Annotated in this window: 41 protein-coding genes and 1 tRNA gene (2 of these 42 cut by a window edge); 18 read left to right on the top strand and 24 right to left on the bottom strand. The window is 35.1% G+C overall.

The window, feature by feature from the left end:
* Both K8B81_RS15475 and K8B81_RS15470 read left to right on the top strand, forming a co-directional pair.
* A protein-coding gene (locus K8B81_RS15475) for a TonB-dependent receptor (RefSeq protein ID WP_223682465.1) crosses the window boundary here: on the top strand, positions 1-726 show its 3' end. 1893 nt of this gene lie to the left of the window's left edge; 726 of the gene's 2619 nt are visible here — the last part of the coding sequence; its start codon lies beyond the left edge, outside the window; the stop codon is at positions 724-726.
* 5 nt (positions 727-731) lie between these two features.
* Positions 732-1574: a DUF4249 domain-containing protein gene (locus tag K8B81_RS15470; RefSeq protein ID WP_223682464.1), complete on the top strand. Its 843-nt coding sequence runs from the start codon at positions 732-734 to the stop codon at positions 1572-1574.
* Between the two features lie 82 nt (positions 1575-1656).
* On the opposite strand, the gene K8B81_RS15465 is transcribed toward K8B81_RS15470, so the two are convergent.
* The 21 genes from K8B81_RS15465 to K8B81_RS15365 form a co-directional block, all read right to left on the bottom strand.
* Complete coding sequence (locus K8B81_RS15465) at positions 1657-2961, bottom strand: ATP-binding protein (RefSeq protein ID WP_223682463.1); 1305 nt, start codon at positions 2959-2961, stop codon at positions 1657-1659.
* Between the two features lie 206 nt (positions 2962-3167).
* The gene (locus K8B81_RS15460; RefSeq protein WP_223682462.1) at positions 3168-3773 is read right to left on the bottom strand and encodes a hypothetical protein; all 606 of its coding nucleotides are present in this window, start codon (positions 3771-3773) and stop codon (positions 3168-3170) included.
* A gap of 5 nt (positions 3774-3778) precedes the next feature.
* A complete protein-coding gene (locus K8B81_RS15455; protein WP_223682461.1) occupies positions 3779-8083 on the bottom strand; it encodes an eCIS core domain-containing protein in 4305 nt (1434 codons plus the stop codon).
* A 248-nt stretch (positions 8084-8331) separates the two neighbouring features.
* Positions 8332-9540, bottom strand: a complete 1209-nt coding sequence (locus K8B81_RS15450; protein WP_223682460.1) for an eCIS core domain-containing protein — start codon at positions 9538-9540, stop codon at positions 8332-8334.
* Between the two features lie 35 nt (positions 9541-9575).
* Complete coding sequence (locus K8B81_RS15445; RefSeq protein ID WP_223682459.1) at positions 9576-10439, bottom strand: DUF6734 family protein; 864 nt, start codon at positions 10437-10439, stop codon at positions 9576-9578.
* A 17-nt stretch (positions 10440-10456) separates the two neighbouring features.
* Entirely contained in the window at positions 10457-11284 is an 828-nt protein-coding gene (locus tag K8B81_RS15440; protein WP_223682458.1) for a DUF6734 family protein, read from the bottom strand.
* Positions 11281-11859: a hypothetical protein gene (locus K8B81_RS15435; RefSeq protein WP_223682457.1), complete on the bottom strand. Its 579-nt coding sequence runs from the start codon at positions 11857-11859 to the stop codon at positions 11281-11283. Before K8B81_RS15435 ends, K8B81_RS15440 begins: the two co-directional genes overlap by 4 nt.
* An 11-nt stretch (positions 11860-11870) precedes the next feature.
* Complete coding sequence (locus K8B81_RS15430; RefSeq protein ID WP_223682456.1) at positions 11871-13607, bottom strand: contractile injection system tape measure protein; 1737 nt, start codon at positions 13605-13607, stop codon at positions 11871-11873.
* The gene (locus tag K8B81_RS15425) at positions 13594-17016 is read right to left on the bottom strand and encodes a hypothetical protein (RefSeq protein WP_223682455.1); all 3423 of its coding nucleotides are present in this window, start codon (positions 17014-17016) and stop codon (positions 13594-13596) included. Before K8B81_RS15425 ends, K8B81_RS15430 begins: the two co-directional genes overlap by 14 nt.
* An 11-nt stretch (positions 17017-17027) precedes the next feature.
* The gene (locus K8B81_RS15420; RefSeq protein ID WP_223682454.1) at positions 17028-19730 is read right to left on the bottom strand and encodes a hypothetical protein; all 2703 of its coding nucleotides are present in this window, start codon (positions 19728-19730) and stop codon (positions 17028-17030) included.
* Positions 19718-23095 carry a baseplate J/gp47 family protein gene (locus K8B81_RS15415; protein WP_223682453.1) on the bottom strand — a complete coding sequence of 1126 codons (3378 nt, stop codon included), beginning with the start codon at positions 23093-23095 and terminating at the stop codon, positions 19718-19720. Before K8B81_RS15415 ends, K8B81_RS15420 begins: the two co-directional genes overlap by 13 nt.
* Before the next feature lie 12 nt (positions 23096-23107).
* Complete coding sequence (locus K8B81_RS15410) at positions 23108-23518, bottom strand: GPW/gp25 family protein (protein ID WP_223682452.1); 411 nt, start codon at positions 23516-23518, stop codon at positions 23108-23110.
* Between the two features lie 2 nt (positions 23519-23520).
* Positions 23521-23811, bottom strand: a complete 291-nt coding sequence (locus K8B81_RS15405) for a PAAR domain-containing protein (protein ID WP_223682451.1) — start codon at positions 23809-23811, stop codon at positions 23521-23523.
* Between the two features lie 93 nt (positions 23812-23904).
* Positions 23905-25650 carry a type VI secretion system tip protein VgrG gene (gene vgrG / locus K8B81_RS15400; protein ID WP_223682450.1) on the bottom strand — a complete coding sequence of 582 codons (1746 nt, stop codon included), beginning with the start codon at positions 25648-25650 and terminating at the stop codon, positions 23905-23907.
* A complete protein-coding gene (locus K8B81_RS15395; protein WP_223682449.1) occupies positions 25651-26346 on the bottom strand; it encodes a CIS tube protein in 696 nt (231 codons plus the stop codon).
* A gap of 1 nt (position 26347) precedes the next feature.
* Entirely contained in the window at positions 26348-26509 is a 162-nt protein-coding gene (locus tag K8B81_RS15390) for a DUF5908 family protein (RefSeq protein WP_223682448.1), read from the bottom strand.
* 7 nt (positions 26510-26516) lie between these two features.
* Complete coding sequence (locus K8B81_RS15385) at positions 26517-26963, bottom strand: phage tail protein (protein WP_223682447.1); 447 nt, start codon at positions 26961-26963, stop codon at positions 26517-26519.
* A gap of 2 nt (positions 26964-26965) precedes the next feature.
* A complete protein-coding gene (locus tag K8B81_RS15380; protein WP_163397770.1) occupies positions 26966-27394 on the bottom strand; it encodes a phage tail protein in 429 nt (142 codons plus the stop codon).
* Between the two features lie 29 nt (positions 27395-27423).
* Positions 27424-29541 (bottom strand): phage tail sheath C-terminal domain-containing protein, encoded by a 2118-nt coding sequence (locus K8B81_RS15375; protein WP_223682446.1) that lies wholly within the window; start codon positions 29539-29541, stop codon positions 27424-27426.
* A gap of 18 nt (positions 29542-29559) precedes the next feature.
* On the bottom strand, positions 29560-30399 hold the full coding sequence (locus K8B81_RS15370; protein WP_223682445.1) for a hypothetical protein: 840 nt from the start codon (positions 30397-30399) through the stop codon (positions 29560-29562).
* A 2-nt stretch (positions 30400-30401) separates the two neighbouring features.
* Positions 30402-30998, bottom strand: coding sequence for a DUF4255 domain-containing protein (locus K8B81_RS15365; protein ID WP_223682444.1), 597 nt, complete (start codon positions 30996-30998; stop codon positions 30402-30404).
* A gap of 463 nt (positions 30999-31461) precedes the next feature.
* Between K8B81_RS15365 and K8B81_RS15360 the strand changes: the two genes are divergently transcribed.
* The 7 genes from K8B81_RS15360 (at position 31462) to K8B81_RS15330 (ending at position 36067) form a co-directional block, all read left to right on the top strand.
* Positions 31462-32034, top strand: coding sequence for a Crp/Fnr family transcriptional regulator (locus K8B81_RS15360; protein WP_223682443.1), 573 nt, complete (start codon positions 31462-31464; stop codon positions 32032-32034).
* 201 nt (positions 32035-32235) lie between these two features.
* Complete coding sequence (locus tag K8B81_RS15355; protein ID WP_223682442.1) at positions 32236-32787, top strand: YceI family protein; 552 nt, start codon at positions 32236-32238, stop codon at positions 32785-32787.
* 4 nt (positions 32788-32791) lie between these two features.
* On the top strand, positions 32792-33010 hold the full coding sequence (locus K8B81_RS15350) for a tautomerase family protein (RefSeq protein WP_223682441.1): 219 nt from the start codon (positions 32792-32794) through the stop codon (positions 33008-33010).
* A 5-nt stretch (positions 33011-33015) separates the two neighbouring features.
* Positions 33016-33750 carry an SDR family NAD(P)-dependent oxidoreductase gene (locus K8B81_RS15345; RefSeq protein ID WP_223682440.1) on the top strand — a complete coding sequence of 245 codons (735 nt, stop codon included), beginning with the start codon at positions 33016-33018 and terminating at the stop codon, positions 33748-33750.
* Between the two features lies 1 nt (position 33751).
* Complete coding sequence (locus tag K8B81_RS15340; protein WP_223682439.1) at positions 33752-34204, top strand: nuclear transport factor 2 family protein; 453 nt, start codon at positions 33752-33754, stop codon at positions 34202-34204.
* Between the two features lie 17 nt (positions 34205-34221).
* Positions 34222-35310: an NAD(P)H-dependent flavin oxidoreductase gene (locus tag K8B81_RS15335; protein WP_223682438.1), complete on the top strand. Its 1089-nt coding sequence runs from the start codon at positions 34222-34224 to the stop codon at positions 35308-35310.
* A gap of 328 nt (positions 35311-35638) precedes the next feature.
* On the top strand, positions 35639-36067 hold the full coding sequence (locus tag K8B81_RS15330) for a hypothetical protein (RefSeq protein WP_223682437.1): 429 nt from the start codon (positions 35639-35641) through the stop codon (positions 36065-36067).
* A gap of 160 nt (positions 36068-36227) precedes the next feature.
* Here K8B81_RS15330 and K8B81_RS15325 read toward each other — a convergent pair.
* Together K8B81_RS15325 and K8B81_RS15320 are read right to left on the bottom strand one after the other, a co-directional pair.
* Positions 36228-36299: transfer RNA gene (locus tag K8B81_RS15325), tRNA-Glu, on the bottom strand.
* A gap of 539 nt (positions 36300-36838) precedes the next feature.
* Entirely contained in the window at positions 36839-37096 is a 258-nt protein-coding gene (locus K8B81_RS15320) for a hypothetical protein (protein ID WP_025571614.1), read from the bottom strand.
* A gap of 169 nt (positions 37097-37265) precedes the next feature.
* On the opposite strand from K8B81_RS15320, the gene K8B81_RS15315 reads away from it, so the two are divergent.
* The 5 genes from K8B81_RS15315 to K8B81_RS15295 all read left to right on the top strand — a co-directional run bounded on the left by K8B81_RS15315 (position 37266) and on the right by K8B81_RS15295 (position 46044).
* Positions 37266-37589 (top strand): DUF6660 family protein, encoded by a 324-nt coding sequence (locus K8B81_RS15315; protein ID WP_223682436.1) that lies wholly within the window; start codon positions 37266-37268, stop codon positions 37587-37589.
* A 164-nt stretch (positions 37590-37753) separates the two neighbouring features.
* Positions 37754-42070: a CusA/CzcA family heavy metal efflux RND transporter gene (locus K8B81_RS15310; protein WP_223682470.1), complete on the top strand. Its 4317-nt coding sequence runs from the start codon at positions 37754-37756 to the stop codon at positions 42068-42070.
* A 67-nt stretch (positions 42071-42137) separates the two neighbouring features.
* Complete coding sequence (locus K8B81_RS15305; protein WP_223682435.1) at positions 42138-43409, top strand: efflux RND transporter periplasmic adaptor subunit; 1272 nt, start codon at positions 42138-42140, stop codon at positions 43407-43409.
* 121 nt (positions 43410-43530) lie between these two features.
* Complete coding sequence (locus K8B81_RS15300) at positions 43531-43941, top strand: Fur family transcriptional regulator (protein ID WP_223682434.1); 411 nt, start codon at positions 43531-43533, stop codon at positions 43939-43941.
* Between the two features lie 72 nt (positions 43942-44013).
* Complete coding sequence (locus K8B81_RS15295) at positions 44014-46044, top strand: heavy metal translocating P-type ATPase (RefSeq protein ID WP_223682433.1); 2031 nt, start codon at positions 44014-44016, stop codon at positions 46042-46044.
* A gap of 125 nt (positions 46045-46169) precedes the next feature.
* On the opposite strand, the gene K8B81_RS15290 is transcribed toward K8B81_RS15295, so the two are convergent.
* A complete protein-coding gene (locus K8B81_RS15290; RefSeq protein ID WP_223682432.1) occupies positions 46170-50237 on the bottom strand; it encodes a hybrid sensor histidine kinase/response regulator transcription factor in 4068 nt (1355 codons plus the stop codon).
* Positions 50238-50767: 530 nt separating this feature from the next.
* On the opposite strand from K8B81_RS15290, the gene K8B81_RS15285 reads away from it, so the two are divergent.
* The 4 genes from K8B81_RS15285 to K8B81_RS15270 form a co-directional block, all read left to right on the top strand.
* Complete coding sequence (locus K8B81_RS15285; protein WP_223682431.1) at positions 50768-53707, top strand: SusC/RagA family TonB-linked outer membrane protein; 2940 nt, start codon at positions 50768-50770, stop codon at positions 53705-53707.
* Between the two features lie 5 nt (positions 53708-53712).
* Positions 53713-55308: a RagB/SusD family nutrient uptake outer membrane protein gene (locus K8B81_RS15280; protein ID WP_223682430.1), complete on the top strand. Its 1596-nt coding sequence runs from the start codon at positions 53713-53715 to the stop codon at positions 55306-55308.
* Positions 55309-55339: 31 nt separating this feature from the next.
* Entirely contained in the window at positions 55340-56416 is a 1077-nt protein-coding gene (locus K8B81_RS15275; protein WP_223682429.1) for a SusE domain-containing protein, read from the top strand.
* A 170-nt stretch (positions 56417-56586) separates the two neighbouring features.
* Positions 56587-57671: the 5' portion of a glycoside hydrolase family 53 protein gene (locus K8B81_RS15270; RefSeq protein ID WP_223682428.1), read on the top strand. The gene runs 7 nt beyond the window's last position; 1085 of the gene's 1092 nt are visible here — the first part of the coding sequence; its start codon is at positions 56587-56589; the stop codon falls past the right edge of the window.

Raw genomic sequence — 57671 nt, 5'->3', positions numbered from 1 at the left:
ACCAAACCACAGCTTCTGGATCAATATGCGCTTGGGTATTTCAGGAATTTCAGGGATAAAGATTATTCTTTAGAAGGGGAGTTGTTTTATAAAAACATTCAAAACCGGATTGACTATATAGACGGTGCAGATATACTGGCAAATAATAATATTGAACAGGTTATACTGAATGGTAAAGCCAGGTCTTATGGTATGGAATTATTATTCAGAAAAAACACAGGCAAGTTGACCGGATGGGTGTCTTACACATTGTCAAGAGCAGAGCAAAAAACTCCGGGAAGAACACCTCAGGAGCCAGGAATAGCAAATGGAGACTGGTATTTGTCAGGATACGACAAATTACATAATCTAAATATTGTGGCTACTTATCTGTACAGCCCAAAGTGGTCTTTTAATGCCAATTTTTCATTACAGTCGGGTCAGCCGGTAACGTATGCAAATGGGTATTATGAGTTTGGCGGAATCAAAATCCCGAATTTTTCATTGAGAAATGAAAACAGACTGCCACTTTTCCATCACTTAGACGTAGCAGCTACTTACACGCCTAAACCAGATAAAAAGAAAGGTTGGCAAAGCTACTGGGTGTTTAGTATTTATAATATCTACAATAGAAAAAATGCCGCTTCTATGACATTCGCGACAAATGAAGATACAGGTGCAAATGAGACCAGAAGACTGTCTATTTTTGGGATAGTACCTGGTGTTTCTTATAATTTTAAATTTTAATGAATATGCAAAGGCTTAAAAAATATATTTTTAGAAATAAAGTACTAACATTCTTAAGTGTTCTTTTTGTGCTGTTTTTTTCATCTTGTGAGGATACGGTAAACCTGGATTTAGAAACAGGTGAAACAAGGATAGTAGTAGATGCAGAAATTATCTGGCTAAAAGGTACATCTGGTAATGAGCAGACCATAAAAATCAGCAAAACAGCACCTTATTACAATAATACTACGCCAAAAGTTTCCGGAGCTCAGGTAAGAATTCAAAACAGCAATGGTGATGTTTTTACGTTTAATGAGACAGAACCTGGCACTTATGTATGTACTGATTTTGTACCTGTAATTAACATGGACTATACGCTTTACGTAAAAGCTGAAGGGCAAAGTTTTACAGCAGTGGAAAAACTGACTTCCGTAACACCAATTGATAAAGTAGATCAAAAGATAGTTCCCGATTTTGGAGGAGAAGATGTAATAGAACTTACTTTTTATTATAAAGACCCGGAAAATGAAACCAATTATTATCTTACAGATTATCAGAGCGATTTCCTTTTATTTCCGGAATATGAGGTAACAGATGACGAATTCTTTAATGGAAATGTAGTAAGTACAAGATTTTCAGACGAAGATAAAATGAAACCAGGAAAAACCGTTACTATTACACATCGCGGTATCTCTAAAAATTTCTATAATTATATGGATTTAATTCTGGAAATATACGGAGGAAATCCTTTTTCAGTTCCTCCAGGTAATATCAGGGGAAATATTGTAAATACAACTAATGCAAATGATTTTGCTTTTGGCTATTTCAGACTTTGTGAAGCTGATAGGGTAGCTTATCTGGTAAAATAAAAGATTACATTATTAGGTTAATTTGTAAGTACATCTGTCATTAAAAAAATTATTGGCAGATGTGTTTTTTTATAATATCTGGCTACATCATTTTTCCTTCTTTTACATATTCTTTTTTTATTCCCTGAAGAAGGTGATTGAGGCTAATGTTTTTATTTTCGTCTTCGAGTGTTCTCAGGCAGGCATATTGAATGATATTGACGATATTGGCACCGGTAATATCATATTTTTTTGAAAGTTCATTGAGGTTTACATCTTCAGCAATTTTAATTCCTTTTGGGAGATTGTTTTTCCAGAGCTGTAAGCGTTCAGTATACGAAGGCACTTCAAATTCAATTATAGATTGAAATCTTCGGGTGAAAGCCGCATCAATATTCGTTTTAAAATTTGATGCCAGAATGACCAGTCCCGGATGATTTTCAATTCGCTGCAGCAAATACGAAACTTCCTGATTGGCATATTTATCATGTGCGTCCCTGACATTGGTTCTTTTTCCGAAAACTGCATCGGCTTCATCAAAAAACAAAATCCAGTCTTTATCTGCTGCTTTGTCAAAAAGAGAAGCAAGGTTTTTTTCTGTTTCACCAATGTATTTCGAAATTATCATGGACAAATCAATTCGGTAAACATCCCTTTTAGTATATTTCCCAAGAAGTGAAGCCGTAAGTGTTTTTCCGGTTCCCGGTGCACCATAAAACATGACTCTGAAACCCGGTTTTATCTTAGCTTTCATATCCCATTCATGTAATAGAATTTCATTGAATTTAAGCCAGGTTTCTATTTCTTTAATTTGATTAAGGGTATTAGAATTGAGTACCAAATCATTCCACTCTAATTGTGTCTCAATTAATTGTGCTGGAAAATTACTGCTGAGCTGTGGTTTCAGGATTTTTCCGGTCAGGAATTTTTCGATGTATTCGTCTTCTAAAGTTAGCAGACCACTTAGTTTAGGTTCTCCCACAGGAACTAAATTTAGTTTAATGATTCCTTTTTGATAGAGAAAAGACTGATTGTATAAATAATTATAAAAGGCAATCCTTTCATCAAGATTATTTCCGGCAATTAAAAACTGAGCCGTTTCGCCCGTTGGCAAAATGCCACGATGATTTTTTGTTTTGATTCCGCCAAACTCAGGCAGTTCACCGCCATTGGGTAAATATTCAGCAATAATCGAACTCAAAAAATCAGGCTTCATGTGCGGAACCAAAGCTAATCCTAAAATAAGAATATCAATTTCAGTAAGATTATTTTCGATGATAAATTCATGTACAAAAACATTAGAATCAGGTTGATTAAATAAAGGTTTTTCCATCGGATTTTCAACTTGAAAAAGTGCATCAAGCTGAAATATGAATTGGTTTTTTAGGTATGTGAATACGTTTTCCATTTTATATTACTAATAATTCTTTTGAGAAAAAATCTATTTGATTGTTTAAAATTTCGGATTCTGTTTATTACAGCATTTCCCTTATGGAATTTTTATTATTTAGCCGTTACTCCAAAAAGATTTATTGCTGTTTTTTATTTTAAGCGAATTTTTTAAGAAGATCTTTCCCCTTATTAATTGTATTTACATATTATGAATTGAAGTTGTTAATTGTCTTGTGTAAAAATGATTTTTACTGAAGTTTGAATTTCTTCAAACCTGCCAATTAAAAAAAGTTCTTGCCAAGAAGTTAATCCTTTGGTTTCTATTAATTTATCGAAATATTCATTTATTGATAAATTTAATTTACTATATCCATATCCGGTTTTAAAATAATATAATTCATCTTTTATTAAATTATCGGTTTGTTTGAAAAATGTAATTTCTGTTTCATCAGAATTAAAATAATCAAAGGGTTTGGCCATTAACATAAACTTGTTTTGTTCTTCATCATTATTTTCGTTAAATCGCCTCATCCAATACTCTTGATAATTTTTCAGGTTTAAAAATTGTTCAATATCCACAATATTAATTTCACCAAATAAATTTAAATCTCCATTTGCTGAATCCCATTGTATTTCTAGACTTCCAATTTTATTGTAAAATGCTTTTATGGATTCTGCGATAATTATATTATTTTCTTCTTCTAAAAATTTAATATAATGTTCAGGATATCCTGATTTTATCGAATACTTAGTAATATTTATATTTTTGTTTGAAATGAGTTCATTAATTAAATCAGAAATTGCTAAGAAATAATTTTTGCGTTCCATAAATTCTAAATTTGAATTGTATATGTTGTTGTTCCTATAGTGATTGGTGTTCCACTTTTACTTGAAAGTAAAGTAAAATCTGTTGCCGCTACATTGCTTGAAAATTTCATTGAATTTGTTCCTTCTCCAGCTAAAATTCCATAAACAGTATTGAGTGAAGATGGACTGTAAGGTAAATTACTTAAAAATCTTCTAGAATATGCTAATTGTAATCTTCTGCCAACGCCTCTTCCAAATACTTCTATAAATTCGGATATAGAAGCACTTCTCAGATTTAATATCGCTGGTCCGGATGAACCAGAACTAGTCAGTGAAGGAGGCGGATTTATTAGTCCGGATGCCCATCTGTCAACCGATCCAATTGGCGTAGTTTGTCCTGTTGGCGTAACGCTGCATTCCTGCCATTCAATAGTTATATTGCTTGGGAAATTTTGCATAGGTGTAGGATGGTAATCAACTTTGGTTTCATATTTCAATACTTTGTCAGCATTTGCAGGATCCCTTAATTTGTTTAACGCTCTTTGTTCAATTTGTGCTGCAGGAGTATTAACTGAATTATCTGCAGGAACAAGATTATCCGGATCGCTTCCCGATCCATGTAATCTATCTGCTATAAGATGCATTCTGTTCCAGCTGCGAATATCAATTAATGAAGCTCTGTCTAATAGAGTTAAATGATCCCAGCCCGGAGGGAAATTTGCTCCGCGTCCAGGTGCTGACCCTACAGTATTACCCGGAAGAGTAGTTAAAGGATCAGCCTTAACAAGAGTTGGTCTTCCGTTTGATTTTGATGCTACTTGGAAATGTGTTGTAATTGCATTTTGACCTGGTGCAAGTCCTAAGGATTGTAAATCATCTTTAATCAATTTTAATTTATCTCTCAACTCACGTTCTTTAGTTTGTTTTGTTGCCGCTGGAGTTGCTGGGGTTGCATTTTCAAGTGCATAAAGCTCACCAATTACAACATTTGCTGCGTTATAGTTTAGTCTTACATTTGAAATTTTTGTTAATTTCTCAGTTTTTTGAGGACTATCAGGAGCCGCTTGGGCTTCTGTTTGTTTAGTATTTAAGAAGTCTTCAAAACGTTGTTTTTGACTATATATGTTTATTACCCTTTGCCCATTCTGCTCTTCTATTTTCATGGTGTGATTTTCTCCATTTGAAAATGTAACAGGCGTATTGAACCCTAACCAGCCAAAAATAGCATCTCGCGCATTAGCCCCCATAGCCATTACTCGGTCCAACAAAGCCATTCCTCTATCTACAGCCTGATTCACTAACCATGTTAAAGCTTCATCAACCATTTGGCGAACGGCAATAAGCATTTCTCCAACTCTGGCACCAATTCCGGTTAACCCAACCTGATTGGCTAAGAAACCTATGACGACAGGCATGGCTTGTCCCATGGTTCTTTCGAGATAATCTGCGGCTGTGGCGACATTGCCTCGGGCAAGATCGGCTACGCCATTGACAAACGAATTGACAACTTCGAGCATTTCTCGCAGGTATTTGATAAAACTTTGTATTGCATTAAAGAAAGCCATAGCACCGTTTATTACAGCCATGATTCCGGTTGGATCTAACATGCTTAAAAGCTTGGCCGTAACTCTGTTAACAATACGTTCCATGACAAAGTTTTTCACAGCATCGAGAACGGTATTCCATAGATTACTGAGCTGTTCTTGTATTTTATCCCAAATAGCCGCCATACCTCGTTCCTGAACATCTTTAATAAAGGTCCAGATACCTTCGAGTGTATTAATCATGCTTCGGATTTTGGCAACTCTAGCTGGCCCGATACGCGGATGTGCAGCTAGTTTTTCCCAGATTTTTTCCATCGAGATATTCAGTACTTCCATCACCCAGGTAATAACACCTTTTAATGAAAAATCGGTAAGTACCGGAATATTGGCATCTTTTAATTCACTCATCAGCCAGCCGGTAACACCATTGATTAGATGCGTTATGATATTGTCAAAGAACTGTACAAATCCTTGTTTAAGTGCTCGCAGTATATTTTTCAAGAAACCAATTGGATCTTTTTTGATATCATCAATGGCTTCTAATGCTCTTGTAATGATGTTTCCTATAAGATCGAATGGAAAATTCATAATCTCCAGAATAGCCACAATCACAATTCGGATAATTTCTGCTACAAAAGCAATCAGTCGATCAATAGGTTCTCCAAATTTTTCAATGATTCGCATGAAAGCATCTATCGGATTAACGAGGTCATCGATAGTCATAGAACCCCAAATGTCGGTAAACAATTGAATTATAGACTGCGGTGTCATGTTTAGTGTTGCTACTGCAGCTTCAATTTCGCCTGCGATTCTGGCTATTGCACCCGTTTCAACCATTTGGGCATATTGTTCTTCTCCGCCATCCATGAGGCTCATAAATCCTCGTATTAGATTTGGAATTGTACGAGGGACAGCTTCCTGTGTAAAAGGATCTTTTCCAATAATCACTTTAATGAGAGAATATCCTCTGACCGTTTTGGCCTGGTCAGAAAGCCATCCTAATAACGAATCTTTAACAAGCTCTAGTACTTTGAGTGCCACACCTGAAGCAAAATCCCAAACGCGCTGCAAGAATCCGCCAACCTGATCTGCCAGTGCTGAAAGATTGTCTGCAATGTTTGCCAGATTTGAAGGTTGAATAGCATCCCAGGCTGCAGTTATAAGTCCGCGAAGTTCCCCTAATAACGAATTGAAAGTTCCAACCTGAGTATCAAGCCAGTCAGCCGTTTTTTGCAGCGTACCTTTTTCACGCATTTGCTCCAGCTCTGTTTGCTTGTCTATAAGTATTAAGAAATCTTCTAATATTTCGACCGTTGTCGCATTAACTGCTTCATCGCGAAGCGGATCATATTTGATTATTTTTTTGATTAATGACCAGGCTTTGTTTTCTGCCAAAATAGGTTCGGCAACATTAATCAAAGCTTCTTTTATCCAGGTAATTACCTGATCTACTGTAGCACTTACGAAAGAGGTAATTCTGTTAACTAATTCCTCGAATTTTTCGGTAACTAAATCAATAATATCTGTGTAAGGAAAAGATACTTTGTCCCAAACATCTTCTACCATATCCAGAATACTGTCGATAGTTAATCCGAGTTCGCCTAGTTTTCCTTCAACCCAATCAAAAACCTGTTGCAGTATTCCGTATTCCTGAAGTTTATCGAATATGGCAGTTCCAAAAGGAATAAGTCCCATTAAACCTTCTACCAGATTAATTGGAGTTCGTTCTACATCAATCTGACGTAATGGATCATAACCAATAATAACAGTAAAAAGAGTATAGCCGGGAATGTGGCGTGCCTGATCAATTATCCAGTTAGGAACTAAATCGAGGAAAGAACCCTGAATCATTTCAGGAGCAGGGGAGACTGGTTCCGGTTTTTTTCTAATAGCGGCTCCCTGTTGTACGGTATGTGTCAATTCGTGGGCGAGTAAATGCTTGCCATCCTGCGAATTTGGATTGTATTTTCCTTCGTTAAAATAAATATTGTTTCCGGTTGCAAATGCCTGAGCTCCCAATTGCTTATTCATTTGAATAGCATTAGAGTCATTGTGTATACGAACATTACTGAAATCGGCTCCAATGCCGGATTCCATTTCAGTTTTTACTTTTCCGGATAGTGGAGAACCTCCGCCTTTACTGCTGTTTAAATTAGACTCTAAATTAGAATTATCGCTGGGATTGGCATCGGCACCAGCATTTTTTTGTATTTGTTTTTCGTCGTCTTTAGCTTGTTTCTCTTCTTCCTTTTTCTGCTGTATATTTTCATCTTCGCCTTTATTTTTGTTTTGGATTAAAGGTTTTGCTGCGAAGTTTGTTGTAGAGACAATTTCTGTTTTTTTGGCTTCTTTCTTATTCTGAATTGTCTCTTCTTTTTTCTGAATTAACGTTTTTGATGCAGAAAAAGCAGGATTAATTTCTCGCTTTTCAGTTATTCTGCTATCGAGTTTATTTTGGATTACTTCTTCTTTTAGCTGTACAATTGGTGTTATGGTTTGTAATGCAGTTTTTCGCTGAATTCCTTTATTTTGCTCTTCTTGTTTTTGAACATTTCCTGCCAGCTTTTTTTGCACTACCGGTGATGGCGAAAAGAAGTTATCTGGACTTGCCGTTTGTTTATTGGCAGCCACCTGGTCTGCAACTCTATCGGCTTCTACTTCAAATTTATCGTTAGATTTCCCTATATTTAATTTTGCCTGTACCCCAAAAAAAGATTCATTCCCCTTGTCATGATGTGACGCGGAGTGCGAAGGATTCGTATTTGTTTTTTTGGTTAGGACTGGCATATTTGATTATTATATTTTAACCGGTTGGGTGAAATTTATTTTTTTTCAATTCTGTCGCATCAACTTAGATAAAAATCTGTCTAAATCTGCTTTAATCTGTGTAAATCTGCGTGAAAAATTAATGCGCAAAAGTATTTCACGCAGATTTTAAAGGATTTTCGCAGATCAAATTAGATTTAATCCTTAAATGAAGCTATTTTATTCTATTTCACCCAACGGGTTATATTTTACAGAAAATCATTTCGTTATTAGGTTGCATCAATGTCAACTCTTCCTGCTAAACTGCAATGTGTTGGATCGCCATTATATCCGCTTAATACAATTTCTACATAATAAGTGCCACCAGTTAAATTGGAAACAGAAGTACTTCCTCCGGATAATGAAATTGATGCGCTATGCTCTTTGCTGTCCATCAATAATCTTTTTCTATATATATTTACTGCTATTGTACTGGCAATATCTCTGCATCTTGGCGGACCATCCCAAGCTAAATTTGATGTTACAGTAACCGTTCCGCCATTACTCACGGTAAAATTACTAGACTCTCTTACCTGGGTTGTCCATCTGCTTATGTTCCAGGGCAACGTAGATAATTGAAGCATGTCCTTTTTTTGAACATTATTTCGGGCTTTACTGCCTGTTTGTTGTATTGTGTGCGTAAGTTCATGGGCAAGCAAATGTTTACCTTCTTTAGAGTCTGGATTGTATTTTCCTTTATTGAAATAAACATCATTTCCATGTGTGAAAGCTTGTGCACCCAGCTTTTCGCTCATTTGTATTGCTTTGTTGTCAGTGTGGATGTTTACATTGCTAAAGTCGGCTCCAAAACCAGATTCCATTCCCTGTTTTGTGTTTTTTTCCATTGCCTTGCCACTGCCTTTTGAACTGTTTAAGTCACTTTCAATTCCTTCATTTACGGAGTTTGACTCATTTAATTTGGCCTGAACTTCTTCCTTTTTCTCTTCTTTTTTTTGAACCTTCTTGTCTTCGTTTTCGCAATCGGCACATTTTTTCTGCACTTTTTTATCTTCCTCTTTTTCTCCCTTTTTCTGTACTTTTTTGTCCTCTTCCTTATCAGATTTCTTTTGTACCTTTTTGTCTTCTTCTTTTTTTCCTTTTTTCTGAACTTTTTTATCTTCTTCCTTGTCGGATTTTTTCTGTACTTTTTTGTCTTCTTCTTTTTCTCCTTTTTTTTGCAGTGGCTGTTCTTGTGCGAGGTCTTGTTTTTGAACCGTTGAAATGGTTGCTGAAATAGGTTTTTGCTGTACAGCTTCTTCACTTTTCGATTGAAGCAGTCCTCCTGTCTTACGATTGTTCACCACTTTATCAGCAACATTATCGGCTTCAGTTTCATATTTGTCTCCGACAGTTCCTGTGGTGATTTTTTTTTGAGCTTTTGGTCCAAAAAAAGGAGAAGGGGAGGCATTAGCTATTTTTTTTTGTTCAAATTCTCTCATGATTATTTTTTTATCATTTTAGATTACTAGTTTGTTTAATAAACAAACTGCTGATTATTTGCCACAACACCTTCTTTCTCTAATGCGTTTTTTATTTGCTTATACCAATACGGAAATAATTTAGAGAGCCGAAGTTCAATTTCGTCAACAACATATTTTTCATATTTTTTCATTCCAAAAAAATGCGAATACCCAATAGTATCAGCATATTTTCCATGTTCTGTTATGTTTTCTCCCTTTAATAAAATTGAAGGATCATTGTTTTTATAGTTCAGTAAGCATGCAAGCGTATATTGTTCGATTAAAATGCAGGTTTCGTAACCTTCTTGTTTTAATTGGGTAAAGCTATTTTGGTTTTCAATGTATATTTTCTCTAAATCATAATAGCTTTTTATAAATTCATCACGCAGCCTGAGATCGTTAAAACCAAATATGCCGCAATTGTATGAATAGCCTAAATTGGTATTCCAATACGGCAGATTCTGGGTGTACTTACTAAATAATTCTGCCTGTTTTCTGTAATGCATTTCATAAGTATCTTCTTTGCGCTCTACGATTACATCATTAAAATTAAAATCGATTTTTTTCTTTATAAATATGTCAGTGTCTATATGTACAAAAGGTTCTGTCTGCAATTCCATGGCATTGATTTTCGATTTCATCCAAAGTTCAATTTCGTTGTTATTCTGTACTTTGGTTACAGCACAGGGAAGCATATACAGAAATTTAAAGCCAATTTCGTCTACATAAAGTTCAATTTCTTTATACCACATATGACTATATAATACACTTAGAGCCGTCATGTAGATGGTTTCCTTTAATCTGTCTCCCATATTCCATCTATTATTTATTATGGGAAGCACATCAAGGCTGTAAATCATCTTGTGTCTTTGTTTCATATAGAGCTGTTTATAGTTTAATCGATGCCTTCTTCTACTAAAGCATTTTTTACTTCTTTGTACCAATACGGAAACAGTTTTGAAAGTCTGTTTTCTATTTCCTCTACAATATCGTTCCTGTATTTTTTTTGACCAACAATGTGTGAATAACCAATTTTATCTGCGAGCTGAAAATTTTCGAACGAGTTTCTTTTCCAGAGTAATAATGTTGGTTTAATATTCTTATAATGTAATAGTGACGCCAGATTATACTGTTCTAAAACAATGCAGGGTTCTATTTTTGCTATTTTGGGATTATGATTTTTTATAAATATTTCTTCTAAAACATAAAAAACGTTTAAAAACTGATCCCGAAGTTCAAAGTCTCGAAAACCTAATACGCCACAGTTATAGGCATATCCTAGATCTGGTTTCCAATAGTCTAAATTTTGGGCATATTGATTAAAAAAATCGATACGATATTTATACATGCCGTGTAATTCGTAATCATTTTGTTCGACAATTACTTTATCAAAATCAAAATGTATTTTTTTCTTTATAAATACATCATTATCCAGATGTATGAAAGGTTTGATTTGTTTTTTGATTACATCAATTTTCGATTTCATCCAAATAACACTGTCCTGATTACTGTTGATTTTAGTAACTCTGCAGGGAAGCATATAAAGAAATTTATAAGCTGTTTCATCAGCATAAAGTTCAATATCCTGATACCATAAATGGCTGTATAGTATGCTTAATGCAGTCGAATAAATCGTTTCTTTAAATTTATTTCCCTGATTCCATCGATTATTACTAACAGGAAATGCATCTAAGCTGTAAATTATTCTAGGCTCTTCCCTCATAAAATATTTCTTTTAATAGTATGAATTAAGTTTTTCTCTTCTAAGAAAGTTACATTGTTGTACAAAGAAGCTTTTCGGCTGTGTTTATATAATCGTTTCCATTGGTAATTTATTCCTGCTATTTCTGAGGTTTTTAGATGTATTTCACTATTATGGAATTTTCTCATTTCATTAAATGAAGAGTGCCATACCATTTTACCCAAAAGAGGTGATTGAATTAGGGATAATTTCGAAAAGTCATTGGGAAAATTATCTACATTTATTTCCCTGCCATGAGTTTTGAATTTATAAACTAATGTTTCTCCATTTCTTGTTTTGTAAAATTTAGAAGTGTATCTTTTTATGTCAACTTTATTTTTAATTGGATCTAGATCTTCTTCGTTTTCATACATTATATCCAAATCATTTATGCGCATTTGATAGTACTGGCGAAGATTTAAATAATCGGCAATTCCTCCGCAAAAAGCTATTTTCGATAAGTCAAGATGATTAAATACAAATCCCAGCGCTTTTTGCTGTTCAATAAGGATATTTTTTTTATCGTATTCTAAAAAAGATGCATTTTCAATCTCCATAACCTTTAATTTTACCAGTTAACATATATAATTCGTTTTTTCCAGACCAATTTTATAATGCTCAGATTCCAGTTTAATTTGTCTAATAAAATATCCTGTGTTTTTCGCTCTATAATTATTGTGGGACTTCCATCTCCATTTACAGTCAGTTTTCCAGAACGCTGCAAGAATTCGTTTTGCAGCAACTCTGCCGATGATGTTTTCATTACATTCCAATTACTCAATACAGCTTGCAGCATTTCAGCGGCCTCTTTTTTCATTTCTTCAGAAAGTACTATATTTCTTTCTACAGGCTGTGCTATTGGAATATTGCATAAGAATTTCTCAAAAGCCATAGCGTTTTCATAATCCTGTTCTTTTCCTGTGGCGATATAATGCAAAAGGTGCGCGGCAACTTCCGGATCATTGATTGTATTATCTTTATCGAGCAGTTTACAGTTTTCAAAAAGAGATTTCAAAAAGGGATGAATCAATACTAAACCTGCATTGTCAAGATATAAATCGCTGATATCTGCATAAATTTTGTTTTCTTGTTTCTTAAAAGAAAGCTCTTTTGTATCGATTACTTCTTCGGGATTATTTTCGATTTTTTCTTTTGAATCTTTTGGTACAGGATCGATATTTTTATTGTCGTTTTGAACAGATTCATTTTTGCTTTTTTGTAAAATCAAATCTGTGTCAGGTTTTGTTATTTCCTTATTTTCCTGAATTTTATCTGTTTCTATTTTTGTTTCAGTTTCTATTTCTGTCTCCTTTTCTATTTCTTTTTCTGTTTTTATTGAAGCTTGGTTTTTGAAGAAAGTTTCTTTTCCTGTTTCTTTATCTTTTAAAATAATATTGTCTGTTTTTTTTCCAATAATCAAAACAATGGCATCAAGATTAGCCAGCAATTCCAGTTCGTTTTGGCTCTCAATATGATTTTCAATTTCCTTTAGAAAAAGTTCTTTGTGTTTTAAAAAACGGTTCTTTTTTTGAAATTCAAAAACACTGTAAATCAATCTGGAAAGTTTTTGTTTTATAATAATGGAGTTTGTTTCCAAAAGATTTAAAACAACTATTTCCCACGTTAAAAACCGTTGATTCGGAATCCATTGTTCTTTTGAAACACTGTTTTCAATATGTTTTTTTATGGCTTCAATGCTGCTTATTTTAGCATTGCTTTCAGCGTTGTTTTTTTTCAGTAATATTCCTTTTTTAAAAATGGTTGCAATTTGATTATCACTAAATTGTTTGATAAATCTTGTTCTTGCAATTGGTTTTTGAACTGCGTTTTTCCATTTAACAGAAAAGCTTTTATCGTTTAGAATTTCATCAAATGTTTTATCATCTACAATATTAAAATCATGATTTGAAGTTGTCCACCAGGTATTTGTGCCAGTTTCCAGAAAATGAAAAAAGCTTTCTATTTTTTTTTCCTGTGGTTTGACGAGTTTATAGCCTTCTAAATTTGTTCCTTCTTTTTCAAAAACTTCTTCAACTTGTTTTGTGATTTTTTGTAGAATTTGTTCTTTAAAATCTTTAAAATCCAAATTTTGATTTATGGCAATATCAATGTTTAGGTTTTCTAATTGTACGCTGTGTGTAGGATTTTTTGAATCAAGTTTATTAAAATAATTTTCTAAAAACGAGAATATTTCCTTTTGCAAAAACGCATCAATATGATCCTTGAGATAATATCCTTTTTCTTTAGAATTGGTATTTATCTCAAGGAAAACTTTATTGATAATATGTTTATTAGAACTGAGCACCGGCTGTGAGATCTTCTATTTGTATATTGAGATTAGATAGTATAAAATCGATTTTACCGAATACTTTTTTCATGCTGGACAAGAATTTTTTCAACGATCCATCAGTATCAGCATTGAATTTTATTTCGATCAAACTTTTAAATAAATTATTAAACAGTAATGCTGCCGGAATAATTTGTTTTTCAGATGCTTTAAGCAATTCAGGATCCTGACATCTCAAAATCGTATAAAATAATGATGTATTTAGCGATATAAGGTTTTGCACAGTAATCAGATCTGGATTATGCATTCTAATTGCAGCAGTAACTACTGTGGATATTAAATTGAAATGTTCCTGTGTAAATAATTCAGATATTTTATCATTTAGCTTACCGTTGATGTAACTCTCAAGATCTTTTTGAACTACGGCGAACCTGTTTTCAGTTTCAGAAATGAGACGATTAGTTTCTCTGTTGAATTTATTTGCAGCAGAAATTTCTTTTATACTGGCAATTGTTTCAATAGAGTTATTTACAAACAGGCCTGCATTGTCAAGACAGATATTGACTTTAACTGGTTTTTTTATCTCGATAAATTTTGGTCCATCGGTTACAGCTCCGCATTTGCCTTCTGCAATTAATGAAACGGAAATAGAAGATTCATTAAAGGAAGAAATAGTTCTTGATATTGTATCTTTTTTATCTGTCTTTAAGATTTCCTTATTAATTTCCCAAGTAAACGATGCTGCATTTATTGAGTTGTTGATTAAGTTGAGCATTCCCGTAGGATCAATATTAAAAGTAAAATTGGCCACAGGAAGTTCTAAAAGTGAAATGGTAAGATTGGATGGTTTTCCGTCTAGAAGAATCGTTACGCTTGTAATTACCTCAGAAACATTGGAAGGAATAAACTGAAATTGTCCTCCTTTTGCTGGTTTAACACCTTCACCAGAAATAATTACTCCTTTTATATTAGGTTCAAGAGTAAGCGACACAGGTTTATCATTTCGACAAAAAGATATTTTGTTTACCAATTTACCCTCTACCAGTACTTTTGGATCTGAAACTTCAAAACTCACAGAATGAGTGACTTTAAAATCGCAGTTGCCATTGTCTGCATAAAGGGTAACATCAAAAGTGAATTTTTTCTGAGATTCGCTATTGTATTGGTAGATGTGTTTTATTTCGGTTTTATCATCGGTAACAAGATCTGTTTTGTCTCCAAAATTCCATGTGTATTTATTGACGCCAGGATTTTCTCCCGTTACGGTAAAAATAACTTCGGTTTCACTTATTCCTGATGGTTTCACAGGAACTGCATCAAAATCAAATTTTGGTTTTTCAAAAATGGTTATGACACAATCTGTCTCAAAATTATTGACTGTAAATTTTATAGGCTGACCTATTAACTCTTTGCTGACCAAATTTGGATCAAAAACAAGTGCTCCAAATTCATTTACCGTTACTCCTCCGTTTTGATCTTGTCTAACATTGGCTTTTATATAACCTCCCGTTGGAGATACTTTAAAAGGCAGAGGAGGTGTTTTATTGTCAAAACAAATTTTATCTACAGGCAGGGAAAGACCTATATTGTTTTCGTCGCAGCATAAATAAGGCATTGAAAAATCAGCCACAACCGGATTTAAAATTGGAATTCCTTCTGCAAATTTTTCAAAGTCACCGGTTAAAGAGAGTCGACGGTTTTTATAATAAGGCACTTTTTCTTCCAGATAAATCATTATAAAGGTACCTCCCGGAATTACGCCGGCTTTGTGTTCGTAACCGTGGTTTTTGTTGAGGTAATATTTAGTGAATTTCTGAATGATTTTATCTGATTCATCAGCATTTACGGCTAGAATCATAATATTAAATCCGAGTCCGTTTTCTAATCTTATTTGCTGGATGGCTTTTAGTGCTTCTTTGTAATTACGTCCCTGATGACCTTCAATCCTGTAAAAATCGCTGTCAAGGTGAATTTCGAACGGTTTTTTAGTATTTAATAAATCATCATGATAGCTGACATTATTTTTTTGTAATCTCAGAATTGTTTTATCAAAATCCCAGGCCTGAATAAGCGAATCGTTTACATTATTGTAAAAAGGAATGGCTTTTTTGCCTAATTTACCCATTTGCAAAGAGGGTGTAATTTTTATAATTTCATATGATGAATTGTAGTTTTCCAATAATTGAGCACTTCGCAGAATAAGACTGTACATTCTTTGTCTGGCTGTGTTTTCGCCATAACATATTTTTATTCCATCTGCCGTAACGTCTTTTTCCTTTTCTTCTGAATCTTCTGCAATACAATCATTGCAAGTGCTAAGATTTTCTCCTGTAAGCAAAGGCGATTTGTAAAAAGCATGTCGGAATTCAAAACAAGGCTCCGTCTTTATTAATTCTCCCAGCATTAAGTGTTTTGGGAAAGCATTAATATCTGGAGAACAATTAGCATCTTCTATAGTAAACAGCAGTGCTTTGGTTTCGTTGTAAGTATCAACAAGATCATTAAGCAGATCATACAGATATTGAAAATCCTGAGGAAGTACCGGATCTCCTTCAAAATTAAATAGTTCGGTTATCTTTTTTTGAATAGCCTCTAAAACTAGCGGCATACTTAAACCTGTCAGCAGCTTATTGTAGCCTTCCTGTAAATTCTGAACAACATTATTTTTGAAAATTCCTTTGGTGAAAGTTTGTTTTATAGCATCAAGATGAACAAAATCGTCTGCTTTTAATACAATTCGGTTTGATTTTACATCTGGTAATGTCTGGTACAAATTAGCATAATTGATTTTGCCAATCATGCTGTCATGATTCATTATGTGCTTAGCAACAGTTTTGCTGACAATTAAAACTTTAAAATTGCCTACAATTTCCAGTCCCTGATTGTCGCACGAAAGACTTACGCAAAGGTCAGATTCTTTTTCATAAGACTCCAGATACATTAAAATTACGGCATCTTTAAAATCAAATCCTGTATTTGCTGTGAACTGCGTTAATGCAAAATAAGGATCTTTTTCTTTTTTCTGCTGTTCTTCTGTTAAGAGTTCAAAAAGAGGTAACTGCTTGTTTGCGCCATCATAAAAGAAAGGTTTATACCCTGCTTTTGTATTATCATAAATTTTGCAGTGCGTATAGGTTTTAGAATCAAAATCAATTTTTTTATTTCCCAATACATCTGCCTGATACAACTTAAAAAGATCACCATCTGTTGTTATACCAGTTCCCTGCGTTATTGAAATCGTATTTTGAGCGTTATTATAAGCAGAATAGAATCCGCAAACTATACCAACGCCGCTGAGGAAAACGCGCGACAGGCGGTCCTGATCGTCAAAAAAATCTACAACCTCATTAAGGTTTCCTTCTGTAAGTACCTGATTCTTTGTGAATCGACGGTATTGTGTTGTTATTGTTGAAAGTTTAGCTGACATTGGATTAGTTTTTATAGTGATCCTAAATTCGTTTTTCCTAGTATAATTTTATCTGACAATCGTTCGTTTTCGTCACTGCAGTCAAATAGTCTTCCCGTTGGGTAAACATTGTCGAGAACGGTTAACGCTTTGATAAAGCTGATTAATTGAGGTTCCGGTTGTTCCTGATTCAAATTGGTTTTAGCAGTTAAATAGTCTTTATATGTTTTTTCAAATTGCATAAGCTGATTTTCCGCAGGGTCTTTCACATCTTTTTCCCTATAGCCAATCCAGCATATTTTTGCCAGAACATGAGCAGGCAATTCTTCTTTAATTATTTTTTCTATATAATTTCTAAAATCGGTATTGGCAAATCGCAACGTGTATCCTGGTAATACGACACTCACACGATAGGAGTAAGGGTCTATGGGTTCGCAGTTATCGCACTCATCGGCGCAGATTGGCATGAAGGTATCAGGATTTACGGTGGTCTGATTTACATCGGGACGAAGCATCATGTGTTCAACCAAAAACATTCCTTCTTCGGTAAAATCTTCTTTCATGAATTTGATTAAATCCAGAATTGATTTTTCTAAATCCGATAGTTTAGTATAATATTCAAATCTGCGGGCAATAATGCGATCCGGGTTTTTCTTGTCTTTTATTGCGGGATTTATAATGTCATAAGAGTATTTTCCGCCATCTGACTGCTGTATTAAAATATTGTCGACAATGGCTAAATCTTTTATTGTACCGTTTTTAAAAGCTTCTTTTATTTTATATTCGCGGGTCTGAATAATTTGCAACACGGCAAAATAAAGTTCCTTATTTGCTGCCGAAGTATCAAAATATTCTGCTGTTGAAGAAAGTACGATTTCTTTATGTGTATCTAAAATGCGCCATCTGTAAACCGACTGATTGTCTGAATCAATAAAATTGTACATTTCGACAAACGAATTAGAAAGATTTCTGCGATTGTAATTTTTAATACCAATAAGTCTCGAAATCCTTTTTTCGGCACCGGAAACATTATTAGTATCCCATAAATTGGCAACGGGCTGTTTGTAATAATCAAAAGCATTTCCGCGCTCTTTACTTACTGCTTTGTAATCTTTCAAGAAGTTTTCTTTGTCACGAAGCACTACCTGATCTGTAGTGTTGCCATAAATGGTTTTGTTAACAAATACATATTCCGAAAAATTTTCAGCAAAACGTGACAAGAGGTGGTCTAAAATTTTATTTCTTCGTTCAATATTATTATCCTGCTGGTCAAAAAGCAATGCCGTAATCGTTTCATCGTCGTAATTTTTATATCCGTTTACAATGTCATCAGCACCTTCAATGTCTTTAACGACTTGTGTAAAAAGGGTTCTGGTCAAATTTCCGCTTACTGAAAGTAATTCGCTTACCTGACCCAATTGTTTAAAATAACTTCCTAATATCTGATCAAAAAATAAAAGATACCCTTTTAGTTGTTTTGCCTTAGCTTTACGCTCAACAGATGCTCTGGAAGGAAGTCCTACTTCACCAATACCATACGTTTCAGGAAAATCATTTTGTATAGTGGTATAAAAATCGGTGTTCAGGTATTCGCCATTTGGGATGTCTAATTCTTTATCCTGACTTGCATTGGTTGTCGCTTTATCTTTTTCGGCTTTTATGGCATCTAAATAAATTTTTACCTGCGCCTGATTGATATTGAGAGGCAGTAATCCTTTGTTGTAATTGAAAACACTTTTAGCACAAATAAAAGGTTTTTGATATTCTGAAAGACAAATAAGCCATTTGTTTTCCAGGTCATCGCCGCCGCAATTTCCTAAAGAAATATCTTTAATCAGGATTACATCCGGTACGGACATTATTATTCTCATAATATCTGAAAGACGAACTTCATTTCTTAAATCGGCTGTTAGTAATTCTTTTGTGTCAATAAAACCATTTTCTAAAGTGGGACCGTCAAAAATTTCCAAAGTTGAATATCCTTTATCAATCATTTGCTTAAGCGAATAAAAATTGACTGTTGTCGATAAGTAACTTTCCAAAGCATGAATGACATTGGCATGAACCAGTTCTTCATCGGCTTCCGTATCTACTTCAATATCAGCGCATATTTTGATAGGGTAATCCACGACTTTTTTAATGTCAACCAGATCTTCGCAAAGGTTTCTGTTGGCATGATACTGCTTTCTTATTTTTTCTTTAACAATCTCTATTTCTGCAGGTTTTGAACTTTCAAAATCGACGTAAAGATCATATAGACCATTCAGATCAAAAGATTTTCTTAAGTTTTCAGGTAAATCTTTATAATCCTTAAAATCATAAGAAAGCTGATTTTTTTTGCAGTCCACATACACTGTTTTTTCGTGTTTTGCGAGCCAGCAGTTTCGAACTCCTTCTATGTCTATAAAAAGTTTTCGGTAATCATTTTGTGTAACAGGGCTTGATGATAATACTTCTGAAGCTTTAAAAAATTGTTTTGGAATGCCTTTATTACTATCATCAGAAGCTAATATATTTTCTATAGGAAGATTGAGCCTCATGCCAAGATCTGAAATGGCGTAGCAAAGCATCTCCAGCATCGTAATACCTGGATCATGCTCGTTAAAATCTGTCCAAAATTTGCTTCCAAAAGACTCGATATATTCAATTCCTTTTTTTCTTAAGTAAAAGAAATCCAAATCATCATCGGTAGCTGAATTTTTAGGAATGGTGATATGTTGGTTTAGTATCGACATTTTTCAGGTTGTTCTGGTATTGGTTCTTTGCAAGTTTTTATATTGGTACTGATAATGTGGTTTTTAACAGAGACTAAAATGTTTTTTGGACTTGATGGCGAAAGTGTATTCTGAAAGTCTAAAAGAGGTATGTTAGCTTGGTTATTTTCGGTATCTTCTAATGGAATTGGTTGTTCCTTATTGGTTTTCTTATCAATGTATATGGCCATTTCAAGCGTGGATAAAAAGTCAACATAATGTAGATTTTCGATATATTCAATTACAATACTGCGCTGCAATTCAACACCAAATATGATTTGCTTAGAGGTGTCAAACGCCCACGGAGATAAGAATTTTATAAGATCTTCGTTGAGCTGTTTTTTATAGAAATTCTCATCGTATTCCGGATAAAATTTTACATCTAGTTTTATGATAACTTTTTCATAATCAGGATTAATCACTTTTGCATACACCTGCATGGAGTTTTTAGAATTAATAAAACGCTCTATATTGTTTAATGCGGCTGTGCTGACTCTTGGCTCATAAATATCAAATACATTTTTGTCAACGATATCCGGAATTACTACCAGCGTTACTTTTCCCGGAGATAAAAACGAAGTATTTGTGCCCGAAATAAAAGTATGATTAAGACATTTTACTCTAAAAACATTTGGAAATTCCTGTAAAATCAAATGTTCGTAATCCCAAAGTGTGATCGCTCTGTTTTTGTGGCGCAGCCGTTCGCTCACGCGGAGATAATAGGAGGAGTCTGACTCCAATGGTTTTCCATCAAACGAATTAAAAGGCTGGTCAATACTTTTAATCTGCGGAACTCTGGTTATTAATTTTGATATTGTTTTGGCAGGTAATGTGCTGTCTAAATGCGCTAAATTATTGTTATTATCAAAAAACTGTGCGGTAACGACCTGCGTTTTTACATCGATCACTTTGCAGACAGCGTCATAAGCTTTGTGCATTTTTGCTTTTACCCAAATGGTATCAGCCGGAAAAAGTGTATTATTATTTGATGCCTGTTTTGGAATATTAAATTTTACAATACCCGATTTTAAAAAGTTATCGATACCATTTGCCAGAATATCCTTGTCCAGATTTTTCCAGTAATTATCGCACAGTATATACCATTGTACTTTTTGTTTTCCTGTAAAAGTTGGTACGCTGGTGTTTTCACTTCCTTCCAGTATTTGAAATAGTAATGAAATTTGCTGTAAAACTTCAGCATCCTGAAGACCTGCATAAAATTCGCCTCCATGACAATAATCCGGAACCAGACAATTGGTAATGGGTGTGATATTATCTAGAATTTCTTTATTGATCGCTTGCTGCTTCAAATACGAATGTTCTTCGCGCTGACCAAATGGAGCTTCATGAAATAATTTTATTCGGTTAGAATCGTAGGCAGAAACAGCAAAATCAATTGTTTCTTCAGCAGAATAATTCAGGCTTATGCTCTCTACAACCGGAGTGTAAGGTTCATTTGGAATAAGGGTTAGAGGGTTTTCAGCCACATTCATTATTGCCAGAGTATATATTTTTGGAAATAAAGAATGTAAAAAAGACTGATTCAATGCCAATCGGATAGGGCCGCTTTTGCCAATCGTATAGTTGCCTTTTACGTTAATATTAGATTCGAATAATGTATCCTTATCAAGATCATTAAATAAATTGACTGCTTTATTTTGTTCCTCCCAAATTTCTTTGTTTAAAACCGACAATGTTGCTTTAAAATAGTCACCTTTAACTATCCTGTCATCTGTACTTACTACAGGAGAAGCCTTAGATTCTTTGATAACTTTAGATTCTGATTCGGTTTTTTTTGAAATGCCGTCTTCAGGTTGATTTACGTTTTTTTTGACTTCAATATTGCCTTTGATGAACATTGCCGATATAAAAATCTGCTTACTTATTGTTTCAAGAAAACTTTTTTTGTAAGCGGCGTAATGAGTTTCAAATGATATTGGAGTGTTTTTCCACTTTATGTTAATATCAGCCTCTATCCATTTTTTAGAAAAGATTTCGGGATAGTTGATTATAAATGAACTGTTTTTTTCAGGCTGAGTTGTAAAAGGGTAAAAGGGTTTTGTACCATTAAGCAATCCGGTATCGCTCTCTAAAAGTAGAGATTTTACATCCTTAACTTCAACTTTTATATTAATATCGGTTATTAGGTTTTTAACTAAACTTCTAAAAAGAGTATGACCTTTTATGTTTTCTGTGTGTATTAAAAATCGAATCACAGGTAGTTCTGTACGGAAAAATTCACCTAAAATTTTCTGATCGTAGCCAATAATTGCCGGGCTATCTTTTGGTATTTCAAAAACCAGTCTCAATTTTTTGCTGCCAATAGCTGAAGATTGAGTGCCGTTTTTAAAAGCTATGCCCTTGCTAAGTTTAAATTTTCCAATCCACTCCTTTTTTCCACTATACAGAATGCTGATATTTTCTAAAAGATCATCTACATTGAATGGATTATCAAAAGTTAAATCTTCAACAAAAGTAATAGTGATATCAATTTTTCTATCGCCTTCTTTAAGATTAAATAATTCTCCGGCTATTGCAAAACCTAATTTGGCATCGTCCAGTTCCGGGTATTTCTCTTCGTTGGACGTATATCCAAAAGGAAACCAATATGGAGCATCTTCTTGTAGTGGTTCGCCTTTCCCATCAAGGGAATTGGCAATTTCGCTGTATTTTATTTCGCCTCGGTCAATATCATTGTACACATTTTTCAGGTAGGCAATTTTGGCTTTATTGGCAATAAATTCTTCTGTGGTTTTATATAGCAATTTTTTGCCATCAGGATCTTTTCCGGCATCAAGTTCTGTACCTGCTTCGATTCTTTCTCCGGCTATTTTTTTTGCGAGCTCAAAAATAATATTGACTTTATCTGCTTTTGCAGGCAGTTTTTCGATTTGCAGAATGTCTTTATAAAAAAAGTCTAAATGCTTTTTGGTAATTAAATTAAGTTTGTTTTGAGATAATTCTAATAATTTCAGGAAACACACAAACAAAGTCAGGTGAGGAGTAAGGTCTTGATTGTTATTAGCAGCCAATAATGTTTTGGTGATGTTTTCTTTTAAAACCGCATATTCTTTGTCTGTTCTTTTCGGAATTCCATCTGCAAGATTGTCTTTTGAAAAACCAAAATAGCTGAAAAATTCCTGCCAGTCACCATCTGGGGTCTTCTCGTTATTTGTATCGAAAAAGTTGACTTCTTTGGCAAAATTATAAGCAAATAACAGCCAGTCTTCAATGGTAAAATCATGAAGTTTCAGGTTGGTAGGCTCTAATGCATCAATAAAGCGTTCTTCCTGATTCACTCCATTTCTTTTGAAAATTACATTGTCTATTTGGCTGTCTGTACTCATCACTTATAACTTTTAAATGTTAGTGCCTTCTCCTTTGTAAAAGGGATAAACAAGATTACTTCTTGAGTTTGTACTTCTTATTTTGTAATCGATTATGACTAATAATTCCCCTACTAATTCATCACCTTGTGTAATGTCAATTTTTTCTACATCAATTCGCGGTTCGTAATATAAAATGGCTGTTTTTATGAGTTCTGAAACATAGGTTTTTAATGTTCTGTCTAAGGACTCAAAAAACAGTTCATCCATATTACATCCGTATCGTGGCAGCATAACGCGTTCGCCGATTTTGGTAGAAAGCAATATCTCCAGACTGCTTTTAATATCTGCCTCATCAGACGTCATTACGACCGCTTTATTGTTCTTTTTAAACTCAGGCGGAAAACTCCATCCGGTTCCCAAAAAAGCTTCTTTGTTTTTCATAATCAGCCTATTAAAACGGTTGGACATCCCATTATAATTGTTCCGCCATGCGCAGTCGAATCGCCCATTCTTGCAGCTGGTTTTCCTCCAATAAGCACGGTACTAGAACCCGCGATGATACTATCCGGCGGACCTGTACAAACAATCATATCTCCCAGACAGGCTGCAGGCTGACCGCCTATTAATACTGTAGGCGAACCTGGCGGCAATATTGGGCCGCCTACATGAGGAACAGTTGCTGTTACCATTGGGCAGACATGCATATCGTTAATTCTTGCGGCTGGTGCTCCCATACTATTTGTTGTTATTATTTATTGTTATTAAAATTGAAATTGACATTTGACATTGACATTGACATTGACATTGAAATTGAAACTGACATTGCTCTAATTTATCTGTACAATACTGCCTTTTACAATCGCCACCGCTGCTGATGACATTTCTGCGCCAGCATTTCCTTCAGCTTTAAATTGCGCAGTTGCTTTTAAATTGACATTTGTGCCTTCAATTTTTACATCGCCCGTTGCTTTTATTGAAATATCGCCCGCACTTTCCATTTTTATTCCTGCGCTGTCAATTGTAATAATGTTCGAGTTTTCGTCTTCAATAACAATTGAGCCTTTGTCTTCGTCTAGTGTTATTTTTTTTCCTGCGGGAGTTTCAATCGCTATCGATTTTTTATCGTCGTCAAAGAGTACTTTCATTTCACTTCTTGTAAAAATTCCTTTTTGATGATTATCATCTGAAGCTTTTAGCGGAGCAGGTTTAGCGCTGCTATGGAGCATTCCTAAAACAATCGCATCATTTGGATCCTCGTTGATAAAACCGATAATTACTTCGTCTTCAATTTCGGGTCTGAAAAAAGTGCCTCTGTTATCACCGGCATCAAGGGCAGTGACTCTGCACCAAATCCCTTGTTCTTCGTTATTGATAATGGGTATTTTTACCAAAATTCTGTCCTCGCCGTCAGGATCGTCCTGAAGCTGGGTTACAACACCAATATGTAGTCCTTTTATGGAGGGAATGATTCCAGAAGCCGATGGCGTATTGAGGTCATACGTTTCAGAAAACCATTCCGGATTTAATCCAAACTGAGCATTTACAGTCCAATTTCCGTTGGCTATTTCATGGAAAACGCCTGTGATATAAGCTTTTCCGTTAAAACGATCCCCAACGCCTTCAAGCATAATAATGGTGTTGGGTTTTACAGCGGGAATTCCCTGAAACTTTACTCTTCCGCGAACTTTTGATAGCTGTTGAAATAATAATTTTGCATCAGCCCAATCCTGCAATTCAGTATCAGTAACATGACCGCCGTGACGCAATTCCAGATTTTCCAGTTTTACGATATCAGATAAATCAGAAGCGGTTAAATTTCCGTTTAAACTTACGCTGGGATCTTTGGCTTCAATTTCTAATAATTCCTGATTCGATGGATTCCAGCTGTAGGATGAAACTTTGGCAAACTGATTTCGGGCATCAATTTCGGCATCAAAATCGAGCATACTCGAGCCAAAAGCAACCGTTTCAACTGGTGCAGAAGTCAAATCTGGTTTTTTAATCGAAATTTTGCCGTCTTCAACAAAACATACTTTTCCATTGGCCTGTGCACGGGAGACCATAAAATCCCAATCAGATGTATTGTATTGTACTAGCTCTTTGTGACTATAATTTGTACTTTCTACCTCTTTTTGTAAGCCATAAGTGCCAATAATATCTTCAAAAGCATCACTGTCTTTTACATCATAAAAATATTTGCTTTTTCTGCCAATAGTCAGTTTTACGGCTTCGTCTTTGCATTCCACAATTAACAGCGATGAATTGTCTTTTATTTTTATGGAATGTTTGACCACGATTCCTTTGTAAATTGTTTCTTCATCACTGTGATAACCCGCTTTTATTTCAATTTTTTTTCCAGGAATCAGCAGCTCTTCATTACTTAATTTAAAATCCTGAGAAGCAGCATCTCCATCGGTCAAAATAATCTGCGCCATAGGTATTCTGTTCACCTCATTATGAACTACAATGCTCATTACCTGGTAAATGCCAGACAGCTCAGTTCCTTCAATAAGCATTTTGTGCGTTACTAAATCTGCACTTTTACTGGTTTGTATGACCCCGCTATTGTTCATCTATTGTTGTTTTTGAAGTGGTGGAAAAAATATGGTTTGACCAATTTTTAATTTTCTGAAATTGATTAGCTTGTTGGCTCTTGCCACTTCAAGATAATATTTTGAGTCGCCGTAGATTTTAAAAGACATTAATGGAAGCGTATCGCCGGCTTTTACAATTCTGGTATGCGTTAAATCAGGTGATTGGTTGTTTTGCTGCTTGGCCCGTAATTCATCTTCAACGACACCTTTAAATTTTCCTTTTGCAAGGGCTCTAATGGGTGTTCCGTCTGGTCTGAAAAGTTTATACTCAATAGTCATTTCTGTGAGGGAGCCTTTAAATAAAAGACTTCCCCAGGCAATTTTTAAATAGTTGGGCTTGTGTTCTGTGCCGTTATATTCTAAAATTACTTTTCTAAAATGTTCAATGTCTTCAATAACACCATTTTCGGTACTTTCCTTTCCGGCAATAACACCAGTTCGGTCAAAAACAAAATCCAGTTCTAATTCCTCCGGGGCAATTGCCGTAAATCTTGGTGCAGGACTGCTGGTTCCGGCGGCCTGAGTGGTATCTTGCTCTATCTTGTAATGAAAAGTATATTTTTCAGGATTCATCAGAGTAACGAACTCTTCAATATCCGAAACAGGATTGTTGAATTGAGGATCGCTGTAAGCAATGATCTTTAGTTTTTTTAATTCACCATTAGTTGTCGTCATATTAACGTTCTTTTTTTCGTTCAATAATCTTCATTACCTGCTCGACACACTCCGCCACATTATCTTTTTCATTGTTAGATGAAGAAGAAACTGGTTTTGAACCCGAATTTGAATTTTCGCTCACGTTTATTTTAATATGAAGTTCTTTGATTTCAATTGGCATGGTAAAATTATTTTTTGTGAAGGGTGAAATAATTATAAGCAAGCTCAAAGCTTTCGATAACGATTTTACTTTCTAAAGCACTAAAGTCTTCTACTGCCCATTTTACGGGATAAGCGTGTACAACTTTCCAGTGCATTAAAGGTTGGTGGTCTTGATTCAGGAGCTTTACAGTTAAATCGACAGGCTTAAACTCAAAATTTTCTAATGCTTTTCGGCACCATTCAATGACGTCAGAATCAATCAGAATTCCCCTTTTTAAAACCAAATTGGGATATTTGGTTTTAACAGGAAGCTTATGTTTGAATCTGTTTTCTCCACCCTCGACAATTTCTTCTGTTTCAAGATCAACAGAAAGTCCTGATACGGATTGGAACTGATGGTCTTTTTCTTTTGTGCCCAGCTGATCAAATTCAACCAGAAAATGAAAGCCTACAGGTGGATAATAATTTGCCATAATTATTCATTTTGAATAGATAAACCTTCATGAACCAATTCCATAGATTCGATAGCAACCTCATTACCATCAGCTTTTAAATCGGTTGACTGTATTTTTGTAGGCCAGGCATTTTTTACTTTCCAGATTATTACCGGGTCATGTTCTTCGTTTAGGAGCTTGATGGTAATATCTCTTCTTTCTATAGTATTTAATTTAACGGTATTCCACCATTTGTAATACTCGTTATCACTTTTGAAAGAACCTCTTTTTAATGTTATATTGGAAAATTTTTGCATACCAGGCATTTTGATTTTGCTGTATTCAGGACTTGCTCCCTGGCGGTATTCAATAACTTCTGTTTCAACGTCTAACCCCGAAACTTCTGTAAAACCTATATTTGTTCCTCCCCAGTCAACTGAGAAGTGAAACTTTGGTAATGGATAACTCATGATGTATATTTTTTAATGATGATTATTAATTAAGATTCCTGCATTTTGTGAGAGAAACGCAGGATGATGAACTCAGCCGGACGAACTACCGCCATTCCGATTTCAACAATCATTCTGCCCTCCAAAATATCTAACGCCGACATGGTTTGTCCAAGACCAATCCTTACATAAAAAGCCTGTTCGGGTTTTGCTCCGGCCAAAGCTCCAGCTCTCCATTGAAGAATGAGGAAGTTCTCAATCATCGCCCTTACTCTTACCCAGGTGTTGGCATCGTTAGGTTCGAATACAAATTGTTCAGTTGCTTTTTTAATGGATTCTTCCGCCATGTTGAAAAAGCGGCGCACCGGTACATAACGCCATTCGTTGTCATTACCCGCAAGAGTTCTTGACCCCCAAATCAAGGTGCCCTTACCTGTAAAACTTCTGATGGCGTTTATTGATTTACCGGCAACAGTATCAATATTCAGGTTGTCCTGGTCTCCATTTGTTATTTTGATAGTTGGTTTTATCACATAATTTATTCCCACATTAGCCGGTGCTTTCCAAACCCCTCTGTTAGAATCGACACGGGCGTAAATTCCGGCCACGGCGCTGCTTGGAGGCAAAGTAACAGGAAGTGCACTAATTTCTGCTTTTATGGCATTATAGGATTTATTGTCAAGTCCTTCAATGTCGCCAAGATAACGGCCATTCATTGCACCATTGTTTGTATCTTCAGAATTAAGAGCATTAATTTCAGTTTTGATATCATTAACCAGTGTAGTCAAAGTTTTACCGGGCAGTGGTTTGTTAAAGACGTCGGTGCCAATAGTCAGTGTATCATCCGGCAAATTAAGGATGGAAGCTGGAGCGGAAAATTTGAATAATTTTTGAAGCTCAACAACCACATTATCTACAACTGTGCCTAATGCTGCAGTTGTTTTAGAGGCAAGCGCTTTTGCTCTAAGGTCATCCAAAGTTGTTTTTACACTTTCAATTTTATTAGCGCCTTCAAATAAATTCACAAATTTTGTCAGCGCCGCCACAAGTGGAGCTTCAGCACCCGGATTATCATCTTTAACGGATGCTATTACAGAATTGGCTGCATTTTCTACTGTTTTTTTATCAGAAATTAATAAATCCAAATCGGCTGTTAATTTAGACAATGCTTCTGCAAATCCATTTTTTAAATTAAGGGCATAATTTGCAGGGCCGGCAGCTACATTGAATCCAGAAGGATTAGGAGAATCTATGAATAATAGTACATTTGCTATTTTCCCTTCAATGGTGTCATTTGCAGGAGCTCCGCCTGCGTTACTAATACTGATGATATTTGAGAGGGTTCCTGGAATTGTTACTAACGCTTTATCAATATCATTTGAAGCTGTGCTGATCGAATCAGGAACATTGGTAACATGGCGGATTAAAATATCATCTTCGCTGTATCGGTAATCTAATATGGTCTCCAGATAAGGATAATACGCAGCACCGTATTTAAGATAATCTTTTTCAAGTGCAATCTTGTTTCTTAAAGCTTCCGAGTCAACTTCTATGTCAGCCGATTTATGTGTATCTATAATGGTAAACCGATCCTGCATATCATGGCACTGCATCAATGCATTGTTGTAAAGGGCGTAAAAATCACCTTCGTTTAATGCTTTTGCATCGGGAAAAAGAATTAATGTTGGTTCATCTTCACCTCTCAATAAGTCAAGGCCATTTGTTAAGCTTTTTCCATTTACTAAGTCCTGAAATAAAACGGTGTTCTCATTGCCATTTTCATCTTCATATCTATCTACAGACACAATATAACATGGGCCGCCGCCATTTGCAAAATAGATCTGAAGTGCATAGTACATCAAAAAAGGTTTTGGAGTGGCCGGCTGATTTACCACGATGCTTCTTTCTGTTAATACATTGTCGGTTACTATATCGGTTACATCTACAGTAATGGTGTCTTCCGGATAAGCAGATCCAAAATACGTTTCATAATCCAGTAAAGACGTAATTCGGGTAGGAACCCTGTCTAAATCATTCTCTACTTTTTTGGTCGCTTTTTCGGTATAGCCAATAAAAGCAGGGATTGCTGTTTCTACCTGTGCAACTGAAGGAGGAAACTTTACGATTTCCTCAATATATACTCCAGGCGTTTTGTAAGTTGTTGCCATAATTGATGGTTTTAATTATTAAATAAATATTTCCGAATAGTAATCACTATTGATTTTTAGTATTGATCTGACAGATGGATTAGGATATTGATGGCTTGCCGGTTCCTGCGGGGTAAAATCGGTAAGGGGGTCAATTTCAACAAAACCTGAATAGGTTAATGGTTTTACAGTATTTGTGATAATTTCAGTCTCAGCCTTTCTGTTGATATATTTCCAAAGGGTTTTTCTGTTATCAAAATGAATTTTGAAATTCGGGCTTACTCTTTTACCCAGATTATTTAAAATATCTTTCGAATTATTATCGCCTCGCATCCTCAGGGAAATTATTCCAAAAATATCCTGTTTTTCGGGAGTATGGAGTTCAGATATCAAATAGTCTGTAGTTTCTTCTGATACCAGAAAATCATTTGAAATGAGTACATTATTATTAATTTTTGGAATGTATTCAAAACTTACGGGTTCAGTTGGTGGCTTGACGTTGCTGAATAAAAAGATTTGTTTACGGGCAAATTCCAGATTGGTGTAATTCTCAAACTGATAATTTTTAATGGATAGTTTAAAGTCAAGTTTTGTATCTTCAGGAATACTAATAAATGGATCAGTTTCATCTTCCTTCACCATTATATATACCTTAAACCCGGTTTTAGTTGGCTTAAACACCATTTTGAAATTCCTTAAAAGTATGTTGGTTTCAATAGTTGGAGTTATGGCTGCAAATGAATCGATTTTGAATTTCTGCAGCATTTTTTCCTTGTCTTTTGCCGACATACCAGAGTAATTTTCTTCTCCGTTATTTAAAAAATAATTGTGTAAAAGTGTCACTTCAAATAACAATCCATATGTGGGGATAAAACTCATGATTACTCTTTTCTTTTGGTTAGACCCTGAGGTTTGCTGATAAGCCATCCTTCACCTTGTGTGATATTGCGTTCGATCTGTATCATGCTTACTTTGTATAATGCCGAAGGAAATTGTTTACCCCCTAATGTTCCCCAGATGTAATTTAATTCTTCAAAAGTGGGGGTGTAGAGTTCAACTGTAAATCTAAAGTTGTCTACATTGCTCATGGCAATATTGTTTCTGTTATAAATAGTATTAGCTTGCGTAAAAAGTTTTTTGCCCTGAAAAAATTCAATAATTTTTGAAATATCCTTAAGCGAGTTGATATATTTATCTCTATTGGCACTAAAAAGAATATAAAGATTTAAGTTGATGACGCTGTTTTTATATATTGTTTTAGCACTTTCAATGCTGTGATTCGGAACATTTTTTAATGTAGCTTCTTCGTCTAAATTAATTAAAGTGAGTGCCACAGCATTTTTTAAAGCAGTAGCTATATCTTCATTCTGTGATTCTAAAAAAGCGATGTTTTCAGCAACAACAGATTTATCCAGCCCAATTTCATCGAGATAGTTGTTTACTTGTTCCGTAATAATCTGAATTACTTCGAAAATCATCTTAGTTGAATTTTAGGTATGACATGTTTGAAATTTTGCTTTTTATAAGTGAGATATAATTAGCATTCTGACTTTTCAAATGCTAAAAGGCTACAACACGTTTAATTATTTCAGATGTAATAAAAACTGAAATAATTAATAATGCGACTTTATTTATTATCAGGTATAAATCTGATAATGATGGTAAAGTGTGATGTAATTGTGGAATTTAAATTGTAGTAGAAATTTTAGCTAAAGGTATGTGTTTGTAATAATTTTACTTACAAAATTTAGCTAAAACAGGTTGCAAATTATAAGATGAAACATGAAAATGTAAAATGATACAACGTATTAAAAGACATTTTTTAAGTGATACGACATACAAAATAGCATATATTTTTTGGAATGCTTTTGTGAAGATTCAAACAGATAACCAAAAATTGAACGGATTTTATAACTTTACAGGAATTTATTCAGTTTACTAATGGAGGCCAGAAATCTGCTGCAACAGCATATTGCTAAAACTGTTTCATTAACAGAAGAGGAATTCGATTATTTCTTTTCGCATTTTAAGCCAATGTCTTTTAAGAAAGGACAGACAGTTATAGGAGCAGGAGATAAAGTAGATTGCGAGTACTTTGTTATTTCGGGCTGTCTGAAGGCTTTTTTTATTAATGATGAAATAAAAATGTATATCCTCCAGTTTGCAATGCCTACCTGGTGGACTTCAGATTACGCGGCTTTGTATAATCAGATGCCCGCTACAATAAATGTAGATTGTATTACTGATGCAGAAGTACTTTGCCTTTCCGGCAGTGACCGTGAAAAACTTTGTGCAGCTTTTCATCAGGTCGAACATTTCTTTCGCTGGCGTACCAACAAAGGATATGTCGCCTCGCAAAAAAGACTTTTATCCTTTATGAACAACAATGTCAAAACACGTTATGAAGAACTTTTGGCATTGTATCCTCAATTGTATAATCTTGTTCCAAAGCATTTAATCGCAGCTTATCTGGGGGTTTCCAGAGAAACCTTAAGCAGACTGCACAGTTTGTAAAAGCAATTTAAGAGGCATTAATTGTAAAATTTATTTTTTCAGGAGCTAATCCCGCTATCCGTTGCAATCTTTTGTGGCGAACCCCACCACAAAAGGATTTTCACTTCTATCGGGGCTAGGACATTTAGAATGTGATCTACATCACGTAACCAATTTTCATAGTCGCCGTTCCTTTGCATTGTACTTTTAAATACAATAAAAATGGAAACAATAAATTTTAAAATCGTAAGCTCAGACAGCAGCGTAGAATGGACCGGAAGAAAAGTAACCGGTGCACATAATGGTACAATTGGTATCAAAGAAGGTAATTTCATTTTAGATAATGGAAAAGTAAAAGAAGGTAATGTAATCATTAACACCTCTTCAATTAAAATTCTGGATATAACAGATCCGGCAGCAAATGCGCAATTCGCAGGTCATCTTGCTTCAGATGATTTTTTCTCAACCGAAAAATTTCCAACAGCCTCTTTTGATATTTCGTCAGTAAAGGAACTATCAGGCGATACTTTTTATCTAGAAGGTAACCTTACCATAAAAGATATTACACACATTGCCGGCTTTGAAGCTGTAGTTGGAAAAAGCACAAATGCAATTACCCTTACCGGTAAACTTGTTATTGACCGTACTAAATATGATATTAAATTTCGTTCCGGGAATTTCTTCAAAGATTTAGGTGATACATTGATTTATAACGACTTCGAATTGGATTTTAATATCACTGCCGAAGCCATCTCAGAACAGTCTAAAAACTAATGCCATGCCTTACGTAAAAATCGAATTGACCCGTGAAGGTATAACACGGGAGCAAAAGCAAAAATTAATCAGTGGGATTACCGGTTTAATTACAGAAGTATTAAACAAAGACCCGCATTTAACCCACATCGTAATTCAGGAAATAGAATTAGACAATTGGGGTTACGCAGGAGAACAAACATCAATATTAAGAGAAAAAGGCATTACAGCCGATAAAAAATAAAGACCATGAAAAAGCAAACCATAATAGTTACAGGAGCAGCATCAGGTATTGGAAAAGGAATAGCCCAATATTTTTTAGACAGAGGAGATAATGTGGTAATCAATTCGGTAACAAAAACTTCATTAGAAAGGGCTTATGCTGAATTTGGGGCAGGTGATAATCTGGCTATGTTTGCCGGAGATATAAGTGATAAAAAAACCGGAGCAGAATTAGTTAGAATTGCAATCGAAAAATTTGGTTCTGTTGATGTGTTGGTTAACAATGCCGGCATCTTTGACAGCAGACCCTTTTTGGAAGTTGACGAAGCTTATCTGGATAAATTTTTGACTACCAATCTTAAAGGAACTTATTTTACCACTCAGGCTGTCGTTCCTCAGATGCTGGAGCAAAAAGGCGGTGTTGTCATAAATATTGGGACTCCTTTGGTAAACCACGGATTAGGTGGTTGGCCGGCTTCGGCACCTGTGGCAAGTAAAGGCGCTATCCATTCCCTGACGATTCAATTGGCAGCCGAATTTGGAAAACAAAATATTCGTTTTAATACCGTTGCTCCGGGTGTAATCAGGACTCCAATGCATGGAGATACAGTAGATCAGAGTGCTGGTGTGCATTTATTGAACAGGGTAGGAGAAATAGATGATGTAGCCGAAATGGTCTACACAGTCGCGAAAAGCAATTTCATTACTGGCTCCATTATCAACGTTGACGGAGGAAAAGCCGCAGGGCACAATTTAAACTAAAATGAAAATTATTTTATTAACTGCTTTTATGCTCTGTATTTTTCAGGGTTTAAAAGCACAAAATACGATCAAAATGGAAAATCAGAAAAAAGAGGTTCTCTCAATTACAAATGCAATTGAAAACCAATATTTTAAAGGGATTTATGAAGGAGATGAAATATTTTTGGGAAGTGTATTTCATTCGGAAGCTTTGCTATTTGGGGATGTGAAAGGAGAACCTTATTTCAAAACCATAGCATTATATCTGGATGGGGTGAAAAACAGACAGAGTCCAAAAGATTCCGGAAAACCTTTTAAAGGTGAAATTTTGAATATAAAGGTGATAAACTCCATTGCATCAGCAGAATTAAGTTTAAAGATGTACGATTTTAATTATCGGGATTTTTTATCTTTCCATAAGATTAACGGAAAATGGATCATCGTCAATAAATTGCTGACACATACAAGTGAATAATTTCAAAACTAAAAGTCATGTGGTACAATACAAAAGCAGCAGCGTTACTTGGAATTCAATATCCCATACTTCAGGGACCCTTTGGAGGTAATTTATCATCGGTTGCATTAACTGCAGCCGTGTCAAATGCAGGAGGCCTTGGCGGATACGGAGCTTATACAATGAGTCCGCAGGAAATTTTTGAAACAGACAAACAGATTAAAGCTGCGACTAATAAACCTTATAATTTAAATCTGTGGGTATCTGATCATGATATTTCCGAATCGGGTTTAACTGACGAACAATTTAATAAAGCCAAAGAACTATATAAACCTTATTTTGATGAAGCCGGAATTCCTTTACCGGAGAAACCGGCTTCTTTTCAATCCCGGTTTGAAAACCAGCTCGAAGTGATTTTGAAAGTAAAACCTAAAGTATTCAGTTTTATGTTTGGTGCACTGCCGGCCGATGTTTTGGAGCAATGCCGTAAATTAGGAATTGTAACGGTTGGGACAGCCACCACTTTAGATGAGGCCATTTTTTTAGAAAATTCAGGTGTTGATATGATTATTGCATCAGGTTTTGAAGCAGGCGGGCATCGTCCTTCTTTCTTAGCTTCGGCAGAATCATCTATAACGGGGACTTTTGTTTTATTGCAATTGATTCGGGAAAAAGTAAAAATTCCGGTTATCGCAGCTGGCGGAATCGCGAATGGAAAAGGTGTCGCAGCTGCATTAGCGTTGGGAGCAAGTGCAGCCCAGATTGGGGCCGCATTTTTAGCCGTAGATGAATCGAATGCATTATCCATTCACAAACAAATGTTATTCTCCGATGCGGCAAAATATACAACATTGTCCCGCGCTTACACAGGAAGACTCGGCCGCGGAATAACCAGTAGAATAGCAAAAGAACTTACAGGAAAAGAAACAGATATATTACCTTTTCCGTTGCAGACCACCTTTATGTCCTCATTGCGAAAAGCAGCCCTCGACCAGCAAAAATGGGATATGATTTTATTTTGGGGAGGTCAAATAGCACCTGTTTTAAAACACACAAAAGCCACTGAATTGATGCAGGCATTAATTAACGAAACAACTTCCTATTTTGAAGATTTACAAATTCGATAGAATTTCGAATGAATAAGTTGTATCTATTTAGACGGTTTAATCAAATTGTTATTTATAGTGATTTAATTTCCAGGTTGGTGAAGTAGCTTTGTATATCACAAAATTTCAAAAAAATAAAAGAAAAATAAAGCTAAATTGTAATAAAATAAATATTTTTTTTACTAATTTGTGCTGTAAATAATTACAAAAAAAATATTTTATAAAAAAGCAAATTGTTCATGACAAGCCAATTTAACCGATATCCGTTTTTTTTTCTCTGGAAAAAAAGCGTAACTGCATTTCCGGAATAGCGCTTCTAATTCTATCAAATCTATAAAGCCCGTTAACTATGAAACCCCAAATAGCCAAGTTTTTTTTAGCATTTCAGTTTATTAGTTTGTTTCTGATGGTATCATGCCAGGGAGAAGATTCAAATGAAATGAGACCTGATCCCGAATTAGAAAATGCCCAATTGAAAAGCTTTCCTTTATCTGAAGTTTCCCTTATGAACATCAAAATAGTACATCCTGAATTAGTGAAAGGAGAAGAAAAAAAATATGGGGAGATTGAAATAACCATTCCCGCTGTACATCAGAGTTTGATACTCAGCTTAAAACAATTTGATTTAGACAACAATAAATACAGTATCTCGCCCTCTATTGGTGAGCAGCACGATTTTTCAAAAGGACCGGTTATCTATACAATATCATCCAATTTTCACAGAGATAAAAGTGTGCATTATAGAGTTAAAATTGTAATTGAAGATAAGTCAATATGATTTCAGTGGATAGGAAGTAAAATTCCTTTGCTTCTCCGAATGTAAAGTATTTTCAAAATGTGCATTGTTCCACACCTTACAATTTTTTATTGGTATAAGTTCGAAATTATTTAAAATAAAAAAAGCTTCAGATCTCCCTGAAGCTTTGTCTTTAATTAAGTAGTCCGTGGGGGAATCGAACCCCCCTTACCAGGATGAAAACCTGGCGTCCTAACCGATAGACGAACGGACCTTCTTTTTATTTCGCGTGCAAAAATACAATTATTTTAGAAAACACAAAATATTTTTTTATAAGGCTGTTAGTTTTTTTGAAGATATCTTAGTTTAATAAATAATGATTTGTAAAGATGGTATTGTTTTTTTTGATGCATTTATTTGATTAATAATATATTGTTTTTTATTCTGAAAAAGTAACTAACATAGTTTTTGTAAAATGATGCTATCGAATAATTTTAAAATTATTTTTAAAAACTGTTATTAAGAAAGATTTTTCTTTCTTAATTGTATTTTGTTTTTGATTTCATACAGAAGTTTATTTCCAATTTAATCTGCCGCAATATAGGATTTTGAATAAAAAGGATATCAAAAATTCGATTAAATGTACCTTTCATTTATATCTGGATTAAGGAATTTTTGTGTGGAATAGTGAACATAATCTCATATACATTAAATGAATTATAATTTAAAATAGAAAAGCCTGAGGTAAATCTCAGGCTTTATTGATGGGCACAACTTAAGTAATAAAATGAAAAAAATGCTGATTTTTTAAGACTACACTTTTTCTAACTGATTTTCAATCTCAGATTTTATTACATCTTTGTATTTGGCAAGTCCGATTCCTATGATAGGAATAGCTAATTTTCCAATTGCAGAAGCCGCTTGTTTTTTACCCGTTTTATCAAGGTATGAAGATAAAAGCAAGGAGCCAATTGCACCAATTAGTATATAGCTGCCCGGCACATCCGCAATTTTATCTTCAATAAATTCTCTGATTTCTTCAAGATTTTCCTGATTGATTAAGTTTTCCATGATTTTATTTATTAAGTGATCTTATTGTATTAATTATTTTAAAATTACATGGATTAGCTAGTTTTATTTTATATAATTGGAATAACTGGTTACATAATTAAGCTCAATTGTTGTGCAGTATACCACTTTGCAATCTGATTGCATAAATTTTTTTATACATTTGTCTAATATGAAATGGAAAACAACAATATTATTAATGTATATCCTGGGACTTCTTTTAGTTCCGTGTAGTGATGTTTATAATAATTGTGCAGATTCCATATCGTATCAGAAAGAGGTATCACATAATCATAATGACGATCAGGATGATCATTGTACACCATTCTGCCAGTGCTCTTGCTGCAGTGTTTCGGTTGTTAAATTTAATTTTAAAATGCCGGAATTTAATTTTCAGCAACCCATTATTATCCTTAAAAAAATAGTTATAAAAGACTGCCAGATTATTTCCAGATACTCCGGAAGTATATGGGAACCTCCTAAATTTTTCGTTTAATTTTCTTTGATGTGTATTTCAGTTAGTGATTTTTTGTTTAAGAATCACTAAAAATCATGCTGTAAATTAATTTTGCAGTCATGCAATCTGTTAGCGCACATTCCTATTTTTCGCCACTTTTGGGTGGGAACAGACTATTTTCTAAGCGTAAAACAAATTACATTGTGTTAGATAATATAATCAAATTCAGTATAAAGAACAAAATCGTTATTGGTTTAATGACTTTGCTTTTGATAATTTGGGGCGTATGGAGCGCAACTAAATTATCAATTGATGCCGTACCTGACATCACGAACAATCAGGTTCAGATCTTTACAAGCTGTCCAACACTCGCGGGACAGGAAGTAGAGCAATTAGTGACTTTTCCTATTGAACAAAGTATAGCCACTGTTCCAAAAATTCAGGAAATCAGAAGTATTTCACGATTCGGACTTTCGGTAATCACCGTGGTTTTTGATGATGAAACTGATATCTATTTTGCCAGACAGCTTATTAATGAAAGACTAAAGGAAGCACAGGATCAAATTCCCCAAGGTGCCGGCACACCAGAAATGGCTCCGGTAAGTACGGGTCTTGGAGAAGTGTATCAGTATATCATTCATCCTAAGAAAGGGAGCAAGCATAAATACAATGCAAAAGACCTTCGTACCATGCAGGACTGGATTGTTGCCAGACAATTATACGGGACACCCGGAATTGCAGAGGTAAACAGTTTCGGTGGTGAGTTAAAACAATACGAAGTTGCCGTTAATCCTGACAGGTTAAAAGCAATGGGAGTGAGTATTCCGGATATTTTTATCGCACTTGAGAAAAACAATCAAAATACCGGAGGGGCTTACATTGACAAAAAACCTAATGCTTATTTTATCAGAGGAATAGGCCTTGTTACTTCATTGGATGATGTAAAAAAGATCGTGGTAAAAAATACCGGAGCTGCACCAATTTATGTAAGCGATGTTGCCGAAGTTAGATTTGGAAAAGCAGTTCGATATGGAGCTTTGACCTATAACGGAGAAGTAGATGCCGTTGGCGGCGTAGTCCTGATGCTCAAAGGCGAAAACAGTAATGAAGTTGTAAAACGCATCAAAGAAAAACTGCCTACTATCCAGAAATCACTTCCGGATGATGTCACAATCGAACCTTTTCTGGATCGTACCGATTTAGTTGGAAGAGCAATCAGTACCGTAGAGAAAAACCTTGTAGAAGGAGCTTTGATTGTGATTTTTGTTTTGGTCTTATTTTTAGGAAATCTTAGGGCAGGTTTAATTGTGGCCTCAGCGATTCCGTTAGCAATGCTATTTGCTTTGGCAATGATGAATGTTTTTGGTGTAAGTGCCAATTTAATGTCACTTGGGGCGATTGATTTCGGACTTATTGTCGATGGAGCCGTAATTGTTGTAGAAGCAACATTGCATCATTTAGGAATGCGAAAAACAATGAGAAGTCTTACACAGGAAGAAATGGACGAAGAAGTTTTTCAGTCGGCTTCTAAAATTAGAATGAGTGCTGCATTCGGAGAAATTATTATCCTGATTGTTTATATTCCGATTCTTACTCTTGTTGGCGTAGAAGGAAAAATGTTCCGTCCGATGGCGCAGACTGTGGGTTTTGCGATTTTTGGAGCTTTGATTTTGTCTCTGACTTATATCCCGATGATGTGTGCTTTATTTTTATCCAAAAAACCAAATCACAAAGAAAATTTCAGTGATAAAATGATGCAGAAATTACAGAATATGTATCAGCCATTACTTCAAAAAGTGATCAATATTAAATATGCGGTAGTTGGTTTTACAAGCTTTTTATTTGTGATTGCTATTTTCTGTTTTACCCGAATGGGAGGAGAATTTATTCCGCAGCTTCAGGAAGGCGATTATGCCTTTCACTGTATTCTTCCGCAGGGAAGTTCCTTAAACCAAAGTATCGAAACTTCAATGCAGGCATCCCGAATTATCAAGAAATTTGAGGAGGTTAAAATGGTTGTCGGAAAAACCGGAGCGGCAGAAGTCCCAACAGATCCGATGCCTCCGGAAGCAACCGATTTGATGGTTGTCTTAAAACCTCAAAAAGAATGGAAATCTGGCAGGGATTATAATGAACTGGCTGATGCCATTACCGAAAAGCTGGAAGTTATCCCGGGTGTTTTCTTCGAAAAAAATCAGCCAATCCAGATGCGTTTTAATGAACTCATGACGGGAATTAGACAAGATGTTGCTGTTAAAATTTTCGGTGAAAATATGGATACACTTTCCGTTTATGCAAAAGAAGTCAGCAAAGTAATTCAGAATGTAGAAGGCACAACTTCTCCGCAAGTTGAAAGAGTGAGCGGTTTGCCACAAATCAATATCGAATACGACAGAACCCGAATTGCCAATTATGGTCTGACAATCCAGGACGTAAATGACGTAGTCAGTACAGCATTTGCGGGAAAAAGCGCAGGTCAGGTTTATGAAAATGAAAGACGTTTTGACCTCGTTGTTCGTCTGGACAGCATTCACAGAAGTGGAATTGACAATGTAAGCAATCTGATGATTCCTACTAATACAGGAAATCAGATTCCGCTTTCTCAGGTTGCAAATGTCAATTATAAATTGGGACCAGCACAAATAAGCCGTGAAGCAGGAAAACGTCGAATAGTAGTAGGATTTAATGTTTCAGGTCGCGACGTTCAAAGCGTTGTTGAAGATATTAAGAAGAAATTATCGGAAAAAGTAAAATTGCCGCCAGGATATTATTTCACGTATGGAGGTCAGTTTGAAAATCTTCAAAAGGCAAATGCACGTTTGATGATTGCGGTTCCGGTTTCGCTGCTTTTGATTTTCGGATTATTGTATTTTACATTTCGTTCTTTCAAACAGGCTATTTTGATATTTACCGCAATTCCGATGAGTGCCATTGGCGGAATTTTCGCTTTAATGCTTCGCGGAATGCCATTTAGTATTAGTGCGGGAATAGGATTCATTGCTTTGTTTGGCGTTGCTGTATTGAACGGAATCGTTTTGATTGGAACTTTCAACCAGCTTGAAAAAGAAGGCATGAAAAATATTTTTGAAAGAGTAAAGGAAGGAACAATAACCAGACTTCGTCCCGTATTAATGACTGCGACAGTTGCTTCATTAGGATTTTTGCCAATGGCAATCAGCAGCAGTGCAGGCGCAGAGGTTCAGAGACCTTTGGCAACAGTAGTAATTGGCGGATTGATAACCGCTACATTTTTGACCTTATTTGTACTGCCTTTGCTGTATATTATTTTTAATTCTAAATTCAATTTTAATGGAAAATTTAAAATGGGAAATACAACAATTATAATACTTTTTTTTCTGACAGGTTTAGGATCTGCAAATGCGCAGGAAAGGATTTCAATGGATCATGCGGTAGAAATGGCTTTAAAAAACAATCAGCAGATTGGAGTCAATGAAGCTGAAATCCGAACAGCCGGGCTGAATGTAAAAACGGCTGTAGATATTCCGAAAACCGGAATATTTGCAGAGAATGAAGATCTCAGGCCGTCTGATAATACGGGAATATTAAAAATCGGAATTTCACAAGCTGTTGCATGGCCGGGTCTTTATGCAGCACGAAAAGACTATTTTAATGAACAGTTAAAATATGCCGAATTAAACACCGGACTTTTAAATGCCACAATTAAAAGAGAGGTACAAACGGCTTATTATAAACTGTGGTACCTTCAGGACAAACAATTATTATACAAACGTCTGGACAGTATTTATACATTGCTTTTTAAAACGGCAGAAGTTCGTTTAAAAGCTGGCGATGTAGCAGCATTAGACAAAATTGCCGCCGATGCAAAACTGCAGGAATTAAAAGCTTTTTCGGACCAGAATAAAAAGGATATGACCGTTCAGCAACAACAGTTAATGATGCTTTTGAATCAGAATGTATGGCTGCTTCCTTTAGAAATTCCGTTAGGAAAAGCAGATGTAGTTCTATCTGAAAATAATGGTGCTCATCCGCTTCTGGTACTTCAGGAACAAAATGTAAAAATTGCCGAATCGAATATTTCTGTTCAGAGAAATAGCAATATGCCGGAATTTTCAGGAAGGGTTTTCAGTCAGCGATTATGGGGAGCAAATGATCCTTATACGGGATTTTCGGCAACAGCATCTTTTCCGTTATTTGGGGCAGGTTATGCGCGTAACAAAGTAAAAGCGGCTTCGGCAGAGAAAGAAGTGCAGGAAAAAAGTCTGCTTTATCAGGCACAGCAAATGCACACACAGAAAGCTTCCGCAATTGCAGAAATAGAAAAGAATCTGTCCTTGCTGAACTATTATGAAACTATCGGATTAAAACAGGCAGAAGAAATCATAAAAGCTTCTACATTAAGTTACAGATCAGGTGAAATTAGTTTTGCAGAGTTAGGACAGTTTCTAAGCCAGGCTGTTGGGATACGCCAGAACTATCTGGATATTTTAAACCAGTACAATCAATCTGCTGTTCAGTTTAATTACTTTAATAATAAATAACAATGTCATGCAATTTCTGTTATTAAGAATAACAGGATTTCATCAGATCATTTAAAATAATGCATAAATGAAAGTCAAAATAAAAATTTTAATTGCTGCTGCCATAGTTTTTTCAATGATTAGCTGTGGACAAAAAAATAATGTGGAGGAAGGTAATTCTGAAACCGAAAAATCGGGAGTAGAAGAACACGAAGAAGAAACAGTTACTATTGCCACTCTAACAGAAGATCAGATAAAGGCTGTTGGAATCACTCTTGGTACTATTGAAAATAAAAACCTGACTGCTTCGATTAAAGCAAACGGCGCTTTAAGAGTACCCAATAACAATAAAGCCAATGCAACTTCATTGTACGGTGGCGTGATTAAATCGCTCAAAGTACAATTAGGAGATCACGTTCGAAAAGGACAGGTGATTGCTACAATCGAAAATCCGCAGTTTATTCAGCTTCAGGAGGAATATCTGACTATTGGAAGTAAAATGATACTGGCAGACCAGGAGTTGAGACGTCAGAAAGAGCTTCAGGAAGGAAATGCCGGAGCTTTAAAAAACCTGCAAAGTGCTACGGCTGAAGTGAATTCACTTCGCGCACGAAAAGCATCCCTTCAAAAACAAATTCAACTCATGGGAATAAATCCGGCAGGAATTAGTGCTTCGGGTTTAAGATCAGCACTGACCGTTACAAGTCCGGTAAGCGGAACAGTGAGCAGTGAGTTTGCTAAAATCGGAAGTTACGTAGATGTTTCTTCCCCGGTAGTTGAAATTGTAGATAACAGCCTTATTCATCTTGATCTTCAGGTTTTCGAAAAAGATCTTCCGATGGTAAAAATAGGACAAACAGTAAATTTTACCTTAACCAATAATCCCACGACCTCTTATACAGCGAAAGTATTCAATATTGGTTCTTCATTCGAGAACGAAAGTAAAACAGTTGCTATCCATTGTACAGTTACAGGAAATAAAACAGGACTTATAGACGGAATGAATATCACTGCCATGATCAGTATCGGAAATGTTTTGACTGCTGCTGTTCCAAATGATGCCATTGCTGAGGCAGATGGAAAATATTACATTTTTGCCAAAACGGATAAAAAACTACAAGTGCATGATAAACATGGTGAAGAGGGTGAATCTGGTGAGAAACACAATGAAGAAAAAGAAAAAAAAATAGCTTCCAATAGTGTGAATTTTGAAAAAATTGAAGTTTCAAAGGGAGTTTCAGAATTAGGTTATACAGCAATTACACCTGTGAAAGAAATTCCGGAAGGAACTAAAATTGTCACGAAAGGTACCTTTTTTGTCAATGCCAAGCTAAGTAATTCAGGGGAGCACGAACATTAACCGGATGAAAATATTTGAATTGTTAAAATAGAATCAGAGGAAAACGAAAGGGAAATATCTTCGTAAATTTACGAATGGCATGATTAAATTAAAACTTTCTGGTTCTGTAAAGTAAGTTGAAATGAAAAAATCGACTGAGGATGTTTTTAAGGATAAAGATATTCGTTTAACTACAATGCGTATCTTAATTTATGAATATCTGGAAACGGTTACAGCTGCTTTATCATTAGCTGAAATTGAGAAATATTTTCATAAAGCAGATAAAGTAACTATATATCGAACATTACAAACCTTTCTGGAAAACGGTTTGGTTCATAAAATTCTGGATGAAAATACCACAAAATATAAGCTGTGTGCAGAAATATGCAGTCAGGAAAATCATAAAGATATGCATTTGCATTTTTATTGCAAAAAGTGCCATGAAACTACCTGTAAGGATGAAATTGTTTTTCCTGAAAACATCGATTCCAGGCTGCAGATTGATGAAATTCAGATTCTGGCCAAAGGAATATGTGATAAATGTTTAAAATAGTATAATGTAAAAAATACGGAATCCAAATAGAGACTTTATTGTTCTCTTTATTATAATATATAAAAAAATAACATGGAAAATAAGCCTCACAAAAATACAGAACAATCTTGCTGTGCACATTCTGAAAAAGCTTACGGAAACGTAGGTAAAAAAAGAAGTGCAGAAAACCATTCGGCTGATGATGGTCATGACCATTCCGGACACAGTCACGATGACGGGCATGACCATGGTAATATGGAGGGAGGTATGTTTAAAATGTTTCTTTTGCCTGTTTTGTCTTTCATGCTTTTGACTGCCGCAATTGTCATGGATAACTGGATTTCTCAGTTGTGGTTTTCAGGATCAGTAAGACTAGGATGGTATCTTGCGGCTTACTTAATTGTGGGTTATGCAGTTATAAAAGATGCAATAATGAGTATTATTCGTGGAGACATTTTTTCAGAATTTTTGCTAATGAGTATTGCGACTATTGGGGCATTTTGTATCGGAGAATATCCTGAAGGGGTAGCTGTAATGCTTTTTTATGGAGTAGGAGAGGTTTTTCAGACACTTGCTGTTTCAAGGGCACAGAGAAATATTAAAAGCCTCTTAGACCAAAGGCCAGATGAAGTTACTATTCTGGTGGATGGAAAACCAAAAACAATTAAGGCCGCAGATGCTAATATTGGAGATGTAGTTCAGTTAAAACCCGGAGAAAAGTTAGGGCTTGACGGTGAACTTTTGACAGATAGTGCTGCATTCAATACCGCTGCACTGACTGGAGAAAGCAAACCTGATACCAAAACAAAAGGACAAACAGTTTTGGCCGGAATGATCAATTTAAATGTAGCAGCTCAGGTTAAAGTGACTACAGTTTATACAGAGAGTAAACTAAGCAGAATTCTGGAGCTGGTACAGCATGCAACTTCACAAAAAGCACCAACAGAATTATTCATCAGAAAGTTTGCAAAAATTTACACTCCTATTGTGGTATTGCTTGCAGCAGGAATTTGTTTTTTGCCCTATTTCTTTATACATAATTACGATTTTAATACCTGGTTATATAAAGCGCTTGTGTTCTTAGTTATTTCCTGCCCTTGTGCTTTAGTTATTTCAATTCCGCTTGGTTATTTTGGAGGAATCGGTGCAGCGAGCCGTAATGGAATTTTATTTAAAGGCAGCAATTTCTTAGATGTGATGGCCAGTATTCAAAATGTGGTAATGGATAAAACCGGCACTATGACCGAAGGGGTTTTTAAAGTTCAGGAAACTGTCTTTAAACCTGAGTTTGATAAGCATGAAATACTAAAGATAGTGAATGCTGTTGAAAGACAAAGCTCGCATCCTGTCGCAACGGCTATTCATCAATATGTTGGTGAACCAGACAGTTCAATAAAAATTGAAAGTACCGAAGAGATTGCCGGACACGGGCTAAAAGCGTTCATTGATGGGAAAGAATTTCTGGCGGGTAATTTCAAGCTGATGGACAAGTTTGGTATTAGTTATGATGTCGATACTTCTTCAATTGTGTACACTACTATTGCTATAGCTTTTGATAAAAAGTTTGTGGGTTACATTACGATTGCTGACAGCATAAAAGAAGATTCTCAGAAAACTATAGGCCTGTTACACAAATTAAATATAAAAGCTACAATGCTAAGCGGAGATAAAAGTGCTGTAGTGAAATTTGTAGCCGATAAATTAGGAATTGATAACTCATTTGGTGATCTGCTTCCTGAGGATAAAGTTAATAAGGTAAAGGAAATTAAGGCGAAAATGGGTACAGTTGCTTTTGTGGGAGACGGTGTAAATGACGCGCCCGTAGTAGCTCTTAGTGATGTAGGAATTGCTATGGGAGGACTCGGAAGCGACGCTACCATTGAAACCGCTGATGTGGTAATTCAGGATGATAAGCCTTCGAAAATACCATTAGCTATTTGTATTGGAAAACAAACCAAAAAAATAGTCTGGCAGAATATAAGTTTGGCATTTGTGGTAAAAGCGGTAGTGCTTATTTTAGGAGCAGGAGGACTGGCAACCATGTGGGAAGCGGTTTTTGCTGATGTTGGAGTTGCTTTGCTGGCGATCTTAAATGCAATGAGAATTCAAAAAATGCGATTCTGATAAATTTGTGAATTTATAAACAACAGCAATAAATGATGCTTCATTGCTGTTGTTTTCATATTCTATTTAGTTTTTTTGAGAGAGATATATAAGCGATATGAATATGTAATTCTTTGATTTAGATTTTAAAAAATATCATCTTCTTTTTGAATAACATTCAATTCCTTATTAAAAGAATTCCTGTATTTTTTGATATACTCAGAAGGCTTCATGCCAAACAATTTTACGAACTGCTGGCGGAAATAACGTTGATCTTCTATACCAACCTGAGGGCCAACCTGTGCGATATTAATGCTTTCAGTAAGCATAATTACTGCGGCTCTTCGGATTCTGATAGATCTGATAAAACCGTTTACAGTTTGCCCGGAAATTGCTTTAATCTTTTTGTAAAGGCTGGAATGGCTCATGCCCATTGCAGCAGAGAAACTTTTTAGATTAAATTCGCTGTTTTCGAGATTGGCTTCGATGATTTCGATGCATTTATCCAGAAATTCCTTGTATTCAAGAGGGACCTTATTTCCATTTTCACGAAGTGTTATGCTGTCCAGAAAATATTTACGCAATTGGCCTCTGTTTCGTAAGACAGCATCTACACGTGCCAAAAGTATATTGTTGTCAAAAGGTTTGGTGACATAATCGTCTGCACCTTCATTAATACTTTGTAAATGAATGTCATTGCTTGTTGTAGCTGTCAGAAGTATCACCGGAATATGGCTTGAATAATCATTTTGTTTGATTTTTTTGCATAGATTCAAACCGTTCATACCTTCCATCGAAATATCACTCAGTACAATATCAGGCATGTGTTTTTGCAACAGTTTCAGTCCTTCGAGTCCATTAGCTGCCGAATAAACAATATAATTTTTTGAGAAAAGTTTTACCAGATAATGATTCATTGCGGTATTGTCTTCCACAATCAGTACAACTTTCTTTGGACTGATTAATGCTGATTTTATATTTTCAGGATTTGATAGTTCATTACTGTTTTCAGAGGTACTGTTATTATCTGCCGGCATTCCTTCAAGAAGTTCCCCAACAATAGGTGACATCTGATGACGATTCTCATTGATGCTCATTTCTGCAAAATGTGTTCTTCCTTTTGGAAGTACAATAGTGAATGAAGTTCCTTTTCCGACTTTACTCGTACATGTTATTTCTCCATGATGTTTGTTCACAAAATATTTGGCCACATACAGGCCTATTCCAAAACCGTTACTGCTTTTAGACTGAATCTGCTTAAATTTTTTAAAAATAGTATCAATATCGTTTTCATGAATTCCGCTTCCGGTATCTGTTATAATAATAGAAACATCGTCAGTTTTCTCGATGATCTCAATGCTTATAGTTCCGTCATTAGGTGTAAACTTGAATGCGTTAGAGATTATATTAAAAAGAGTAATTTCTATTTTCTCGTAATCACCATATATTTCAGCGGGAGTGTTTTCTTCAATAAAGTGATAATTTAAATTTTTAACAGCTGCCATCTGCGTAAAGCTGTTATAGATTTCACGGCACAGGCTGTTTAAGTTAATCTTAGAAATTTTAAGTTCATCCAGATCCGTTTCTGCTTTCCTGAATAATAATAACTGATCTGTAAGGCTCAATAATCTTTTGGCATTTTTATAGGCGAGATTCAGGTCAAGATCATCTTCAGAGTTATTTTTTCTGTCAATGGTACTTTTTAGCGGATTTATAATTAAAGACAGGGGAGTGCGTAACTCATGTGCCATGTACGTAAACATAGAAAATTGTTTTTCGGCATGTTCCTTGTCTTTTGTATGCTCCATACGGGTAAGTTTTATTTCGTATCGAAGCCTTTCTTTGTTTTTTTGATAGCCCACATACGCATAAATGGCACCGCAAACAGCAATTAAATAAAATGTATAAGCCCACCATGTTCTGTACCATGGCGGAAGGATTTTTATTGTGGCGAGCGTTACTTCATTAGTCCAGTTTCCAAAAACGTCAGTAGTTTTTACTTTAAATAGATAAGTTCCTTCTGACAGTCTCGAATAACTTGCCCTGTTGTTTTTTGAGGTATAGTTCCAGTCTTTGTCCCATCCTTCAAGAAAATAAGCAGTATTTATTTTTTCGGAATTGATATAATCCAGATAAACAAAATCAAAACTCAGTGCCGATTTTTCATAAGGAAGTTCAGCAGCGCTTATCATTTCAAGTTTTTTTTCTGTAATATAAGGGCTATCTGATTTTAAAGGCTGATTATTTACAAGCAGATCATTTAATAAAAATTTGCCGGTGTTTTTTTTGTCTTTTATGTTGTCAGGATCAAAAACATTGAACCCGTTTATACCACCAAAAATAAATTCTCCTGTCGAAAGTTTAGTGCCTGAATTCCAGCTAAACTGAGTGCCCTGAAGCCCGTCAGATACTCCGAAATTCCTGAAAGTATTGTTGTTAGGGTTTAGTCTTGAAATTCCATCATAGGTACTCATCCATAAATTTCCTTTTGTATCTTCTAAAAGGCGGAGTATAGTATTGCTAGAAAGACCATTTTCTGTGGTGTACTTTTTAGAAGTGCCCGTTTTTCGGTTGTACAAAAACAGGCCTCCTTCTATAGTTCCAATCCAAAGGTTTTTATTTTGATCTTCGGTGATGCATCTAACAGTATAGTCTGAATGATAGGTTTTTACTTTTTTTGTTTTTGGATTTATCTCAAAAAAAGAATTAAAAGTTCCTCCCCATATTTTCCCGTCTTTCGTTTCGTAGAGACAAGTAACATCGCGCAGTTTGTTGCTGTAGCAGATGAATTTATTTTGTTTTCTGTCGAATTGATATAGTGCTCCGTTATTTGTAACGCCAAGCCACAATGTTTTTTTCGAATCTAAAAAAAGCACCCATGATTCCTGTTCTGCTTTTTTAGTGAACTGATTATAAATTGAAAAATTCTGAATTGCTTTTGATTTGGGGTCAATACGACACACTCCGCCTTTCCACATTGCAACCCAGATGGCATTGTCAGAATCCCGGACGATACTGGTCACAAAATCGCTCTGGATTTTTCTGCCGGCAGATGACGTTGTAGAGTATGTGTCATACGTGTTTTGTTTTCTGTCCCAATAGCGCATTCCGGCGCCATCAGTTCCAATCCATATGTTTTTCTTTTCATCTTCACAGAAAGAAAGCATAAAGTTTTTAGCAGGGTTATCGCCTTCTTTATTGCCCAGGGCATCCTTATTTTTATAGTGATTGAAATCGAGCGGTTTTTCTCCCATCATACTTACGCCACCACGTAGTGATCCGAACCACATTTCTCCGTTTTTGCTTTGAAATATATCATACAGCGATTTACTTTTAAGCAACGAAACAGGACCGCTTGCACGGTATGAAACAGGAGTAGTCTGATTTTTTGTAATGGTGTATAGTCCAGCTCCGTCAGTAGCAATCCACAGCCGGTTTTTCTGCTGGAAAAAATCACGTACGACTGTTTTTATTTTGAAGTAGTTTTTAGAATACGTATTGAGGTGTTCATTATATAGATAAGCTCCTTCGTCAGATCCAATCCAGAGTCCTTCATGGGTCAGTTTAATGCAATTTGTACCCGTGATCGTATTGTTAAGCAGTGTTAGTTTTTTTGACTTGATGTCATACTGACAAAGACCGGTTCCGGTTATGAAAACATAAAAGATTTGTTTTTTGGCATTATAAGCGATGGATCTTGCGATATAATTTAATTTACCGTTAAAGGGTATTGCAGTTCCAATTTTTTCACCTTCCTTAAAAAGTATGACGGCTTCTTTTGTAGCGACCAGAATAATATGTAAAGGATGTACAGCAATTATTTCGTAGGCAGTAAAACTTAATGGTTTGACTTTTTTGTTTGTGTCATAATATTGTAAAGGAGTAAAAGAAGATCGTTCTGCGTTAAAAACTACTGGTCCTGCCGTTGTTCCTATCCATAAATTATTTTCAAAGTCACCTTCTATACAGCTAATCGCGTTTCCCTGAATAGAATAGGGGTCAGTATGAACATGGCGGTAAATTTTAAAATCATTTCCATCATATCGGTTAAGTCCGTCAAAAGTCCCAAACCACATATAACCATTTTGATCCTGATAGATAGTGGCAACAGAATTGTTAGAAAGCCCTGATGAAATATCCAGATGTTTTATTGGATAATTCTGTCCAAATATAGTATGACAAAGAAGAAGAATGATAAATGACTTTAGCTTCATAAATTTTAAAAGCTTGCTGCTATTTGATATAAAAATAGAAGAGTATAAACTGAAAGCTGAATCAATATTTTATCTGAAAAAGTTGAAATCTGTTTACTCTCCGAATTATTAATTTGTTAAAAATGCGTAAAAATAGCATTTGTTTTTGAGAATAATATAAGGTTATCGGTTATGTGCTTTTTTTTCTTTATTAAAATATTGAGAGTACAGGCTGTTTGCCCATGTATTACTGGTTTTAACAGCAATTTGGCTGATTTTATAAAATATTTATTAAGATTGTCGATTGTTTGTTTTGTCATTTTTTTAGGACACAATACTGAAGCCTGAGTTTTTTATAATGACTTATATTGGTGTTTTTACGAAATTACCCCCCTTTATAAATGAATTTTTCCCTGTCTTAAGAGTGCATTGTATCCGTAATTTTGCAGCGTGAATTGATAAGCCGGAATGTTTGAATAAGGATTATTTTATTTTTCGTTCAAAGCCTCTTAAGTCACAAAACCCGAATCAATAAATAAATTTAAAAAAGTATGAAAAAAATTTACAACAAATTTTTACTTTTATTATTACTTCTTCCTTTCTGTGTTTTCGCTCAGAGCACAGTAAAAGGAGTTGTTCTGGACAAAAGCACCGGACAACCCATACCAGGAGTAAATATAAAAGTATCTCAAGGTAATTTAAGCATGACTACGGATTTTGACGGAAAATTCCAGTTTAGCGGCTTGAAAGAACAAGCGCAAATTACTTTTTCATTTACAGGTTATACAACTCAAATTATTACTGTTGGAACCCAAAAAGACATTACTGTATCACTTGAGGAAGATCCTAATATTCTTCAGGAAGTTATCGTACAAGTGGGATACGGTTCTGTAAAAAAGAAGGATGCAACAGGTTCTGTAGTAGCACTTACTACAAAAGATTTTAATAAAGGAAACAATATTACTACTGAAAACCTTCTTAACGGACGTGTAGCTGGTTTGTCTATTAACTCATCCGGTGCACCGGGCTCTTTATCTGAAATAAGAATCAGGGGAGGAAGTTCGCTTTTTGCAAGTAACGACCCTTTGATCGTTGTTGACGGATTACCACTTGAAAACGCAACCAATACTGGTTCAGCTTCATTTTTAGCATCCTTAAACCCTGCTACAGTAGAGTCGATGACCGTATTAAAAGATGCATCTGCTACGGCCATTTATGGTTCAAGAGCTTCTAATGGTGTTATCATTATTACAACTAAAAAAGGAAGCAGTAAATTATCAATAGATTATAATGCACAATTTGGTGCAGGAAAACTTACTAAAACAGTTGATGTTTTTAGTGCAGATGAATTCAGAAAACTTATTGCAGACCGAAGACCTCAGGATTCAGGTAAGTTAGGTACAGCAAATACAGACTGGCAAAAAGCCATTTACAGAAACACATCATCTTTTGATCAGAGTTTAGCGGTTAGAGGTAGTTTGTTCGATATTATCCCTACAAGTCTTACTTTAGGAAATACAAATCAGGAAGGTTTACGTATCACAAATGAGTTTAAAAGAAATACTGTTGGATTGGTAATGAATCCTGCATTTTTTGAAAATAGCTTAAAGATAAAACTTTCTGCTAATTACGCATACGAAAAGAACAGATTTTCAGATGCTGTAGAAGGAACTGCTATTAGTTTTGACCCTACACAGCCTATAAGGGTTGAAGGTGCGCCATATGATGGTTTCTTCGAATACCTTAATGCTCCTGTAGATAATAAATATCCCCTGAACCCGAATGCAGCCAGAAACCCTGTTTCTCAATTACTTAATACAAGGGATATAGCAAAAAGTAACCGTTTTTTCGGAAACTTTGAAGTAGATTACAAGCTGTACTTTTTCCCGGACGTAAGAGCGGTTGTAAATTTAGGCTTCGACGAATCTAATGGAGACAGAAGAAGATTGGTGAACCCAAATGCCGGTTCAGGTCCAACACTTGAGAACTTCCCTTATGGTACTAATGAATATACTGAAGCAAAAAGACAGAATAAATTATTGGATGCCTATTTAGTTTACAACAAGACTTTCGACGAATTAAATGTTGAATTAACAGGTGGTTATTCGTACCAAAGATTTGAAAGTTCAAGATTCGAAACTGGTAATGTTTTAAACATAAATTTACCAGCAACATTCCCTGAAACTACTTTAGATACTGAAACGGTTTTAATCGGTTTTTTTGCCAGAACAAACTTAAACTTCAAAGATAAATATTTACTGACTTTATCTTACAGAAGAGATGGATCTTCAAGATTTGATAAAGAAAATCGTTGGGGTAATTTCCCTTCAGTTGCTTTTGCATGGAAACTTAAAGAAGATTTCTTTAAAGACAGCAAAACACTATCTGATGTAAAATTAAGATTAAGTTATGGTATCACAGGTCAGCAGGATATTCCGGAACCTAACGGTTATCTTAAAAAATACGAATCAGGAACAGGAAATTCTCAATATTATTTCGGAACTGATCCCGTTACAATCGCACTTCCATACAGACTAACAAAAGGTTTGAAATGGGAAGAAACAACTACTTATAATGGAGGTTTAGATTTTGGATTTTTAGATAATCGTATCACGGCTAGTGTGGATGCTTACTACAAAGACTCTAAAGATTTATTAGCAAATGTCGCTATATCTGACGGAAGTAATTTTTCTAACAGAGTATATCAAAACATTGGTAGATTTACGACAAAAGGGGTTGAACTTACAGTAAATGCAACCGCTATTAAAACTGAAAACTTCTCATGGAACGTTAATTTTAACGCATCTAAATTTGAAAGAAGAATTAGCGAATTAGCTTCTAACTCTGATATATTTTTAGGAGACAACATCACCGGAAACGGAAGTACTACACAAATTTTCAGAGAAGGTTTTACTCCGTATTCTTTCTATGTTTACAAACAATTATACGATACTGCAGGAAAACCAATTGATGGCGCTTTTGCTGATTTGAACGGTGATAATATCAAAAATGAAGCAGACAAATACATCTATAACAACCCTGATCCGGATGTTACTTTAGGATTTGCATCAAATATGAATTACAAAAAAATTGATTTCTCTTTCAATTTAAGAGCAAGCATAGGTAACAATATATTTAATGGAGTAAATGCCGCAAGAGCACAGTACAACTCTTTGACAAGTGGCGGAGTATTAAATAATATACCTACCCAGATTAATGAAACGAACTTTCAGACTACTGAAAATGTCCTGATGTCAGATATTTATGTAGAGAATGCTTCTTTCTTAAAAATGGACAATATTTCTTTAGGATATACTTTCGATAATGTTATTAATGAAAAAGTTTCTTTAAGACTGTCAACAGGAGTACAAAACGTTTTTGTAATTACTAAATACAGTGGTTTAGATCCTGAAATTACAAATAACGGTTTTGATAAAACAATTTATCCAAGACAACGCACTTTCTTGTTTGGTGCCAACCTTAAATTTTAATAAAAATGAAAAAGTATATAATAACTATTATAGCAATAGCTACCGTTTTTCATTCTTGTACGGATGACATGAATGTAGTTTCTAAAGATGACGACGTACTTTCTGCTGATGCTTTGTTCTCTTCTCCGGCAGGGTATAAAAAAGCACTTGCAGGTGTTTATGGAAACCTTACTCTAACCGGTACTCAGGGGCCTGTATATTCTTCATTAGAAGGTTTAGCTGCGGGAACAAGCCAGTATGTAAGATGTTTACTGAACCTACAGGAACTGACTACAGACGAAATGATATGGAGTTATGAAAATGACGAAGGTACTGCTGAATTACAACGAAATATATGGACAGCGGCAAACCCTATTATTCTAGGAATGTATAGCCGTACAATGGCTTCTATTGCTTATGCTAATGATTTTTTACGTGAAAGTACACCTGAGAAATTAAAAGGAAGAAATATTACGGATGCTGGAACTGTTGCCGAAATTGAACTTTACAGAAAAGAAGTTCGTGTTTTAAGGGCATATGCTTACTACAACATGATGGATTTGTTTGGTAAAGCACCTATGTACACAGAAAATGATCCTTTAAATTTTGCAGGGCCTGAATATAACAGAACGCAATTATTTGAATTTATTGAAACGGAATTAAAAGCGGTTTTACCAGACTTAAAACCTGCAAGAACCAATGTGTACGGAAGAGTAGATCAGGCTGTGGCACGTATGATTCTGGCTAAAATTTATTTGAATGCCAAGGTATATACAGATACTGATCGTTATGATGATTGTATTACCATGTGTAACGAAATCATTGCTGGAGGATATACCCTAAAACCAAAGTATCTTGAAAACTTTATGGCTGATAATAATACATCAGAAGAAATGATCTTTACAATTCAGTCAGACGGGATTCTTACTCAAAACTGGGGAGGTACAACCTTTTTAATTAATGGGCAAATTGGAGAAATAGAAAACAATGCAGTTGATTTTGGAATTACAGGATGGACAGGTGCATTACGTATCAGAAAACAATTTGTACAAAAATTTGATGGTGCTAAATTTAGTCAGGACGACAGAAATACTATTGGAACAGGTACTGCAACAAAACAGAGAACAATAGATATTGCAGATATTAGTGTAAAATCACAAGGATATATTGTATCTAAATTTTCTAATAAAACTTCTACAGGAGTTAGCGGAAAAAACAGGGATTTTGCAGATACTGATTTTCCATTATTCAGGTTAGCGGATGTTTACTTAATGTACGCAGAAGCTACACTGAGAGGAGGAAATGGTACCATCGCACAATCACTTGTTTATGTAAATAAATTGAGAGAGAGAGCTAATGACAATGCTACAACAGCAAATATTACAGCAAGCGAATTAAACCTGCAGTTTATAATTGATGAAAGAGCACGCGAATTATACTGGGAAGGACACAGAAGACAGGATTTAATCCGTTTTGGATTATATACAGGAGGAACTTACAACTGGTCATGGAAAGGAAATGCTGCCAGGGGAATTTCAATCCCTTCTTTCAGAAGACTTTTTCCTATTCCTCAGGCATCATTAGGATCTAATAAAAACTTAACTCAAAATACGGGTTACTAAATCCTTTTTTAACAATATAAAAGATAACAAAATGAAAAATATTTATAAAATTTTTATTGCTATAGCAGTACTTGCAGGATTATGGTCTTGTGAAAACGAAGAAAATTTAATGATTTTGAAACCGCAGGAAGCTTCTTTCTCCATCATCACACCAGAAAATGGTTCTTCTATTATTTTAAATGAAGCTACACCTGCAAATACAGCCCTTACTGTTAGCTGGGAAAAAGTAAGTTATGGAACACCAACTGTTGTTACCTACACTGTTCAGATTGCAGCAAATGACACTGAATTTGCAGCACCTGTTGATGTTACCTCTTCAACTTCTACTTATTCAATCATAGATGTTGCGGAACTTAACACAAGAGTATTGGAGCTTGGACTAACACCAAATGTTGAAAACTCGATTGATGTAAGAATTAAGGCTACTGCTGGATCAGCAAATGCTGAGCCAAAATTTTCAGACGTAATCACTATTTCAGTAACACCATACGGAAGTCTGGAAACGCCAGTGACTATTTTGTATTTAGTAGGTGACGCCACTTCAGCAGGATGGAATCTTAACAACGACAACATGCCAATGTTTACAGATCCTAATGACAATACAAAACATTATTATACAGGATATTTTAAAGCACATGTAGACGGGTTTAAATTACTTGGAAAAATTGATTCATGGTTGCCTGCATATGGTCATGACGGAACCACAGTGGTAAAAAGAACGTCTTTTGATCAAACTGATCCAAGCAGTTTCCCAATTGCAACTGACGGTTATTATACTTTCGAAATTAATATTCAGGATTTAACATATAAACTTGCTCCTTATACTGGATCAACTACTACTAACTATAATAAAATTGCTTATAAAGGTTCAGTAATAACTGGAGATGATTCAGGTTGGAATATGGAAGTAGCTTTAACTAAATCAACATTTAATCCTCATATCTGGAAAGCTTCAGCTCAAACTTTAAAAGCAGGAAAAATGTTGTTTTATGCTGATAATCAATGGATGGCAGAATGGGGACCAGACATTATTATTGAAAAAGAAGGAAAATATGATGTTTGGTTCAACGATTTAGATGGCCGTTATACTTTCATCAAAGTAGAATAATCAATAAAATAAGCATAAGCCTCAAATTTCCTATTATTTGAGGCTTCTTATTCCTCTTTTTTAAAATTATATTTAAAAAAACAAAAAAGCTATCCGTATTGGTGTGTTATTTTAAAAGTTTTAATTTTTAGTAACTGCTATACATATAGCTCGATAAAAAACTTATATATATGAAAAAACATATAAAATTCCTTGGATTGCTTGTAATAACAGCAATTCAGTTTTCTTGTTCAGGTGATGATGACAAAGCTCCAAGTGTTGCTCAGCCGCCTGCAGATGATACTTTTATCAGAGCTTCTGATGTTTCTTATCTTCCGGAAATGGAAGCTATTGGAACTAAGTTCTACAATAATGGCAAGGAAGAAAACATGCTTACAACTCTTAAAAATGCGGGTTGTAATACAGTTCGAATCCGTTTATGGAAAAATCCTGTAAATGGACGTTCTGGTATGGAAGAAGTAAAAGAACTGGCTGAAAAATCAAGAAGAGCAGGTCTTAGAGTCTGGTTAACGGTTCATTATTCTGATAGCTGGGCAGATCCAGGAAAACAGACAACCCCTAAAGAATGGGAAAAATTATCTTTTGAGGACCTGAAAAAAGCGGTAACTACCTATACAGAAGAAATCATGAACCAGATCAATCCTGATATTATCCAGATCGGAAATGAGATCAACGATGGATTACTTTTTCCACAAGGGAAATTATCTAGCAATGAGCAACAATGCATTGCTTTATTGACTGCTGCAAGTAAAGCTGTTCGCGCAAAATCATCAAATGCAAAAATCATGATTCATTATGCAGGTATAAATGGTGAAGGTACGGATTGGTTTTTCAACAAAATGAAACCCATTGATTATGACTATATAGGATTATCATACTACCCTGTTCATCACGGAAAAGATGTGACTGAAGTAGCATCTACAATTGATGCCCTTGGAGAAAAATATGGTAAAAAAGTAGTGATTGCAGAAACATCTTACCCATTTACATTCTTGTATAATGATTTTACGAATAATATTATAGGGGATAGTTCACAAATAATACCTGAATTTCCGGCGACTCCTAAAGGACAAAAGGCCTTTGTTCTTGCTGTCAGAGCTGCGGTTGAAGCGTCAGCACACGGACAAGGATTTGCTTACTGGGGTGGAGAATGGGTTGCTTTTAGAGGAAAACAATCATCGTTCGGTTCTACTTATGAGAATCAGGCTTTATATAGTTTTGACAACAATGCATTATCTGTAATGCAGGCTTTTGC

Origin of the sequence: Flavobacterium hibisci (assembly GCF_020026925.1) — a bacterium.
In the GTDB taxonomy this organism is placed as follows: domain Bacteria; phylum Bacteroidota; class Bacteroidia; order Flavobacteriales; family Flavobacteriaceae; genus Flavobacterium; species Flavobacterium hibisci.
Note: the sequence above shows the minus strand (reverse complement) of the source record. Positions and strands in the feature narration are given on the sequence as shown.

What these genes read in the sequence shown, in the direction of transcription:
- K8B81_RS15390 (WP_223682448.1), bottom strand. Translation starts at nt 26,509, where the DNA reads ATGCCAATTGAAATCAAAGAACTTCATATTAAAATAAACGTGAGCGAA.
- K8B81_RS15340 (WP_223682439.1), top strand. Translation starts at nt 33,752, where the DNA reads ATGAAAATTATTTTATTAACTGCTTTTATGCTCTGTATTTTTCAGGGT.
- K8B81_RS15285 (WP_223682431.1), top strand. Translation starts at nt 50,768, where the DNA reads ATGAAAAAAATTTACAACAAATTTTTACTTTTATTATTACTTCTTCCT.
- K8B81_RS15355 (WP_223682442.1), top strand. Translation starts at nt 32,236, where the DNA reads ATGGAAACAATAAATTTTAAAATCGTAAGCTCAGACAGCAGCGTAGAA.
- K8B81_RS15305 (WP_223682435.1), top strand. Translation starts at nt 42,138, where the DNA reads ATGAAAGTCAAAATAAAAATTTTAATTGCTGCTGCCATAGTTTTTTCA.
- K8B81_RS15290 (WP_223682432.1), bottom strand. Translation starts at nt 50,237, where the DNA reads ATGAAGCTAAAGTCATTTATCATTCTTCTTCTTTGTCATACTATATTT.
- K8B81_RS15365 (WP_223682444.1), bottom strand. Translation starts at nt 30,998, where the DNA reads ATGATTTTCGAAGTAATTCAGATTATTACGGAACAAGTAAACAACTAT.
- vgrG (WP_223682450.1), bottom strand. Translation starts at nt 25,650, where the DNA reads ATGAACAATAGCGGGGTCATACAAACCAGTAAAAGTGCAGATTTAGTA.
- K8B81_RS15295 (WP_223682433.1), top strand. Translation starts at nt 44,014, where the DNA reads ATGGAAAATAAGCCTCACAAAAATACAGAACAATCTTGCTGTGCACAT.
- K8B81_RS15420 (WP_223682454.1), bottom strand. Translation starts at nt 19,730, where the DNA reads ATGTCGATACTAAACCAACATATCACCATTCCTAAAAATTCAGCTACC.
- K8B81_RS15280 (WP_223682430.1), top strand. Translation starts at nt 53,713, where the DNA reads ATGAAAAAGTATATAATAACTATTATAGCAATAGCTACCGTTTTTCAT.
- K8B81_RS15410 (WP_223682452.1), bottom strand. Translation starts at nt 23,518, where the DNA reads ATGAAAAACAAAGAAGCTTTTTTGGGAACCGGATGGAGTTTTCCGCCT.
- K8B81_RS15380 (WP_163397770.1), bottom strand. Translation starts at nt 27,394, where the DNA reads ATGAGTTATCCATTACCAAAGTTTCACTTCTCAGTTGACTGGGGAGGA.
- K8B81_RS15300 (WP_223682434.1), top strand. Translation starts at nt 43,531, where the DNA reads ATGAAAAAATCGACTGAGGATGTTTTTAAGGATAAAGATATTCGTTTA.
- K8B81_RS15370 (WP_223682445.1), bottom strand. Translation starts at nt 30,399, where the DNA reads ATGAGTTTTATCCCCACATATGGATTGTTATTTGAAGTGACACTTTTA.
- K8B81_RS15445 (WP_223682459.1), bottom strand. Translation starts at nt 10,439, where the DNA reads ATGAAACAAAGACACAAGATGATTTACAGCCTTGATGTGCTTCCCATA.
- K8B81_RS15345 (WP_223682440.1), top strand. Translation starts at nt 33,016, where the DNA reads ATGAAAAAGCAAACCATAATAGTTACAGGAGCAGCATCAGGTATTGGA.
- K8B81_RS15350 (WP_223682441.1), top strand. Translation starts at nt 32,792, where the DNA reads ATGCCTTACGTAAAAATCGAATTGACCCGTGAAGGTATAACACGGGAG.
- K8B81_RS15275 (WP_223682429.1), top strand. Translation starts at nt 55,340, where the DNA reads ATGAAAAATATTTATAAAATTTTTATTGCTATAGCAGTACTTGCAGGA.
- K8B81_RS15405 (WP_223682451.1), bottom strand. Translation starts at nt 23,811, where the DNA reads ATGGGAGCACCAGCCGCAAGAATTAACGATATGCATGTCTGCCCAATG.
- K8B81_RS15465 (WP_223682463.1), bottom strand. Translation starts at nt 2,961, where the DNA reads ATGGAAAACGTATTCACATACCTAAAAAACCAATTCATATTTCAGCTT.
- K8B81_RS15395 (WP_223682449.1), bottom strand. Translation starts at nt 26,346, where the DNA reads ATGACGACAACTAATGGTGAATTAAAAAAACTAAAGATCATTGCTTAC.
- K8B81_RS15360 (WP_223682443.1), top strand. Translation starts at nt 31,462, where the DNA reads ATGGAGGCCAGAAATCTGCTGCAACAGCATATTGCTAAAACTGTTTCA.
- K8B81_RS15330 (WP_223682437.1), top strand. Translation starts at nt 35,639, where the DNA reads ATGAAACCCCAAATAGCCAAGTTTTTTTTAGCATTTCAGTTTATTAGT.
- K8B81_RS15375 (WP_223682446.1), bottom strand. Translation starts at nt 29,541, where the DNA reads ATGGCAACAACTTACAAAACGCCTGGAGTATATATTGAGGAAATCGTA.
- K8B81_RS15435 (WP_223682457.1), bottom strand. Translation starts at nt 11,859, where the DNA reads ATGGAGATTGAAAATGCATCTTTTTTAGAATACGATAAAAAAAATATC.
- K8B81_RS15460 (WP_223682462.1), bottom strand. Translation starts at nt 3,773, where the DNA reads ATGGAACGCAAAAATTATTTCTTAGCAATTTCTGATTTAATTAATGAA.
- K8B81_RS15315 (WP_223682436.1), top strand. Translation starts at nt 37,266, where the DNA reads ATGAAATGGAAAACAACAATATTATTAATGTATATCCTGGGACTTCTT.
- K8B81_RS15450 (WP_223682460.1), bottom strand. Translation starts at nt 9,540, where the DNA reads ATGAGAGAATTTGAACAAAAAAAAATAGCTAATGCCTCCCCTTCTCCT.
- K8B81_RS15440 (WP_223682458.1), bottom strand. Translation starts at nt 11,284, where the DNA reads ATGAGGGAAGAGCCTAGAATAATTTACAGCTTAGATGCATTTCCTGTT.
- K8B81_RS15335 (WP_223682438.1), top strand. Translation starts at nt 34,222, where the DNA reads ATGTGGTACAATACAAAAGCAGCAGCGTTACTTGGAATTCAATATCCC.
- K8B81_RS15320 (WP_025571614.1), bottom strand. Translation starts at nt 37,096, where the DNA reads ATGGAAAACTTAATCAATCAGGAAAATCTTGAAGAAATCAGAGAATTT.
- K8B81_RS15470 (WP_223682464.1), top strand. Translation starts at nt 732, where the DNA reads ATGCAAAGGCTTAAAAAATATATTTTTAGAAATAAAGTACTAACATTC.
- K8B81_RS15455 (WP_223682461.1), bottom strand. Translation starts at nt 8,083, where the DNA reads ATGCCAGTCCTAACCAAAAAAACAAATACGAATCCTTCGCACTCCGCG.
- K8B81_RS15385 (WP_223682447.1), bottom strand. Translation starts at nt 26,963, where the DNA reads ATGGCAAATTATTATCCACCTGTAGGCTTTCATTTTCTGGTTGAATTT.
- K8B81_RS15425 (WP_223682455.1), bottom strand. Translation starts at nt 17,016, where the DNA reads ATGTCAGCTAAACTTTCAACAATAACAACACAATACCGTCGATTCACA.
- K8B81_RS15415 (WP_223682453.1), bottom strand. Translation starts at nt 23,095, where the DNA reads ATGAGTACAGACAGCCAAATAGACAATGTAATTTTCAAAAGAAATGGA.